Here is a 56,130-nt window from a genome sequence, read left to right as displayed (position 1 = left end):
GTCGGGTGAGGTCGAGCAGGTCAACGCGCGCCTCGTCCAGCAGCCGTGCGGCGCCGTTGGCCGACTCCGCACGAACGCGAGCGCGGGGGCCGGGTATCTGCCCCCAGACCCGGCCGATCGCCTTGTCCATGTCCGCGTGTTCGGGCCCGCAGACCACCAGGAGGTCGGCCTCGGCCGGGCTCAACGCCTGCTTCCAACCGCGTTCCCGCAGTGTCCGCTCCACCGCGAGCCGTGCGCCCGTCCCTCCGATCGCGGTCACGACGAAGGCGCACGGCACGGCGCGGCGCAGCAGCCAACCGGTCAGGTCCACCGGAACGCCCCCTCGCGCCACGCGTAGACGACCGCGGCGACCAGGACAGCGAGGAAGGCGAACATCTCCACGACGGCGGGCGCGCCCTTGTCCGCCACGACGAGCACCCAGGGGTACATGAAGACCATCTCCATGTCGAAGGCCAGGAAGAGCAGCGTCACCGCGTACCAGCGCACGTGGTACCGCGAGACCGCGTGCTCGGTCACGGCCGCACCCGACAGGAACGGCTCCACCGTCACCGGCGCACGCCGCAGGCCCACTACCGCCGAGAGCGCGTAGAGGCTCAGAACCAGAGCAATCGCGAATCCGGCGAGGGCGAGAGCTGGGCCGAAGGCCTCCATCCGTCCCTCCTGTCCGGTCGACCACCACCGACGGCTACCCGGCTCCGGCAAACCGCAAACTCCGGTGAGCGCGATGCCATGTTCGTAACGTGACCACGCTAGACCAGGGCGTGTCCTGGACAGGGAAGAAACACGCTGGTCAGGGAACCGCGGTCAGGGATCTGTCTGACAAGAGCCGGCTGCGCGGACGAAAGGCGCGGCTCCCAGACCTCCTTACAGCTCGATGAGGAGACAGCCTTCCCACAGGGATGCGCCAGTAGGTGGCCCAGGCGTGCGTTATGCGACACTGCCCCACCTGATGTAGGGCCTTGGAAAGGGGCGGCCTGTTGTAGGGCGGTCGGCACTCCTCACCGATGACGGTGAGCGTTCTGGAGCACCCTGCCTTACGCCCATAGGACAGCAGAAAGGAACTTCACGTCAGCGCCTTGTTGATGTCCGCCAGGAGCTTGGTGGCCCCCTCCTGCTCTTGGGCGGTGAGATCGGTGACCTCGTGCGCGGCGATCCAATGAATGAACGCCCGCACGAGTTTGTACTTGGAGAAGCCGGTGATCTCCTTGCTGAAGATGTCCACGACCGGCCGCGCCGGTTGTGCCGCGGCCGTAGCGGTGACGTCCCAGCCGAGTTCGTCGCGGGCCACGAGGACCAGGGTCTCGCGAAGTAGGTCCTCGATCTCGGGACGCCGGATCGCGGTGTCGCAGTAGTCCTTCGTGCGCAGGATCCTCTTCTGTGTCAGGAGCCGGACCAGCTCGTCCTGCTTGGCCGCCGTGTCACCGGCCTGGTCCGAGTCGAGGAGTGCGGCGGCCCTGAGTTTCTGGCTGGTCAGCAAAGTGACGTAGTAGATGACCTTGCTAGCGCTCGACGCCGGCACGAGAGCGATGCTGTTCTTGAGTCCCTTGCGCTCATCCGTGTAGGCCGTGTTGAGAGCTTCGATGTACATCATGTCGGTCATCCCCTCACAGACAAGGTTGCGGGACTGGCCGAACAGGCTCTGGGCGAGCTCGTAGCCGAGAGCGGCCTGGAGGGGGTACACGGATCGGGGATCGTCGACGACGAGTCTGGTGTGGACCTTGGTGCCCGTCTCGCGACTGACCATCTCCACGATCCGGACGAGGTCGAGTTCGTCGGTGCCGACCATGAAGGGCGAGTGTGTGGTGTAGACGACCTGGTTGTCCTCCGACAACCGGGAGACGGTCTTACGGAACTCCTGCTGTTTGAGGGCGTGGAGGCTGAGACCCGGCTCGTCGAGGAGCAGGATCGCGTTCTTGAGGTCGCCCTGGGCCTGGGCCTTGAAGACCACGAAGAAGGACACCAGCCAGCGGAATCCCTCACTGCGTTGGTCGAGTTCGACCTCAACGCCGATGTCGTCGACGACCACGACCTTGAGGTACTGGCCGTCAGGCACGAGCCGTAGCTGGACCTGCTCGTCCCCCCACACCTCACGGATCGACTTGGTGAGATCGACGCTGGCGGCGTTGAGCCGGTAGTGCCGGTCGTCCAGTTTGGTCTGATGTTCCCTGACCGCCGTCTGGTACGCCTCACCGTTGGCGCCTCCGGGATGGTTGGCGGGAACCGGTTCGCCCGCCGCGAGTTCCGACAACTCCTTGGCGGTCAACCCGAGCAACCGAAGAAGGCAGAGGTTGCCGAAGTCGTACTCCTGGTCGATGTCGCCGGTCTCCTCCCGCCTGGCGAGGGAGGCAAGGTGGATACGGGGCCGCACCGTGAAGTAGGTCGAGTAGTACACGAAGAGGGGCATCCGTTCGCTGATCGCGGTACTGGCCGCTGTGACCGCGGAGCTAAGCCCGGCCGCCGCCTTGATCCGGTCGTAGCGTTCCTCCTCCTTCGTGTCGTCCTCGTCGATGAGCGGCAGGGCTGTCTCCAGCCAGGCCAGGAGGTTCTTGGCGAAGGTGCCGGTGAGAGGAATTCGGGCGGATTTCCCGGCGACGAGACTGTCAAGCGCAGTGACGACCTCGGTTGCGCCCTCCCGCTTGGACAGATAGGCCCGCATCCGTGTGAGGTCCTTGTGGACCTCACCGAAGGTGGCACGCAGCTTGGCTGATCCGAAGTTCCATCTGCGGGAGTTGTCGAGGTAGCGGTAGACGCAGTACTCGCTGACGTCGGTCGAATCGGGAGACGCCTCGCGAACCAGGGCCTTCTCATCCTCGTCCAGGGCGAAGCATGCTTCCGCGACCACGATGTCGGAGGGGTCCCTCTCTCCACGTTGGACCTCGGTGTACCGGGAACGCGGATAGTCCCGCAGCGCGCTGAAGCCCTCGGTATTCTCCGGAGCCCTGATCTGCTGGAGCGCCTTGAGCACGGCGGTCTTACCGGCTTCGTTGACACCGACCAGAAGCGTCTTACGCGGTTCGATCTCGATGGGGCCGCTGTCGTGGACGGAACGGTAATCACGCACACGTGCTCGGATGAGGCGCATATCAGCGTGTCTCCTCTCGCTTTAGCGCGTCATCCTACGTGCCACCAGTGACAGAAGGTCGTGGAGGTGGCAAAGGAGCCGGACGCGACCGTCCGGCTCCTGTCGGGGCGATCAGTGCCCGCCGTGTCCCTCCTCCGAGGGGAGGCTCCGTCAACATCTCCGCTGCCCCGGCCCTCGGTTCCGAGCATCTCCTTCATCTGCTCGGACTCGGCGCGCTGGGCGTCGATGACCTCCTGAACCAGCTCTCGCGCCTCAGGATTGACGCCCTCGTCGAGCTCCGTCTGGGCCATCTCGAACGACACGCGGAAAGGATGTTGAAGAGAGTGCGCTGTCGATCACCCGCACCACGGGGAAGAACGTCGGAGGCGACGTGTCCGGTGGAAACCGTCCCCGCGAGAAGGCACCGGTGGCGACGTCGCCGAGCGGTGGGACCGTCGCCCCGTTCCCCTGGCATGTCGGGCACCGGTGCCGCGTGGGCCGACGAAGATCAGGGGCGCCGGGCACCGACGAAGTGCTGTGCCCAGTAGTCGGCGAGCCGCACCTCGGAGACGGTCTTGCCGCTGCTGGGGGCGTGCACCATCATTCCGTTCCCGACGTAGAGGCCGTTGTGCCCCAGATCGGGGAAGAAGAAGAGGATGTCGCCGGGTTGGATGTCCTCCCAGGCCACGGCGTTGGGCATGTCGTACTGGGTGTAGGTGGTCCGGGGGATGCTCACCCCGGCAGCGGCCCAGGCCGCCTGCGTCAGTCCCGAGCAGTCATAGCCGTTGGGGCCGGTTCCTCCCCACTGGTAGGGCGTGCCAATCTTGCTGTAGGCGAAGTCGATCGCCGCACGCGCGTCGCCCGAAGCCGATCCGGTGTAGGTCGGGGCCGGCCCCGTTGGGGACTCACCTGAGGCAGCGGGATTCTCTCCCTCGAAGGACGCGAGAAGTTCCTCCTGTTCAGCAAGGGTGGTTTCCACCTCCTCCTTGCGCTCCTCAAGCTCTTCCAGTTGCTCGGAGGCCTCGTCGTAGGCCTCGTCCGCCTCATCCTTGAGTGCGAACAAGCGCGCGTCGCTCTCAGCGAAGGCTTCGAGTTGTCTTCTTCGTGACTCCGAGAGGTAGGACAGGTCAGCGGACTGCTCGAAGATCTCCGACGGATCATCGATGGACAGTGCCGTCATCACCGAGTCGAGATCGGTGGACTGGTAGCTGGCGTTCGCCAGTTCGGCGACCTTCGTGCGCAACTCCTGGAAGCGTTCCTCCTCCGCCCCGATCTGGTCGTCGAGGCTCTCGACCTCTATCTCGGCCGCGTCGTACTGCTCCTGCGCTTCGTTGTACTCCTGGACGAGCGTGCTGGACTCCTGGAGCAGCTCCTCGATCCGCTCCTCGACCTCCTCCTTGGTGGGTTCGGGCTCTGCCTGCGCCACGGCGGTGGGAAACAGCAGACTTCCTGTGGCCACACAGGCCATAGCGGTGAACATCAGGCTTCGGGCACTCGTACGGTGCTCGTTCTTCATAGGGGCCTCGTCGTCAGGGACCACGTCTCGGGGGCATGGCCAGGGGAAGGTGTGTTGAGGGAGCACCCGTGAAAGGTGCAGGCGTCACCGATGCAGGGTGCGGACGCCGCACGCGAGGGTGGTGGAAGGGCACGCGGGAAACAGTCGCCGAACCGACTGCCGGGTTCAGACAGGAGCTGGCTCAGCCCGTAGGGGCGAGGGCCTCAGGGGCGTGTGCGTTGAGAGGACGCCCGCGTGCGTGCCCGGTGGGAGCGGGGTCGGCCGGTCTACACTCGGCGCACGCACAGGGACACGAGTGCCCTGGTGCCTCCGAGGGGAAGAGTGCGGTGCCGTCGGGCTGACCGCGGAAGAGGGCGCGATTTCGGCGCGGGGACGGGCAGACCCACGAAGGCGAAAACGCCCAGTCCCAGCAGAACGGAGGCCGAAAGGGATCCAGTGCGCTGGTCCGCCAGCACGGCCCCGGCCTCGTCGCAGTGCGCCTCGTGCTCGTGTGCGGTGGAGGAATGCGTCTCCTCAGCACCGTGGCCCGAGGAGACCGCCGCGGAAACGGTACTGCCGTGCGGAACCGCGTCGGTGTGGCACAGGGAGACGGCCGCTACGCCCAGCGCGAGCAGCACGACGAGCACGACTCTGGTCCAGAGGCGTGGCGCTGCTTTCGGGACGGCGGTGGGCACGGATGCGAGATTACCCAAACAGTCAAGCAACCGCACGCACTACGACGGCAACGAGGATTCACCCCTTGCGTTACTCCTCCAAGAGGCCTACAGTCGCTCCCAATATACCCCCTACGGGTATATAACCAAGATCGGGCACGCGCGTCCGGCGACGTATTCACAACCAATTTCGCGAAGGAAGACAAGCATGGAACCCTCCGAGAAGCCACACCACGAACACAGCCACGGACCGACCACCGATCACACCGCTCTCGACTCGTCCGAGGTCGCGGAGTGCCCCGTCATGCGCGGCACCATGGTCGTCAAGACCGAGGCCGAGGAGGACGGCCTCGTCCGGGAGTACGGCGGCCAGCTCTACTACCTATGCTGTGACTCCTGTGGGACTCTGTGGGACGCCTCGCCAGAGCAGTACGCCGGGTGACGACCGCCCGTCTGTCCGCGCCAGTGCCCCGGGCCTCACGACCTGAAGCACTGGCGCGATTTCTCAGGACTCCTCAGATCACAGGGAGTCGATCAGCTCGCGGCACGCCTGCTCGCAGCGTCGGCACGCCTCCGCGCACACCCGGCAGTGGCCGTGCATGGAGGCGTGTTGGTCGCACTCGTCGGCGCAGGTCTTGCAGGCCTGCTCGCAGGCCTCCAGGATCGCGCGGGTCAGGTTGGCGTCGTAGCCGGTGTGGCGCGAGAGCACCCGTCCGGTCGTCTCGCACTGGTCGGCGCAGTCGAGGTTGGTGCGCACGCACTTGACGAGGTTGGCCACCCCGTCCTCGCTCAGGCAGGCGTCCGCGCACGCGGTACACGCCTGGGCGCACTCAAAGCAGACCTCGATACAGGCCAGTAGCTTCTCGCGGTCCACCCCGCCCAAGTCCTTGGGATAGGTCTCCAGCATCTGACTCGCCACACTCATGGCGCTCCCCCTCGGCATCATGGATGTCGGGAGCCGGGACTCCGACTCCGGTCCGATCTCCCCCTAACCGACGGATGGCGCGGGCAAACCCCCGGGGGGAATGCAGAATCGGCCAGAGCCGCCAGATCCGCACCAAACCCCGTAGTGACCTCCCATCAGCAAAAAGAACGTCACCAGTCCTCAGGAGGCGACTCGATCTCCTGGTTCGACAAACCCTGGACAGAAACGTTCGTTCGGGCGTGGAAGGAGTGTCACCCTCCCACCAGAACCGCCTCCGAGGCGGTGAGTTGATCCCCAAAGCAGGTGTGGTCCTCACCGCACAGGAGTGGCCGTTCAGACACCGGGACAGGCAGGCACAGGCATGGAGGATTCCGGAGTGTACTCGGGCACTGGCACGAGAATCCCTGGATCTACATCTCACAGAATCGCTCATATACCCGTAGGGGGTAATATCCAGCCATGATCTCACTCGTGAAGGAACTGGTCCGGGACCGGCCAAACCGAACGTGCTCCACCGCATGCGGCCTGGGTTCGGCAGAACTGGTGCTACTACAACAGGTGCTGGTCCTGTGCCTGAGCCTGCGCATCACGCTCGCCACCCACTGCCCCGCAGAGGAAGTCAGACGCACACCTAGACAGTGAACCGCCTGTCCGCTCTGGAGTGGGACCGCCGTGGACGTCTGGCTTTTGGGTTGGTTACTGGGCGGCTCGACCGAAGCGAAAAAGCGACGACCCCAACGGCGCCCCGCCACCCGGATCGGGTCAACGCGCATTCAGTGATCCGTGATGCACTTCACAAGAACACCGATTGCTACATAAGGAAACAGCTTCGTCACCTTGTGTAGGATTCATGCCGTGTACGTAACGACGGCGTCACCGAAGCGGCACGGTCTCGCGGCCCTGCTGCTGACCTTCGCCGTCCTGTTCCACGTACTGTGTTCCTCCGGGCACGTGGCGGAAGCGTCCGAGGCTGCCTCCGGTGCCCCGATCGTGACTGCGGTGACGACCCAGCAGCAGTCGGACTCCGACCCCGCCGTCACATCACCCCACGTGCACTCGGCTGTCGGGGCACACGAATGCGCCGGGGCAGTAGACGCGAGCGCCGATCCGCGCGGTTCGGCGGCAGCGGCACTGTTCCTACTGCTCGCCGTTGGCCTTGTGCTCCTCGCCCCGCCATGGGCTGCCCGCCTTCCGGTGTACCTCCGACCCGCGGCACGCGAACGGCGCTCCCGGCGGCGCAACGCGGCCCCGCTCCTGCTCGTTCTGTGCGTGTGGCGTATCTAGAAGGTCTCTCTCCCGTCGCGGTGTGAATCGCTAGCCACCACGGGGCCATCCTTCCACCGTGCACGGGAATCCACCTCCGCACGGCCCTGACGCGCTGCCCCAAAAAGGCGCGGCGCGATAGTCGACGTGTCCCGAAAGGACACGGTGAGTCGAGAGAGACCCATGCAGACCAACACCCTTAGCGGAGCCATGTCCGGAACCAGTCCTGGACGGCTGCTGACCATCCCGCCCACCATGCCGCAGCACACCCCCGCCGGCATGGTGGGGAACACTCCCCTGCTCTGGATCGGTGAGCCCTTCTGCGGACCACTGCAGGGGTTCTGGGCCAAACTCGAAGGTCACAATCCGGGAGGCATCAAAGACCGGACCGCGTTGTACATGGTCGAGCGGGCTCACGAGCGGGGAGAGCTCGCACCCGGTGCCACCATTGTCGAATCCACCAGCGGCACTCTGGGGCTCGGGCTCGCCCTCGCCGGCATCACCTACGGCCACCCCGTGAAACTGGTGACCGATCCGGGGATGGAGCCGTTGATGGCACGATTGCTCACCGCATACGGCGCCGTCGTGCACACCGTCACCGAGCCGCACCCCACCGGGGGCTGGCAGCAGGCTCGACGGGACAGGATCGGCGAGATACTCGCCGATGATCCCACCGCCTACTGTCCCGACCAGTACAACAACCCGGACAACGTAGCGGCCTACGCCCCACTCGCCCACGAGCTGATCGCCCATATGGGACGGATCGACACACTCGTGGTTGCGGTCGGCACCGGAGGTCACTCCGCAGGCATCTCACGCACTCTGCGCGAATTCTTCCCACACCTGTACGTCGTGGGTGTCGACACCATCGGCTCCACCATCTTCGGTCAGCCTGCCCTGCCGCGTATCATGCGCGGTCTGGGCAGCAGCATCCATCCACGCAACGTCGACTACGGGGCTTTCAACGAAGTGCACTGGGTCGATGCGGCCCAGGCCGTGCGGACCAGCCGCACGCTCGCCTCCTCCCACTACGCGACCGGCGGTTGGAGCGTCGGAGCGGTGGCCACGGTGGCCCGCTGGCTCTCACGTACCCGCCCGGTGACCGAGCGCATCATCGCGGTCTTCCCTGATGGCCCCCAGCGTTACTTCGACACCGTCTTCAATGACGAGTACTGCTCCGAGCATGGTCTCCTGGGTCAGCCCCTCCTCGACGAACCTGACGAGATCGCCGAGTCCGGTGAACGTGTCGTGATCCGCTGGACGCGCTGCACCCGCGTCAACGACCCGCGCGAGGACATGTCCGTCACCTCCACGAGCACCAAGGAGGTCCGGCGATGATCCGAACCTGGCAGCGCCTACGGGGATTCGACCGCAGCGTGAAGCTGTTGATGGTCAACCAGTTGACCATCAACACCGGCTTCTACATGCTCATGCCCTACCTCGCCTTCCACCTCTCCGACAGCGTGGGCATGGCGGCCTGGTCGGTCGGACTCGTCCTGGGGATGCGCAACCTCACCCAGCAGGGCATGTTCCTCATCGGCGGGAGCATCGCCGATCGGCTCGGCTACAAGCCCGCGATCCTGGCCGGCTGCACCCTGCGCACCGTGGGTTTCGCGGCGCTCGGTTTCGCCGACTCTCTCCCGGTACTGCTGCTCGCCTCGGCCGCGACCGGATTCGCCGGTGCGCTGTTCAATCCAGCGGTGCGCGCCTACCTCGCCGCCGACGCGGGAGAACAGCGCGTGGAGGCCTTTGCCCTGTTCAACGTCTTCTACCAGACCGGCATCCTCATCGGCCCGCTCATCGGCATGGCCCTCATCGCCGTTGACTTCACGGTCGTGGCGAGCGTCGCCGCCGGGCTCTTCCTGGCCCTGACCGTGCTCCAGGCCCGTGCGCTGCCCGCCCGACGTGCGCCGGTGTCCGGACAGAGGGCCGGTGTCACCGGCGTACTGGGTGACTGGCGCACCGTGATGACCAACCGCGGATTCGTCGTCTTCACCGTCGCGATGGCCGGCTCCTACGTCCTGAACTTCCAGGTCTACCTGGCGCTCCCGCTCACCGTACAGGATGCCGTCGAGGCCGCGGGGTTCGGCGTGGACAGCGGCAACATCGCGGTGGCCGCCCTGTTCGCGGTCTCGGCGCTGGTGGCCATCGCCGGGCAGGTCCGCCTCACCGACTGGGCCAAACGCCGCTGGGACGCCGCGCAGGCGCTGCCACGCGGTCTGACGGTCATGGCAGTGGCGTTCCTGCCCATCCTGGCCATGCCACCACTCGCCGACACACTGCAGGATGTGGCGGATGCGCCCTCACTCACAGCGGCCCTCGTCGTGGCGCCCGCCCTTCTCACAGCGAGCCTCCTCGGGCTCGGCAGCGCACTCGTCTACCCCTTCGAGATGGATACCGTGGTACGGCTGTCCGGAGATCGACTGGTCGCTACCCACTACGGCTTGTACAACACCGTCTCGGGCATCGCCATCACTCTGGGCAACCTCGCGATCGGCGCCGCCCTGGGACTCGACGCACCGATCGCCGCGATCGCTCCCTGGCTCGCCTTGGCCGCGCTCGGTGCGGTGGGCGCAGTGATTCTGACCATGATCGGCAGGTCCGGTGGAATCACGAACACGTTCCCGCCCACAGGTTCTCCTGCTGCTCAGACGAGGTGACGAACAAGGCCGGGGGCGTTCGACCACCCCCGGCCTCACGGCCGTCCCCGTTCACCAACAAGTAGGGAACGGTCCCGGACGTCTCGTTTCCCCCATATCGCTTGTTCCAAATACCCCTAGGGCGTATATTCGCAAGACGATCGGGAGAGAGGGAAGTGATGAGGATCGAGGGATTCGTCGCGGACGGGTTCGACACGGTGCGCCAGGTCTTCCAGCGACTGATCGACGAAGAACGCGAGACGGGCGCGGGCCTGTCGGTCTGGCGCGGCGGCGACGAAGTCGTCCGTCTGAGCGGAGGATGGGTCGGCGCCGATCGGCGCCGACCCTGGCGCGAAGACACGCTGGTCCAGCCCTACTCGGTGTCCAAGCCGTTCGCCGCGCTAGCGGCCCTGGTGGCCGTCCGCGACGGCGAACTCGGTCTGGACGAGCCCATCGGCGGCTACTGGCGGGAGTACGGGGTGCGCGGCAAGGAGCACACCACGCTGCGCCACGTGCTCACCCACCAGGCGGGCCAGCCCCGCTTCCCCGCAGTGGCCGCCGAACTGGACCTGTTGGACGACGTCGGGCTACGCCAGAGCTTGGCACAGGCCGCCCCGGAGTACGCCCCCGGGACGTCGCTGGGGGAACACGCGCTCACCTACGGCCACCTGATCGACGGCGTTCTGCGGGCGGGCGCCGGAGCCTCGCTGGCAGAGGTGTTCAACGAGGTGGTGCGTCCGGCTCTGGGGCTGGACGCCTGGTTCGGGGTGCCGACAGGCGAACTGGACCGCGTCGCCGACCTGGAGTACGCCTTCCCCGACTGGCCCGAACGACTCCCGGCGGCACCGTGGTTGCGCGTCCCCACTGGAGCCTTGGACGTGCGCAGGACCAACTCGTCGGCCTGGCGGCAGACGGCCTTCGCCGGTGTGAACCTGCACGCGACCGCGACTTCGGTAGCGGAGTTCTTCTCCCTTCTGACCGACGCGGACGGTCCGTTGCGCGCACTACTGGGGGCCGAACTGCACCGTGAGTACATCTCAGCCCAGGCCACAGGGCGTGATGAGGTCTTCGGGACCGAGCTGACCTGGACACTGGGCCTGCTCCGCGACAACGGAAAGATCGCCAAGGGTGGGATCGGCGGCTCGGCTGCCTGGTGGTCGATCAAACACGGCCACGCATGCGCCTACCTGACGCGTCGGCTGGACGACCATTCCCGTGCCGCCGAGATCGCGACCGCCTTGGAGGACGACCTGACCGTGACCGCCCAGAGGTGAGGTGGAACTCCCGCCGGAATGGCGCGCCATGTGAGCAACGCTCGCGGCGGGAGTCACGCACGCTGCGCCGGTGGGATGCGCAGACGGCGTCCGCGTGAGGCCTGTTGCCTCAACCGCCAATCTGCGGCATGCCGGAGATCTGCTCTATCGCTGTCCGGGCCCAGTCGTGCGCTGCGGCCTGCGAACCCGACTCCGCACCTCGGGCAAGCGGGGAGAGAAGACCGCGCAGAAGCAACCATGCGCGTCGGGTCCTGCCCTGGTCCGGCTCCGGCTGGGTCGCCTCTTCCAGGATCTCGGCAGCCGCATGCCGCGCATCCTCGTTCTCAGTCTCCCCGAGATCGGCCGAGGGGAGACGGTCCAGAATCCTAGCCACCGCGCGGGCGGGGTTCTCGTGCCCTGGTGCGATTTCCGCTTGGTTCTGCACACCCTGGTAGATCTGCGCGCTTCCCCACGCGATCACGTTGCCCTCAACGGTACAACCCTCCTGGAAGACGGGCCCGTTGTAGGTGTCACCGCCGTCGACGACGACCGGCCAAGCGCCTGACGTACCGGTAGTGCGGGACGAGATCTACCCGGCATGGCTTTCGCAAGGCACGAACGCGCCTTCGTCGACCCAGCCCTGGTGTTCATAGAAGCGGCGCACACGGGCGTTGCCGGTAGCAACGGCGAGCAAGGCCCGGTTGTGGCCATGCTCCCCCAACGAGGAGCATGCCTGCCGCATCAGTACCGCAATAAGCCTCCACCACGTGCAGCACCTCTTCCTAGATCACTGAGTTTGGCGCGCCGGATCAGCGGGGAATGAGCCACCGACCAAGTACTATTACCCATAGTTACTAAACAAGCACAGAGAGCGAAAGAGGGGGAATCCCCTCAGCGAGCCTGGAAGAAGTGGATGGGAAGACGCCGCATCGGGTGCATCGAAGAGTACTTCGCCTGCACGGGCTGCGCCGATGCCCACCGAACCGCGAACAAGCCTGCAAAGATCTGCTCGTCTCTCTGAGCTGACAAGGAAGGACACGTCCATGAGCATCCTGGGTAGACAATTTCGACACCGAGCGTCGACCGCGGCCGCATCCACGGTGTTGGTGACAGGGGCCCTGCTCGGTGGTGGTCTCACCATGGCACCGCCCGCGTTCGCCGATGAACCGGCAGCCGAACAGGAGGTGGCCCGTTTCGAGGTCGACTTCATGAAGGACATGATCGACCACCACGCCTTGGGTGTGATGATGGCGCAGACATGCCTGGAGAAGGCGATCCACGAGGAGTTGACGGATCTGTGCCAGACGATCATCGATTCCCAGTCCACTCAGATCGAGACGATGCAGGGATGGCTGCAGGACTGGTACGGCCGCGACCACGAGCCGCAGCTAAGTTCCTATGACCGGCTGTCGGCACGGAATCTCGAACACTGGTCGGGGGACGAGTACGAGATCCAGTTCATGCGATCGATGACCAGCCACCACAAGGGGGCGGTCACTGATTCCGACCGCTGCCTCGACCGCGCCGAACATCCGGAACTGCTCGGCCTGTGCCGCACCATTCACGAGTCGAACAGTAAGCAGATCGACATGATGCAGGGCTGGCTCCAGCAGTGGTACGGCCTGCGGAGCGGATACTCCGGGTACTGACGTAGCAGGCATCCCGCTGTGCTTCGGGAGGATGCGTCCCTCCTGCTCTGCAAAAGAGAAGTCTGGTCCTCAATCGTAGGCCTCACCTCGTTTCCGGAGTGCGTACGCGGTGCACCGGCACTGCGTACGCACCTGATCACCGCGTGGGATTCGCACAGAGCGACTTCTGGGCACCGACCAGCGCAAAGCTAGGCCAAGCGTGGAGAGTCCTCGATCACATGGTGGAATCGGTGATCGAGATGGGCTGCCAGGAAAGCGCCCGAACTGGTGATCAGCAAGGCCCAGGGCAAGGTGTCTCCCTCGCGGCCGTCGCTCAGTAGCATCATGGACACGCCCCACCACCAACCGCCCATCGACAGCGGGAACGAGACCGCCCTCCACTCGGATCCACCGTGGCGCAGGGCGAGTCCGTTCATGGTCGAGCAGGGCACTACGACCGCGGTGACGGCCAACAGCAGCACAGCTTGGACCAGGGCACTGCACAGATCTGACCATCGGGACGCGGAAGTGCCTCAGCCTCGCTTGGGTGGACCACACACAGGTAGTCGACCTTCTTCACCAGAACCTACTCATACCGAGTTCGTGGCTGGGGAACGGGTTCTGGCGGCGCGTGCTGGCCGAAAATACACCTATCGAACTTAGTCGCTTAGACACTTGGGTCGGTGTCCCCATAGATCACAAGGGCAGGGTGTAGCCGCCCGCCAGCCGCTGCATGTCGGCCATGAACACGCTCCACATTCCGCTCACCTGGGCAATACCGATGAGTACCAGCATGGCGCCGCCCACCCGGGACACGATGTCCCCCCGCCGCCGGGCCCAGCTCACCGCGCGCATGGTCTTCGACAACCCGACGGCCGCGGCGAGAAAGGGCAACCCCAGACCGAGCCCGTAAGCGAAGGCGAGAAAGGCGCCGCGCTCCGCCGTTCCGGTGGAGACCGACAGAGTCAGGACCGCGGCCAGTGTGGGCCCCATGCACGGTGTCCACCCCAGACCGAAGAGCACTCCGAGTAGCGGGGCCCCGGCCAGCCCGGAGCGAGGCCGATAAGCGAGCTTGAAAGACCGGCCGATCAAGGGAAACTTGCCCAGCACTCCCATGAACGCCAGGCCGAGGATGATCGTGAGGACGCCGAGGATGCGAATCATGATGTCCTCATATTCGAGCAGTAGCCCGCCCAGACTGCCGAACAGCGCCCCGTAGGCGGCGAAGAGCCCGGAGAAGCCCGCGACGAACAGCAGTGTGCCGACGACCGCACGACTGCGGAACACTCCCCCTGCCGATCTCCCCTGCCCTTCGGCTCCCGACATCCCAGCGATATAGGACAGGTAACCGGGTACCAGTGGCAGGCAGCACGGAGAGACGAACGTGATCGCTCCGGCGGCAAGCGCGAGCGCGATGGCGAAGAGCAACGGGCCGCTGGTGACGATCTGCGCGATGTCCATCGTGTCGGGGACTCCTTCATGGGTGTTGTCCTGTATCGAGCAGGGGGTGCGGCACTACGCCTAAGCTCCTTAGGTATGCTAGGCCGCGGTCCCGCGAGGGCTCATCCGCCCCCGGGAACACTTCCTCACCTGCGCGAAAAGCCGGTCAACCTCCGCCGTTTCCGAGCTTTCGAGCCCGTCCGCGTCGGACACACCCCGGCTCGTCTGCCTCTACCGTTCGGGAGTCCGCATGCCCCTGGCACACCGGATCCGTATCTGCACCCTCTTCGACGATGACCCTGAGCTCTGGCGAGAGTGTCTGAGCACGATCCGATGGCTGTCGGAAGGTTCGATGGCCTCGGACCAGATACCCGAGGAGCGGCTGTGGACCGCAGCCCCTACCTGCTAACCGGGCACCCGCTGTTCACCCACACCCCGACATCGTCAGCCAGTCCACGCCGGCGCTCTGCTACCACCGTCCCGGAGTTCGTCGAACGTCTCTTCCATCGACGCCTGGCCTGGTGCCCCCACCCTGGCAGAGCTGCGCGGTGAGCACCTGCACATGACCGCCCGTCTCTCCCGGCCCAGGTCCACATCCCTGTCCAGCGAGGTTCCCAACGATGCCCTTCCACCGAACCGGCGCTCGTCCGCGCCGCGTGCTCCGAGTGAGTGCGGCTGCCATCGCATTGGCGTTCACCCTCGTCTCGTGCGCAAACACCGACGCAGCCAGCGGCAGCGGTGACGAACGCTATGTCCAGGGCGACGGATCCGAGACCGTGTTTGCGCCCGACGAGCGTCTACCCGCGCCCGAAGTCAGCGGGGAGACTCTTGACGGCGAACCGGTGAGTTTAGAGGACTACCTCGGTGACGTGCTGGTCCTCAACATCTGGGCGAGCTGGTGCGCACCCTGCCGGACGGAGATCCCCGTTCTCAAGGAGGTCTACGCCGAACACCAGGAGTCGGGGCTGGAGTTCCTCGGTATCAACATCAAGGACGACCGCACCGCCGCACGGGCCTTCGTGCGCAACCTGGGAATCTCCTACCCGAGCATCTACGACCAGCCCGGCGTGGTCCCCCAGGCTTTCCGGGACACTGTGCCTCCCCGCGCCATCCCCAGCACGATCGTCATCGACCACGAGGGCCGCATCGCCGCCCGCGTCATCGGCGAGACCACCTATAACCAGTTAACCGATCTCGTCGAGCCCGTGCTCAACGAGCGCAACGGAGAGGCCGGGCCGACGTGACGACGGTGCTCATCCCGGACCAATCGAGCCAGGCAGCGCTTGACGCCGTCGGCGGTGTCTCCGGTGTACCGTCGGTAACCTCACTCGGGATCCGTTCAGCAAGTTCGCGTTCACCGCAGGCCTGGTCACGTCGCTGGCAGTAGGGATAAGGCGAACGATGTACAACCTGGTCTGGCGGATCCTGCCGAACTCGTGACGGCTCTCGGACTTGTCGTCGGGGCCGTGGCTCTGCCGTGGTCCGTCGCCTTTCCCCGATCGACCCCTACCTGCCGTTCAGCGACGTCACCCTGGGCGCCGGAGCACCCGAGGACTGACGGGGAGGCGGACGGCGCCGCCCACCTGGGTCGGACTCAGGGTGTGGGGCAGCAGTGCGCGCCTGCCATGGCGATCGCGGGAATCACCACGACGGCCAGCGGCGCGATGACGACCGCCACCGCAATCGCACCGCCGAGCACCACCTGCCACGGGCTCAGCCGAGTCCGACCGTCGATCAGGCGGCGGACCCGGTTGCCAGTACCGTGCCCGCTCGCGGCCAGGACCGCTTCGGGCATCGGCGACTGCTTCGAGGAGCCGCCCTTGGCCAGGGCCAGCAGAGCTCCAGCGACCGTCAGACGGTCCGTGGCCAAGGTCGCGGCGTCGTCGGCTGCCAACTCGACCAGCCTGGCGGTCTCGGATCGCGCCAGTGCGAACGCCCTGACAAAGGGGAAAGCCCGTTCCACGCCGCGGGTGAGCGCGACCAACAGGTGATGGCGACCGCTCAGGTGCGCCTGTTCGTGAGCCAGCACCGCCTCCAGGCCCGCCTCGTCCAGCGCGGCCAAGGCGGCGCTGGTCAGCACCACGCGGCCGCCCCGGCCCGGCAGGCAGTAGGCGGCGGCCGCCCCATGGTCGAGAACTGTCGCCCCCAGGTGCTCGTTTCCGGTACCGACCATGGCAAGGATCCGCAGATGGTGACGCCGTTCCCGCAGTACCCGCACCCATTCGGCGCTCACCCCGTAGGTGCAGCGCCCGACGATGCCGAAGGCAACGGCCAGTCCGGCGGTGGAGGCGAGCCCTTCCCCAAAGGTGGAGTAGGTACCGCGCAGCATCATCAGACACATCTGTAGCAGCCCGGCCAGGTCAGCGGACAGCGGCAGGACGGGTACGACGACCGCCAGGCCGGCAAGAGCCGCCGCCATCACGACGGACGCCGCCAGCGCCTGCCAGAGGACCAACGCCAGACGTGGAGCCCGCTCCACCCAGGCGGCCCGGGCCAGCAGTGGAGCGGCCACGGCGATTCCCACCGCCGAATAGGCCGCTAGAACCAGCGTGACCATCACGCGGCGCCCCCTTCGCGCTCATCCTCCCTGATCCGCGCTCCGGCCAGACGATCCGTCAGTTCAGCGATCTCGCCAGGATCCATACTGTCCACGAATCGAGCGAGCGCGGCGCCCCGATCCTGCGTTTCGTCCAGGGCATGGTGCATCAGTCTGGCGATGTAGTCCTCACGAGTGGCCGTGGCCCAGTACCGATAGGCTCGGCCTTCCAGTCCGCGGTCCAGCCAGCCCTTGCCATGCAGAATGTTCATCACCGTCTGCACAGTCGTGAAGGCCGGTACCGGTTCGCGGTCAAGCTGGTTGAGGACCTCGCGTACCAGCAGCGGGTGCTCGGCGTCCCACACCACTTCCATGATCGCGGCTTCCAGAGCACCGAACCGCTGCACGATGTCCGCCTCCACTCGTCATTCCATGTCGATCTTGCGCTGCAGGTATTCCTCGCGGTCGATCTCTCCCGCAGCGTACCTGCGGCGCAACTCCTCCTGAGCTGAGTCTGCTTCGAGTCGCGAAGGGCTCTTCCGCCGAGTCATCGACCGGCCCCACCACACACTCCCGGCCACGGCAAGGCCGAACAGGAAGACCAGGAGAAGCAGCGATCCGCCCATCATCCACGGGCCCAGCATGCCCATGCCGCCTATCATTCCCATTCCGCACATGACAGTTCCTCCCTTTCACCACCGCCCAGATTCCACAGGATGGGTATGCCCGGTTCGCTGCAGCTGCCCGCGTACACCGTCTGCGGGTCGTCAGGATGGAACGCCAGGTTGTTGTTTCCCATGTCTTCCCTGTGTTCTGGTTGAAAAGTGGTGGTGTGCGGTGCTCCGGTGGCCGTCACACGCCGTATCCTCAGCGCTTCCTCTGCAAGGAAGCGAGGTCGTCGATCCGACTGTGTTCGGCCCTCAGCCGCTCAACTTCGGTGCGCAGACACGCTGTCTCCTCCTACGTGTCGGTCATCTCGGCTGAGCAGGAGGCGCCGCGCATGCCACGCATCATCAGCAGCATGGAAGCGGACACACGAGCGCGACTGCGATCCCAAACGCGGAACCTGCCCGCTGGGGTGATCGCAGAGCGTTCAACGCCAAGTTAATACCGGCCAAGAAGGGATCGCGGCCACCCGGCACGGATCCACTGCTGCGACAAGGGCTATCCAGCTTCTGCGAGGAGGCTTCCCCGTTGCCCTCGCTGTTTGACCAGTCGGCCCCAGCGCTCCTTACGGCCGAAGTGCGCTCCAATCTCCTTCCCGCTCGGCAGTTTTCCCGTCTGCTGTTGCCGCTCCAGCGCCCACCGCCAAGCCCTGTCCTGAAACGGAGACAGAGTTGGCTCGCCTGCAGTCTCCTCGACCGTGTCACGCACGATCTGCAGATCAGTGGTTCCTGATACCTCTGGTGCCTCGATGCCTTCCTGGACTTCCCGCGTCTCCGCTTCGGGGGCCTGGCCATGGGCTGCGGATGCACTGCGTATGCTCCGCGCGGTTGCGCGGAACTCTCGCATGAGCAGCTCGTAGGCGCCGATCAGCGCGAAGCTCGGCCAGGCGTGGATGATGCGCGACCACATCGTGGGGTCGGCGACCGCGACGTTGGCCGCCAGGGAAGCACCGGACCCGATGATCAGCAGCGCCCACGGCAGCAGGCCGCCCTTGCGGCCGTTGCGGGCGTCGCTCAACAGCGTCATGGAGGCGCCCACGATCATCCCGTCGACCGAGAGCGGGAACAGGGCCGCGCGCCACTCGGGCTCACCGTGGCGCAGGGCGAGTTCGTACATGTGCGAGTAGGACACCACCGCGGCGATCACGGCCAGCATCAGCACGGCAGCGATAGTGGTCCAGCGAGACCAGCGGGAAGAATCCATCAGACTCACCGCCCGTCCAGCGACAGGTCGATGCTCAGGACCAGGGAACTCGGGCCCTGTGGGGGAATGGTCGAAGTCCCCCCTCGGACACAAACGAAGGCCCTGCTCGGCAGGGCCTTTTTTGCTGCCCGGGTCGCGGGGGTCGATCGGGGCGGCGCGGACGCGCCGTTCCCCGAGGGACCGGCCGCCCCCGGGGCCCGGAGGGGCGTCGTCGCCGACGCGCCCGCTCCGCCCCGCCCCTGGAGGCGCCGCCGGTCCCCGGTTCAGCTGAGCCGGAGGGTGAAGCACCTGGCCATCGGTTCGCCGACGTAGGGCCCGTAGCCGTCGGTCCGCTGGTAGCCCTCGCGCTCGTAGAACCGGATCGCGTCGGGCTGCTTCACGCCGGTGGACAGCACCAGTGAGCTGATCCCGTGCCCCCTGGCGTGGTCCTCCAGTGCGCGCAGGACGCGGGTCGCCACGCCGGTGCCGCGTGCCTGCGGGGTCACGTACATCCGCTTGATCTCGGCCGTGCCGTCGTCCAGCAGGCGTAAGGCGCCGCAGCCGATCGCGTCGCCGCCCGGGTCGCGGGCGACGAGGAACACGCTGACGGTCTCGGCGGTCGGCGGTTCGGTCTCCTGGTCGGGCATGTTGTAGCGGGCCGCCAGTTCGACCTGCATGGCCCGGCGCAGCCGGACGCCGTCCGCGCCGTCCCACGGCTGCTCCGCGATGTCCACGGTCATGATGTCCCTCGTTTCGTGGTTCTCGTGTCTCACAGGAGATGTCTACTTCACGGGCGGGCTCGCGACTGCACGGGCCGGCTCGTTCATGCCGGCACCCCGGCACGGGCCCTCGCCGACCTGCGCTCCCTCACCGCGCACACGAGGCGCAGGACCACCGAGCGAAGCGCCTCCACGGGACGGCTCGACGGCACGAACATCTGCTGCTTCAGCCGCGCGATGCGCTGGTGCCTCCTGACGAACGGGCGCAGCCCCGACTCCCAGGCGGTCAGGGCGGCGTCAAGGTCGTCCGGGGACTCCAGCAGCGCCCTGCCCAGATCGGCGCCGCCTCGGAGGGCGAGCGTGGCGCCCATGCCCGAGTAGAGGTTCGGACACCACGCCGCGTCGCCCAGCAGGACGACCCGTCCGCTGCTCCACCGGGGCATCCTCACCTGGTGCACCGAGTCGAACAGGAACTCCGGCGCCCTCTCCAGGGCCGCCAGGGCGTGCCGCACCGCGGGGTCGTCCATCCCGGCGAAGACCGTGCGCAGGCGCTGGACCACGGACCCGGTGAACTGCTTCCGGGTGTCCTCGGTGCGGTAGGTCAGCAGGACGGTGGGAGGCCGGTCGGCGAGTCCGAACACCCACACCGCACGGCCCGCGCGGGCGCTGATGACGCTGTCCGCCTCGTCGAAGGACGGGACCTGTTCCTGGAGCTGGAACGCGCAGATCATCGCGTCCCAGTTCGTCATGTAGTCCTCGTCCGGGCCGAAGACCGTGCGGCGCACGCTCGACCGCAGCCCGTCCGCGCCGACGACCAGGTCGAAGCCCTCGGAGTACCGCGCGCCGGTACCGGCCTCCTCGAACAGCACCCGCACCTCGCCGCCGACAGCGCGGATCTCCACGGGTGCGGTCGCGAACCGCACGTCGACGGGCTCGTTCGTCCCGTCCCCGCAGGCGCTCCGCCAGAGAGCGGCTTCGACGTCACCGCGAAGCACCGCCGCGGGGTCGCCCGGCTGGTGCAGGAAACCCACGCCCGGCTCACGCCTCCCGCGCCGGGTCAGCGACCACGCCTTTCCGCCGTCGGGCGGATTGCGGATGTGGAGGTGGTCGGCGATACCGAGGTCGACGGCCGCCTGCCTGCCCTCCGCCATCAGGCCGACGAAGTAACCGCCTTGTCGGCGTTCCGGGGCCCGTTCGACGATCACCGGTGTCCAGCCGGCCTGTCGCAGCCCGATCGCCGCGGACATGCCCGCGATCCCCAGCCCGACGACCAGTACGCGTTTGTGCACGATGCCGTTCTCCTCCCTCCTCGGATCGGGTCCGGTCAGTCCGGGACGATGACGGCGCGGGCGCGCCCCTGGTGCGCCCAGGCCTCGCCGACGCGGCTGAGCGGGTAGACGGTGTACGACGCGTCGAAGGTGCCGTCGGCGAACCGGGCGATGATCTCGGGAAACTCGGCGATCATCCGCGCCTTCGAGACCGAGCCCGCGCCGCTGCCGCTGATCCGGATCCGCCGGCTGCGCAGCAGCGCCGCGGGCAGCGCCGCCTCGGCTCCGGCGAGCGAGCCGATCTGCACGTAGTCGAGGGCCGCGCCGTCTTCGTCCATGCCCGCCCTCCCCAGTGCGGCGAAGGCGGCCTCGGCGGCGGGACCCCACACGAAGTCGAGCACGAGGGTGGGCTGCGCCTCGTCGACGGCCGCACCGAGGGCGGCCGTCCAGGTGTCGGGTGCGTCGGCCGCGAGGGCGACGGTGACGGCGCCGAGGCCGCGCAGCCGTTCCAGGGCCTCGCGGTCGCGCCCGGCCGCGATGACGCGCTTCGCACCGAGGGAGAGTGCCGCCCGCACGGCCAGGCCGCCTGACGCTCCGGTCGCGCCGAGTACCAGCACGGTGCCCAGCTCGCCCGCCTCCTCGCGCCGGGCGGCCAACGCCATCCAGCCGGACATGGCGGGGTTCATGCCGGCGGCGACCGCGAGCGGATCGGCCCCGGCGGGCAGCGCCACCTCGAACGGGGTGACCAGCCATTCGGCCATCGTGCCCCAAGGCGCCCGGGCGAAGCCCGTGTAGACCAGCTGCCCGTCGTCGGTCCGAGCCACGGCGTCGATGCCCGGCACGAGGGGATACGCCCGTCCGCTGCCGTAGTGACGGCCGGAGGCCAGCCCGCGGACGATGTGGTGCAGACCTGCGCCCACGAGCCGCAGCGGACGCTCGCCCGGCCGCGGCTCCGGGTCCGGGAAGTCCGCGCAGACCGGGGCCGCTTCGGGGGTGTTGACGATGGCAGCACGCATGACAAGCTCCTGAACTTTGTTCAATTCTGGCGTCTCCCAACCTGCCTGAACTTTGTTAAAGTGTCAACCGTGGCAAAAGGCATCACGCGGGAGCGGATCGTGGCGGCGGCACTGGAGCTGCTCAATGAGAGGGGCATGGACGCCCTCACCGTCCGCGCGCTCGCCTCCCGGCTCGATGTGGGAGCCCCCGCGCTGTACTGGCACGTCCGCAACAAGCAGGAACTGCTGGACGAGATGAGCACGGTCGTCATGCGCCGCGTCACCGACGCGCTCTCGGAGATCACCCCCGGGGCCGACTGGCGCGGTGACATGGCCGCCTACGCCCGCGTCCTGCGCTCGGAGTACCTGCTCTACCGGGACGGGGCGCGCATCTTCAGCGGCACGCGGGTCTCCGACCCGGCAGTGGTGAAGGCGAAGGAGCCCTGGTTCGCGCGTCTGACCGCGGCCGGGTTCACGCTCGTCGAGGCGGATGACGCCCTCGACCTGGTCATCGCGTTCGTGGTCGGCTTCGTCATCGAGGAACAGGAGCGGGGCCAGCCTGACGGCGCCGACCCGGACCGTTACTCGCTCGCCGAGCGTGACGTGTGGCTGGGTGAGGGCGCCGAACTGGTCAAGGCCGCCGGGCACCTCCGCGACGACGGTGACCGGAGGTTCGAACGGCAGCTCGGCGTCGTCCTCGACGGGCTCGCCGCCCGCCTGCGCGGTCCCCTCGCGTCGTCACCGTAGAGGGGCGCTCGTCGGCCGAACGGCCGGGTGTCCGGTGACGCGCGGGGGCGCGTCACCGGATCGCGGTCACGCGTCCCAGGTGACCGGGAGGCTCTTCAGCCCGTGGATGTCCGCGGTCTCCGGACGCAGGCCGGCCTCGACCTCCTCCGCGGGCACGGCCAGGCGCAGCGTGGGGAAGCGGTCGAACAGCGCGGGCAGCGCGACCCGCAGCTCGACGCGGGCCAGCTGCTGGCCCAGGCACTGGTGGATGCCGTGGCCGAAGGCCAGGTGCCCGCCCTCCCGCCTGCGGACGTCGAGCACGTGGGGATCGGTGAAGCGCTCGGGATCGCGGTTGGCGGTGTTGTACGACAGGATGACCGTCGTACCGGCCTCGACGGTCCGGCCTCCCAGCTCGACGTCCTCCAGCGCCGTCCTCATGAACGTCTTGGCCACGCTCAGGTACCGCAGCAGCTCCTCCACGGCCCCGTCCGCGGCCTCGGGACCGGAGCGCAGCGCGGCCAGCTGCGCCGGGTCGCGCAGCAGCGCGAAGGTGCCCAGCGCCAGCGTGTTCGCGGTGGTGTCGAATCCGGCCGCCAACAGGATCAGGGCGATCCCCCTCAGCTCCTCGTCGGTCAGGTCGCCGCCGGCGAGTTCGCTGAGCACGTCGTCGGTGGGGTCCGCGCGCTTGGCGGCCACCAGTTCCGCGAGGTAGCGCTGGGTCTGGGTGTAGGCCGCGATCTGTTCCTCGTCGCTCGCCTCCCCGCCGAGGAACGCCTCGATCTGCTCCTGGAAGGAGTCCCGGTCCCGGTACGGCACCCCCAGCAGCTCGCAGATCACGACGGCGGGGACGGGTCTGGCGAACGCGGCCACCAGGTCCGCCGTCGGCCCGGCCTCCTCCATCGCGTCCAGGTGCTCGGCGGTGATCTGCTCGACGCGCTCGGTGAGCATCCGCATCCGCCGAACGGTGAACCTGCCCACCAGCGGTCTGCGGTAGCGGCTGTGCTGGGGTTCGTCCATGAGGAGGAACTCCCCGGGCGGCGCCGGGGGAACCTCGATGTCGCCGTAGTCGATCAGCGGATGGTGCCGCATCAGCTCCTTGCGGGAGCTGAAGCGCGGGTCGGCCAGGACCGACCTGACCAGGTCGTACCCGGTGACCAGCCATCCCTGGTGGCCGTCGGGGAAGGCGTAGCGGCTGATGGGGCCGTGCTCGCGCGCCCGGACCAGTTCCCGGGGAGGGTCGAAGGGGCAGCCGGGCTGACGCGCCGTCGGCAGCGCCGTGACGGTGTGGAGGGGTGTGCTCATGGCCGTTACCTCGTCTGGTGGTGGTGTGTGTCCGACACGGCCGGGGACCGTGTCACGTCGTCGTCCTCGCGGGGTCCGGTCGGCACCCTGCGCAGTCCGGTGACCGTGACGGCCGGACGGGGGGTGTACCGGTTCGTGTCCGGTCTCGTCTCTGTCCGTTCAGGACCGGTGGACCATGACGTCGCCGTGGATGCTGCGGGCGCGGATCTCGACGGTCTCCTCGGCGGGGCCGGGGCCGTCGGCGGCCTCCAGGGAGCTGCGCACGACGCCCTTCTTGGACACCGCGTCCAGCCAGGCGGCGGTACCCTCGCGGACGCCGACCTCCAGCTCGCCGAAGGCGGTCTCGACGTCGACGCCGCCCCGGACCACCTCGCCGAGTCGGATGCTGCCGTGGTGGGCGCGCGCGGTGACGGAGGCCAGGGCGCGGTCGGCGGTGATGTCACCGTGCGCGGAGTTGGCCCGCAGGTCCCCGGTCACCGTGCCGAGGGTGAGGGCCCCGCCCGTGGACTTGACCACGGCGGAGCCGTCGATCTCCCCCGCGCGGACCCAGCCGTACCCCGTGGTGAGCTCGGCGTTGCCGGTGACGCGGTCCACGGTGATGTTGCCGTGGGAGAGGGCGATCTCGCACGCGCCCAGTGGCCCCTCGCAGCGGACGCCGCCGAAGCCGCCGGTGGCGTGGACGCGCGAGCCCGCGGGCAGTTCGACGGTGACGTCGACCATGCCCTTGCGCCCGATCACGCGGCCCAGGCCCGAGGGCTGGGGGTCCCTCACCTGGAGGCGGCCTCCGGCGTAGTCGACCTCGACCTGCTCGGCGGCTCGCACGTCGCTCTCCTTGGCCTCGTCGCGCGGGCGGATCTCGACGGTGGTCTCGGCGCGGCCTCCGGCGCTGATCTGGAGGGTTCCGGCGACCAGGGTGATGTCGGCGGTGACGGGTTCGGGGGTGTCGAAGGTTCGCATGGCTGTCTCCCTGACGTGGCGCTGGTGGTCGTCCCCCTGGTGGGAGACGGGGTGGTGGTGGAGGTCCGGCGGCCGGGTCCGGTCAGCGGACCCAGCCGGTGTAGCCGCGGCCGATCTGGCGTGCCCGGGTGTCGGGCCGGCGCCTGCCGCTGTCGAGCGACGCGGTCACCGCGCGCACCAGCCAGGCGTTGACCGACAGCCCCTCGCCGCGGGCCGCCTCCTCGACGTGCGGCTTGAGGCGGTCGGGCAGGCGCAGGGTGATCCGCGACGTGCCCCCGTCCTCGGCGTCGGTCCGGAGCCGCTCCGCGAGGTCCCGGTCGACCTCTGTGGCGTCACCCTGGTGCGTCTGTGGCGTCATCAGGACGTCGTCTCCGGCGTCCTCGAAATCGGGTGACGTCACGATGAAGTCGGTCCGCCGTCCGCGCAGCCGAACCTCGACCGATCCGGGTGCGAGGTCGCGCGTGATCTCGTCCGCGGCGGCGGAGAGCGCGTCCAGCAGGGTCAACCGCGCAGCGGGCTCCAGAGCCGCACTGAGGCGCTCGGCAATGACACGGGTGTCCTCGTCCCCGGCTTCGGCGGCCACCTGGAGTTGGCGGCGGAGTTCGTCGACATACGGCATCAGATCCATGACGTCACTATGACGTCAGAGGTGATGTCGTGTCAAGCCCCCGATATCCGGACCCGACGTCACGCCCATCCCCACCACCGCCCGGAGCGCCGCTTGCCCACTATTCCTACCAACATGGTAGATTTACCTCCGTCGCCAGGTCGGCGCCGGGTCCGGCGCCGACGGCGGACCGACCCCGGGCGCTCCGGTCCGGGGCCGGGAACCGCGCCGACCTCCACCGCCCCCGCGTATCCCTCCCCACCGGAAGGCCCACATGCGCACGCTCGTCATCCTCGCCGTCGCGGGATTCCTCGCCCAGCTCGTCGACGGCAGTCTCGGCATGGCCTACGGCGTCACCTCCACCACCCTGCTCCTGCTCTTCGGCACCAACCCGGCCGCGGCCTCGGCCACGGTCCACCTCGCCGAGATCGGCACCACGCTGGCCTCGGGCGTCTCGCACTGGCGCCTGGGCAACGTCGACTGGAAGGTCGTCCGGCGCATCGCGCTGCCCGGCGCGATCGGCTCGTTCGCCGGGGCGACCTTCCTGAGCTGGCTGTCCACCGAGGCCGCCCAGCCGGTCATGTCCGGCATCCTGCTCGCGCTCGGCCTCTACATCCTCATCCGCTTCACCGCGTGGGGCACCCCGACCCGCAACCTGGACAAGCCCCTGCGCAGGCGCTTCCTGGCACCGCTCGGACTGGTGGGCGGGTTCGTCGACGCCACCGGAGGCGGCGGCTGGGGCCCGGTCGGCACCCCCGCCCTACTGGCCAGCGGGCGCATGGAGCCGCGCAAGGTCGTCGGCACCATCGACACCAGCGAGTTCATCGTCGCCCTCGCCGCCAGCCTCGGCTTCCTCGTCGGGCTGGGCGCGGCCGGGATCAACGTCGGCTGGGTGCTCGCGCTGCTGATCAGCGGCATCATCGCGGCGCCGATCGCCGCCTGGATCGTGCGCTACATCCCGCCCCGGATCCTCGGTTCGCTGGTCGGCGGGCTGATCGTGCTGACCAACACCCGGACGCTACTCGGCACCGAGTGGCTGACCCTTCCCCCGGCGGTCCAAACGGCCGTCTACGTGCTCGTGTGGGCGGCGTGGATCGGCGCCGCGGCCTGGTCGCTGCGCGCCCACCTCGTCGAGCGCCGCACCGCCCCCGCGGTCCCGGAGGAGGGCGCGGAGCCGGGCACGGCGCGCGACGCGGAGCGGGAGGAGCAGCGGTCCCCCGGCACCACGTCCTGAGACGGGCCCCGGTCCGGGACGACACGCCGTCCGGTCCGGGCCGCGGGAGGGTCAGTCCAGCTCGCGGGCCAGCAGCGGGATCTGGCCGCCCGCCAGCACCGCCTGGACCTGCGCCGGGGAGAGCTGGTGGTCCAGCCGGTACTCCTCGTCCCTCGTCGTGTTGCGCACGGTCAGCTCGGGGCCGGAGGACAGGGCCTCCTCCAGGCCGTCCAGGACGAGGACGTCGCCGGAGCCGACGCGGTCGTAGTCGCCGGGTTCGGTGAACCGCAGGGCCAGCACCCCGAAGTTGGCGAGGTTCTGCCAGTGGATGCGGGCGAAGGACTTGGCGATCACCGCGCGCAGACCCAGGTAGCGGGGGGTGATCGCCGCGTGCTCACGGGAGGAGCCCTGCCCGTAGTTCTCCCCGCCGACCACGATGTGGCTGCTCTCGCGGCCCGCCTCCCTCGCCCGGCGGGGGTAGTCCTCATCGATGCGGGTGAAGGTGAACTCGGCGAGCCGGGGCACGTTGGAGCGGAAGGGCAGCGCGCTGGCGCCCGCCGGGGAGATCTCGTCGGTGGAGACGTCGTCGCCGACCTTGAGCAGCACCGGAGCCTCGATCCGGTCGGGCAGGGGCGGGAAGTCCGGCAGCGCGGAGATGTTGGGCCCCTTCACGAGTTCGACCCGCGCGGCCTCCTCCGGCGGCAGCGGCGGGACCAGCATCGCGGTGTTGACCGCGGCCCGCTCCGGAGGCCGCAGGTCGGGATAGTCCAGGCCCAGTTCCCCGGCCAGGTCGCGCGGGTCGGTGATGACGCCGGTGAGCGCGGAGGCGGCGGCCGTCTCCGGGGAGCACAGCCACACCGCGTCCTCCTCGGTCCCCGAGCGGCCGGGGAAGTTGCGCGGGAAGGTGCGCAGAGAGTTGCGGCCGACGGCGGGCGCCTGGCCCATCCCGATGCAGCCCAGGCATCCGGCCTGGTGGATGCGGGCCCCGGCCTGGATGAGGTCGAGGGTCGCTCCCGCGCGGGTCAGGTCGGAGAGGATCTGGCGCGAGGACGGGTTGACGTCGAAGCTGACCGCGCTGTCGGTCTGGCGGCCCCTGACCATGGCGGCGGCGATCGCGTAGTCGCGCAGCCCCGGGTTGGCGGAGGAGCCGATGACGACCTGGCTGACGTCGGTGCCCGCCACCTCGCGGACCGGGACGACGTCGCCGGGCGAGGAGGGCCGGGCGATGAGCGGCTCCACCCCGGACAGGTCGATCTCGTCGGTCACGTCATAGGAGGCGTCGGCGTCGGGCAGCAGTTCGGTGAAGTCGTCCTCACGGCCCTCGGCGCGCAGGAAGTCGCGCACCGCGTCGTCGGAGGGGAAGACCGTGGTGGTGGCGCCCAGCTCGGCGCCCATGTTCGCGATGACGTGGCGGTCCATGGCGGTGAGCGCGGCGACCCCGGGTCCGTGGTACTCGATGATCCGGTTGAGCCCGCCCTTGACCCCGTGCCGCCGCAGCATCTCCAGGATGACGTCCTTGGCCGAGGTCCACGGGGGCAGCTCGCCGGTCAGGCGCACGCCCCAGATCCGCGGCGCCCGGACGCGCAGCGGGCGCCCGGCGATGGCCATGGCGACCTCCAGGCCGCCGACGCCGACCGCCAGCATGCCCAGCGATCCGGCGGCGCAGGTGTGGGAGTCCGAGCCGACCATCGTCGCGCCGGGCACCCCGAAGCGCTGCATGTGCGTGGGGTGGGAGACGCCGTTGCCGGGCTTGGAGTACCACAGGCCGTACCGGCGCGCCGCCGAGTGCAGGAACGCGTGGTCCTCCGCGTTCTTCCCGTCGGTCTGGAGCAGGTTGTGGTCCACGTACTGCACACTGACCCCGGCCCGGGTGCGGTCCAGGCCGAGGGCCTCCAGCTCCTGCATCACCAGGGTGCCGGTGGCGTCCTGGGTGAGGGTCTGGTCGACGGAGAGCCCGATGACCCCTCCGGGCGCCATCTCCCCCTCGACCAGGTGCGCGTCGATCAGTTTGCGCGCGACTCCGCGTCCCATCGCGATCTCCCCTCGTCCGCCTTCCCCCGCTCCTGACCGCACGGGCGCGCGGCAAACGGCGCCCGGCGAACGGGGCGCCGCCGGTCCGGTGCGCGACGGACCGGGGACGGCCGGGAGGAGGCGGCCGACCGACCGGTCCCGTGAGGGATCTTCCGATGAGGGGGTTGTCACACGGGGGCGTGGTTCCTACCATGGTGCCCGCCAGTCGAATCGATTCGACGAATCCGTGCGCCGGGTTGTCGAAGCGCTTCGACAACCATGGGGGGAGGGGAGCGCGATGGTGACCATCAAGGACGTCGCCGCGGCGGCGGGGGTGGCCCCGAGCACGGTGTCCTACGTGCTCAGCGGCTCCCGCAGCGTCTCCGAACGGACCCGGACCGCGGTGCGGACGGCCATCGACGAGCTGGGCTACCACCCCAACGCGGGCGCGCGCTCCCTGCGCAGCGCCCGCACCCGCGTGATCGCGCTGGCACTGCCGCTGACCTCGCCCGGATACCTGCCGGTCGGCGGACGGTTCATGTACGGGCTGAGCCGCGCCGCCGGAGAACTGGGCTACGACCTGCTGCTCCTGACCGTCCGCGACGACGACGCCGGGGCGTACGGACTGGAGCGCGCCGCGCGCAGCAGGCTCGCCGACGTCGCGGTGATCATGGGCGTGGAGATGGAGGACCCCCGCATCGGCGCGATGGACGCGCTGGGGTTCCCCGTGGTGGTCCTCGGCCGCCCCTCCGACGAGGGCGCCGCGCCCTGGGCCGACCTCGACTGGGAGGAGGCCGCGGTCGCCTCGCTGCGCCTGCTGCACGGGGCCGGGCACCGCGACCTGTGCTTCGTGTCGACGGTGGAGGAGGACATCGCCTCGGGCCGCAGCTACTCCGTGCGCGGTCTGCGCGGGGCCGAACGCGCCGCCGCCGAACTCAGCGTCCCCGTGCGCGTCCTGCCCTCGGCGAAGGACCCCGCCGAGCTGTACCGGCGGCTGGACGCGCTCCTCGACGGCGGACACCCGCCCACCGCGTTCGCCGTCCAGCACCCCGCCGCCGTGCCCGGCGTCCTGCGCCACCTCGCCGCGCGCGGCACCGACGTGCCGGGGGACGTCTCCCTGGTGGCCATCGGCAGCTTCCCCGAGGACCTCGGAGGGCTGGACGTGACCCGGATCGAGCTGCCCGTCGAGCGGATGTCGGCCGCCGTGACCCGCCTGGCCGCCGAGGCCGCGCGCGGCAGCCCGGTCCCCCTCGGCGCACGGAGCGAACTCATCCCACCCGAGATCACCCGCGGGGGGACGGTCGCCGCTCCCCCGGCCTGACCCCCCACCGGACCCGGCGGCCGGTCGCGGCCCCGGCGGCGCCAGCCCCCGACGCGACCGACGCGCTGACCCCCGATCCCCGCCGAAGAGGCCCCCCGACATGCACGAACACCTGTACCGACACCCGCACCGACCACTACGAACGGCGTCGGCGGCCGCCTGCGCCGCGGCGCTCGCCCTGACCGGAGTCGGCTGCGCGGCCGAACGCGACCCGAGCGTGTACACCATCATGGACTCCAGCACCGACGAGCCCTACCACACCTGGGACCAGGAGGCCATGGACGCCTGCGGGGACCAGGTGGGCGTGGAGGTGCGCCACATCAGCGTGCCCGCCGACCAGCTCGTGCCCAAGGCCCTGCGGATGGCCTCCTCCGACTCGCTCCCCGACGTGCTCAACCTCGACGGCTCGGACCTGCCGCAGTTCGCGGCGGCCGGGGGCCTGGTACCGCTGGAGGAACTCGGCATACCCACGGACGGCCTGTCCGAGGGCGCGCTGTCCATCGGCAGCTACGAGGGCGTGTACTACGGCGCCGCCCGGTCGGTGAACTCCCTGGGGCTCTTCTACGACACGGCCGCCCTGGAGGAGGCGGGCATCGACCCGCCCCGGACCTGGGCGGAGCTGGAGGAGGCCGCCGCGGAGCTGACCGGGGGCGGGCGCTACGGCCTCGCGATCAGCGCCCTGGCCACCGAGGACGGCGTCTACCAGTTCCTGCCGTGGCTGTGGTCCAACGGCGGCGACGAGAGGGAGCTGGCCTCACCGGAGTCGGTGGAGGCGCTGGAGTACGTCACCTCGCTGGTCGAGGCGGGATCGGTCTCCCCCTCGGTGGTCAACTGGACCCAGGCCGACGTCAACGACCAGTTCATCGCGGGCAACACGGCCATGATGGTGAACGGCCCCTGGCAGCTGCCTGTCCTCCAGGAGCACCCCGACCTGGAGTGGGCCGTGGCGGAGATCCCCGTACCCGAGGCCGGGGACACCTCGGTCGCGCCGATCGGCGGAACCACCTTCACCGTGCCGGTCAACGGCGACGACCCCGACCGCGAACGCGTGGCCGGCGAACTCGTGGCCTGCCTGACCACGGCGGAGGCGCAGCTGGACTGGTCGACCAAGGGCAGCAACGTGCCCGTCGACACCGAGGCGGCCGAGCAGTACCGCGACCTGGTCCCGGAGCTGGCCCCGTTCGTGGACCAGGTGCGCACGGCGCGCAGCCGGACCGAGTACGCCGGTACCGAGTGGAACACCTACTCCCAGGCCGTCGGCACCGCGCTGCAGGCGGCGCTCACCGGCGAGGCGGACCCCCAGGAGGCCATGGAACGCGCCCAGGCGCGGGTCGAGGCGGAGCTGGGGGGCCGGTCGTGACGACAACGACGACCACGACGGCGACAACGACGGCGACGGCGGCCGCGGGGACGGCGCCCGCGCGGCGCGGGCGCCAGAACCTCGCGAAGTGGCTGTTCGTCGCCCCCGCGCTGCTGTACATGCTGCTGTTCTTCGGGTACCCGCTGGTCCGCAACGTGGTGATGAGCTTCCAGGACTACACCTTCTCCACGTACTTCACGGGGGAGGCGCCGTTCAACGGGCTGGACAACTGGCGGGCGGTCTTCGCCAACGAGCTGTTCGGCGCGTCCCTGTGGCACACCCTCCTGTTCACGCTGGGGTCCCTGGCGGGCCAGTTCTGCATCGGCATGGCGCTCGCGGTCTTCTTCAGCCGCCGCTTTCCGCTGTCCGGGATCATGCGGTCCCTGCTCCTGCTGCCGTGGCTGATCCCGATGGTGGTGGCCGGCACCGTCTGGCGCCGGGTCCTGGACCAGGAGACCGGCGTGCTGAACGAGTCGCTCCAGGCGCTCCAGATCACGTCGTCGGCCGTGCCCTGGCTGAGCAGTCCCGACTTCGCGCTGCTGTCGGTGGTGCTGGTCAACATCTGGATCGGCATCCCCTTCAACATGGTGATCCTCTACGGCGGGCTCCAGGAGATCCCCGCGGAGCTGCGCGAGGCGGCCGTGCTCGACGGCGCGGGCCCGCTGCGCACCTTCTTCGGGGTGACCCTGCCCCTGCTGCGGCCCGTCGTGACCGTGGTGCTGGTGCTGGGCTTCATGTCGACCGTGAAGATCCTGGACCTGATCCTGGCGCTGACCAACGGCGGCCCGGCGCACTCCACGGAGACCCTGGGCACCCTCACCTACCAGCTGTCCTTCCTCCAGCTCGACTTCGGCCAGGGAGCCGTGGTCGGCAACGTCCTGATCCTCGTCAGCATGGTGTTCGCGGTCATCTACCTGCGCGCCAACCGTGGAGGTGTCACCCGATGAGCGCCGCACCCGAGAGCACCGCCGCCGCCCCGGCGGGCCCGACCCGGCGCGGCGGGGCGCCGGCCGCCGCGCGGCCCCGGCGCCCGCTCATGACGCGCAGGGCGCGGGGCGACGCCGTGAGCGCCGTGCTCGGCGTCCTGATCCTGGCCGTGCTGCTGTTCCCGCTGTACTGGATGGTCAACACGGCGCTGCAACCGGGCGCCGCGATGGTGGAGCTGCGGTGGTTCCCGCGCACGCTCGACCTCGGCAACTTCCAGCGGGCCTGGGAGTCGCAGGCGGGCAACCTGCTCACCTCGATCCTGGTGGCGCTCGGCGCGGTCGCGGTCTGCCTGCTGGTGGCCGCCCCGGCGGCCTACGCCCTGGCGCGGTTCCGGCTGCGCGGCGCGGAGACGGTCGTGTTCGGCACCCTGATCACGCAGATGGTCCCGGGCATCGTCGTGGCCAACGCGCTGTACAACGCCTACGTCGAACTGGAGCTGGTCAACTCCTACCTCGGGCTGATCCTGGCCGACGCGTCCCTGGGCATCCCCTTCACGATCGTCCTGCTGCGCGCGTTCATGGTGTCCATCCCCGAGGAGGTGCTGGAGGCCGGGATGCTCGACGGCGGCGGACGCCTGCGCGTGCTGGTCTCGATCGTGCTGCCGATGAGCCGCAACGCGCTGATCACGGGCAGCCTGTTCACCTTCCTGTTCGCGTGGTCGGACTTCCTGTTCGCGCTGACGCTGAACACGACCGACGCGGTCAAGCCCGTGACGCTCGGCATCTACGAGTACATCGGCGCGCACGTCGGCGACTGGGGCGCCGTCATGGCCGTGGCCGTCCTCTCCTCCATCCCCGCGGCGGTGCTCCTGGTCGTCGCGCAGAAATACGTGGCGGCCGGGATCTCCGGGGGGTCGATCAAGTGACCCGCCGCCCGCACCACCGGCGAACCGAGACCACGACTACAGGGAAGGGCCGCCCATGAAGTTCACCGACGGTTTCTGGCAGATGAGGGAGGGTGTGCGCGCCAACCGCGCACACGAGGCCCGCGACGTGCGGGTGCACGACGACCGGTTCACCCTCTACGCCCCGGTCCGCCCGATCGGGCACCGGGGGGACACGCTCAACACACCGCTGATCACGGTGGACTGCTGGTCTCCCGCGCCCGGCGTGATCGGCGTGCGGACCACGCACCTGGCGGGTTCGGTCCGGCGCGCGCCGGAGTTCGACGTGCGCAGCGACCCCGGCGTCGCGCCCTCCGTGAAGCGGGACGGTTCCTCGGTGGAGCTGACCAGCGGGGACCTGTCCCTGCGGGTGGCCACCGAGGGCCCCTGGCGGATGGAGTTCCGCGCGGGCGGCGCCGTGCTGACCGGCTCCGACGCCAAGGGCACCGCCTTCGTGGAGGACGCCGACGGCTCCCACCACATGCTGGGGCAGCTGTCGCTGGGGGTCCGCGAGCTCGTGTACGGCATGGGCGAGCGGTTCACGCCGTTCACGCGCAACGGCCAGACCGTGGACATCTGGCAGGCCGACGGCGGCACGAGCAGCGAGCAGGCCTACAAGAACGTGCCGTTCTACCTGACCAACCGGGGCTACGGGGTGTTCGTGGCGCACTCGGGCCCGGTGTCGTTCGAGGTCGGCTCGGAGTCGGTGGGCCGCGTGCAGTTCAGCGTGGAGGACCACGCCCTGACCTACTACGTCGTCCACGGGGAGAGCCCCAAGGAGATCCTGGCCCGGTACACCGCGCTCACCGGCCGCCCCGCGCTGCCGCCGGAGTGGTCGTTCGGGCTGTGGCTGTCCACGTCGTTCACCACCTCCTACGACGAGGACACGGTCAACCGCTTCATCGACGGCATGGCGGAGCGGGGCGTGCCCCTCAGCGTGTTCCACTTCGACTGCTTCTGGATGCGCGAGTTCCACTGGTGCGACTTCGAGTGGGACCCGGAGCTGTTCCCCGATCCCGTGGGCATGCTCTCCCGGCTCAGGGCCCGGGGGCTGCGGACCTGTGTGTGGATCAACCCCTACATCGCCCAGCGGTCGGCGCTGTTCGAGGAGGGCTCCCGGCTGGGGCACCTGGTCCGGCGGCCGGACGGAACCGTGTGGCAGTGGGACATGTGGCAGGCGGGGATGGCGCTGGTGGACTTCACGTCCCCCGACGCCCGCGCGTGGTACGCCGGGAAGCTCAAGGCCCTGCTCGACATGGGTGTGGACTGCTTCAAGACCGACTTCGGCGAGCGGGTGCCGACCGACGTGGTGTGGGCGGACGGCTCCGACCCGCAGGCCATGCACAACTACTACACGCACCTGTACAACGAGACGGTGTTCGACCTGCTGACGCGCGAGCGCGGTGAGGGGGAGGCCGTCCTCTTCGCGCGCTCGGCCACGGCGGGCGGGCAGAGCTTCCCGGTGCACTGGGGCGGCGACTGCGCCTCGACGTTCGAGGCGATGGCGGAGAGCCTGCGCGGCGGCCTGTCCCTGGGGCTGTCGGGGTTCGGCTTCTGGAGCCACGACATCGGCGGCTTCGAGGGCACACCCGACGCCGCGGTGTTCAAGCGGTGGCTCGCGTTCGGTCTGCTCTCCTCGCACAGCAGGCTGCACGGCAGCCGCTCCTACCGGGTGCCGTGGGACTTCGACGAGGAGTCCACCGAGGTGGCCCGCGCGTTCACCCGGCTCAAGTGCACGCTCATGCCCTACCTGTTCGGCGCGGCCGTGCAGGCCCACCGGGAGGGGACGCCCATGATGCGCGCGATGCTGCTGGAGTTCCCCGACGACCCGACCTGCCACCACCTGGACACGCAGTACATGCTGGGCGAGGACCTGCTGGTCGCCCCCGTGCTGAGCGCGGACGGCTCCGTGGAGTACTACGTCCCCGAGGGCGTGTGGACCCACCTGCTCACGGGCGAGACGGTGCGGGGCCCGGCCTGGCGCAGCGAGACCCACGGGTTCGACTCCCTGCCCCTGCTGGTGCGGCCGCACGCGGTCCTTCCGGTCGGCGCGGTGGACGACCGGCCCGACTACGACTACACGGACGGGCTGGCCCTGCACGTGTACGGGGCCGGGGACGCGGCTCCGGCGTCCACCACGGTCGTGCCGTCCGCTGACGGCTCCGCCGCCGCGGTCTTCCGGACCGAGCGCTCGGGGGACGGGGTCACCGTGGAGGCCGAGTCCGCTCCGGCCCACGGGTGGCGGGTGCTGCTGGTCGGCGTGCGCGGGGCCGGGACCGACGGTCCCGGCGCGGAGGTCACCGAGACCGACCGGGGCGTCCTCGTGTCGGTCCCGGCCGGTACCGCACGCGTCAGCCTGCGCCTGACCTGAGGCGGGTGTCGGGCACCTTGACACAGGAGGAGGCCCCCGGCGCACCGCGCCGGGGGCCTCTCCACGCTTCGCGCCGGGCGCGGCGCCGTCACTCAGCCCGTGCGGACCGGGCGCGACCGGAGGGCGCGCGGGCGGGCAAGGCCCGGCTGCGGTCCCGGGTGCGCAGGCGGAACGCCGCCCCCGCCACCGCCACCGTGGCCAGGAACCACGCGGGTCCCAGCAGCAGGTACGCGAGCGGCACCGTGTCCTGGAAGCCCGCGGCGACCCCGGTCTGCATGGTGCCGTAGGTGGGCAGGTAGCGCACGACGTCGCTGTCCGAGGACGGGTTGGCCACCGGGTTCTGCAACCCCATGTCGATGATGGACAGCATGACGATGCAGAACATGCCCTCCAGCTCCCCCCGGAGCAGGGCCGCCAGCATCACCCCGATCCCGCCGAAGGCCAGCGCGGACCCCAGCAGGGAGAGCCACAGCATGAACGGCTGTTCGGGAACCCAGTACCAGCAGATCACCGCCACCGCGTAGGCGCAGACCAGCGCCGAGGCCGTGACCAGCGCCGTGAGCTTGGCCGCGAGCAGGTGCAGGCGCGGGTACCCGGCCATCGCCAGCCGCTGGTCGAACCCGAAGGAGCGGTAGGTGACGATGAACATCATGAACCCGACGATCAGCGTGACGGCGTTGACGGCGCCGGAGATCTTGCTGACGTGGTTGCCGTGCACGGTGACGGTCTCCCCGGTGGCGCGCAGGAGGAACCGCACGTCGGCGTCGGCGATCACCAGGTAGACCAGGGTGATCCAGACGGGGATGAAGAGCACCACCAGGACCAGCGCCAGCCGGTTGCGCAGGTGCTCCAGCAGGGCCATGCGGGTGGCGGTGGCGTAACGGGTCCAGGCGCGGCGCATCACCGGCCCTCCGCCGCCGTCGCGGGGGCCGAGGGCGCCGACGAGGACGCCCCCTCCACCAGAAGCCCGCCCTCCAGCCGCCACAGGCGGTCGAAGCGCACCGTGTCGAAGGCGATGTGCGAGACCACCAGCACGGAGCGGCCCCGGTCGCGCAGGTCGGCCGCCAGCCGCCAGAACCTCTCGTAGGTGTCCCAGTCGAACCCCTGGTAGGGCTCGTCCAGGAGCAGCAGGTGCGGGTCGTGCATCAGCGCGAGGGTGAGGTTGAGCTTCTGGCGGGTGCCGCCGCTGAGCGTGGAGACCCGGTGGTGGAGGTACTCGGCGAACCCGAGGACGTCGAGGAGTTCGCGGGCGCGGGACAGGTCGGGCAGGTCGTGCGCGACCTGGAAGAGGCGCAGGTGCTGGGCGACGGTGAAGGCCGGGTTGAGCACCGTGTGCTGGGGGCAGTAGCCCAGGCTGCCGGAGTGGTCGACGGTGCCGTGGTCGGGGGCGAGGACGCCCGAGAGGATGCGCAGCAGGGTGGACTTGCCCGAGCCGTTCTCCCCGACCAGTCCGGCCAGGCAGGCCCCGGGGAGTTCGAGTTCGGCGCCGCGCAGCACGTGGTGGCGGCCGTAGGACTTGTGAACGCCGCGGACCCGCAGCGCCGGTGTGGGGGTGGATGCGTGTGACATCGGTCTGCTCACTCGTGAGGGAGGGGGAAAAGGGTGGCCGCTACTCGCGTTCCCGGCGGGCGGCGTAGGCACCGAGGGCGCCCATCATGACGGAGGTCCAGGTGCAGGGCACGAGGTCGCGCAGGGGCTTCCACGTCCGCTCGACCAGGCCCTGGGCCTCCCCGGTGCAGGCGGCGACCGCGCCGCACTCCTCCAGGGACGCCGCGGCGGCGGCCACGGTCGCCTCGTCGGCGTCGCCGTCGCGTACCGAGTACCAGAGCTCGCGCGCCCGGCGGGGCGGCAGCAGGGCCACGGCGTGGGCCAGCGGCATCGTGACCTTGCCCGCGCGCAGGTCCTCGGCGGTGTGCTTGGTCGCCGAGCGCCCGCCGCCCTCGGCGGGCGCGGTGAGGCCGCGCAGGTCCATGACGTCGTCGGAGATCTGGTAGGCCAGCCCCACGGCGTCGAAGTACTCGCCCAGCGCCCGGAACTGCTCCTCCCGGGCGCCGGCGACGAGCGCGCCGATCTCGGCCAGCCCCCGCACGGGCGCCGCGGTCTTGAGCCAGTGGCCCGAGCGCACCCGCCGCAGGAGCGCCTCGGCGTCGCCCGTCTCCACGGCCTCGTCCATCGCGGCCCGGTGGCCCGCGATGTCGATCGCCTGTCCGCCGTGTCCGGCCCGCAGCACCCGGAGGTAGACCTGGTAGACGCGCAGCCTCAGGGCCGCGTCGTCGGGCAGGACCCGGTTCAGGACGCGGTCCAGCGCGAAGTAGGCCGCCGTGCCCGCGTTGACGGCGACCGCCTCGCCGAAGACGACGTGGGCCGCGGGTCGGCCCCGCCGCAGCGGTGAGCGGTCCTCGACGTCGTCGATGATGAGGCTGCCGGTGTGCAGGAGCTCGGCGGCCGCCACCAGGGGCCGGTAGGGCTCGCTGTCGACGCCGAACAGCTCGATGGCCGCCATCGAGACGTAGGAGCGCCAGCTCCTGCCCAGGCCCGCGGTGGTGTGCCGGACCGGGCCCACGAGCGACGCGTGCAGGTCCTCCAGCACCGCGCCGTCGAGACGTTCGGGCCGGTGCTCGGTCCCGGCCAGCTCCGCCAGGGAGCGCGCGTCCGGCTCCGCCGGGTAGAGGCGGTCGATCTCCTGGCGGGTGACCGCGCGGATGCGGGTGACGTGGCGCTCGAAGTCCTCGATCCGGGTGTCGGGGAAGACCTCCCACAGCCCGTGGCCGCGGACCGGGCGGCCGCCCATCGTGCCCTCGGCGTCGGCGTGGGCCTCCAGCCTTCCGGAGAGGGCGGTGACCGAGACCGCCTCCTGGCGCGGGAACCACGCCGTGGTCCGGAGCCGCAGGTCCAGGAGCGGGACCTCCACGTCGCAGGCCGTGGGATAGGTGTTGAGGGTGGTCAGGGACGTCCAGGGGCGCAGGCCGCGCAGGGTCGCGGGCGCCTCGACGCGCTCGCCGTCCGGGGAGGCCAGCACGGCCGTCGCCCCGCACGCGGCCGGGGTCCCGTCCGGGGCGTCGGCTCCGCCGGTGCGGTGGACGGCCAGCTCCCATCCGTTGTCCAGGCGGACGCGGGCACGGGACCAGGAGGCGTCGCGGCCGTCCCGCGCCGGGAGGAGGTCCTCCCCGAACGCGCGCTCGTGCCAGCCCCGGCCCGTGACCCGCGCGGATCGGCCCCGGAAGTGGAGGACCCCCGCGGCCTCCAGGCTCGCGGCCTCCAGGACGGGGGCCTCGGGGCTCGCGGCCCCGGGGTCCGCGTCCGTGGAGGCGCGGGCCGCGCCAACGTGCTCGCGAGGGTGGCCGCCGTCCCCGGGCGGGGACAGCCGCAGCCGGAAACCGGACTCCTCCCCCCGCGCCTCGACGAGGAGACCGCCGTGCCCGTCCCCGCGCAGAAGCACCACGTCCCCGGCGTCCAGGTCCAGGGGCGCCTCCCTCCACCGCGCCGCGCGCGGGAGCAGGCGGTCGGGTTCCGGCAGGCGCCCCTGGGAGAGGGCGTCGAGGAGCGCCCGGCGCACCCGCGGGTCGGTGACCCGGTCGGCCCCGACGAGGGCGCGGACCGCGTCGACGCACCCCTGGTCCACCCACGACTCGCCGCCGTGCTCGCGTGCGCTCCGGTCGGCCACGTACCAGACCGCCTGGTGGGCCTCCGCGCCCCCGTCCACCGCGCCGCAGAGGCGGGCGAATGAGAACACCAGGCCGTACTCGTCCGCACCGTCAACGAGGTGGAACGCGAACCGCAGCCGTTCGGGCCCGCCCCGCGGGTCCGACGCGTCCGGCCCGGCCCCGGGATGCGCGCCCATCCCCCGCCGTCCTTCGAAACCGTCCCGTGGCCCCGGGTCCCCGACATGTCCAAACGCGTCCATCGCGCCTACTTCCCGCTCGTACGGCCCGGGGTGACCACCCCGGACACAAGCGGAGAGTATCGGATCAATTACCCAGCGGGGGGAAGGATGGGAAGAACGGCTGAGCTTCAGCCCGCCGGACATGCCGGGGAGCCCGGGAGCGAGCCGTTCCACCTGGTGTTCCGTGACGTGACCACCGGCGAGGAGTTCGCATGCCCCTGGCCGCGCACCCCGGAACCGCCTCAGCCCAGCAGACGACGCGCCATCCAGCCCAGGGCACGCGCCATGCGCTCGGTGTCCATCCCGACGGTGTCGCGCTGGTGGGCGAAGAGGTCGGGGTCCAAAGGCGCGAGGAGCTGGTCCACCAGGGCCTCGCGGTCGGCCCCCGGGGTGTCGGCGAGCAGCGTGCCGACATGCACGCGCCAGAAGGCGTAGGCACCGGTGGCGAAGCGCCTGCGGCCGGTCTCGGCACCGAGCACGAGCGGCAGGTGGCGATCCAGGAGACCGATGGCCGCGGCGTAGAAGGCGGCCAGGCGCTCGGCGGGCGCGGCTCCGGGGCCGAGCGGGGGCGGCCCGTACATCATCTCGCCCTGGAGACGGCGCTCGTGCTCGTCGAGCAGGGCCACGGCCACCGATCCCGTGTCCGGATAACGACGGTAGAGGGTGGCGCGGCCGACCCCGGCCGCCCGGGCGATGTCCCCCATGGTCACCGTGCGGGGGTCGGCCTCCGCGAAGAGGCGCTCGGCCGCGGCCAGGATCCGCGAACGGTTGCGCGCGGCGTCCGCGCGCTCGCGCGGCGGACCGTTCCCCTCGGAGGGCACGACGGGGAACGGAGTCGCTCCGGGCCGCGCGATGACCTGGCGCGAAAGGTGGGCGTCACCGTCTTCCATGTCCCGATGGTAGGGCATGCCTGGATTATATGGACACCGTGTCCACTTGCATGCTACTCATGGACTGTAAGCGGACACGCTGTCCGAATAGCCTTGGAGGAGAGCCATGCGCACCGGCCCTGCTGATCGGTTGCCTGCTGGCCGTCCAGGCCCCGGTGAACCAGCGGCTCGGCAAGGCCGTCGGCACTCCCTACGGCGCGTCGACGCTGCGACTCACCCTGGCCGCCGGTCCGCTCCTGCTCCTGAGCGTGTTCGCGGGTGCGGTCACCGACCTCACCGGTGTGGCCGACGCCCCGTGGCGGCATCCGCCGGGCGGCCTGGCCAGCCCCTTCCACATCACCAGCGGCATCCTGCTCATCCCCCGACTGGGGGCGGTCACCACCGTCGGACTGTTCGTGTCGGGACAGATGTTCGCCTCCATCGCCCTGGACGCGCACGAGTCCGCGGCGGACTCCGCCCGAGACCGTTTTCCGTTCCCGTCTTCCGAGGAGAAACACCATGACCGACAACCTGACCCCGCCGCCGGGGACCATCATCGTCTTCTCCGACATCTGGTGTTCGTTCGCCCATGTCGCCGTCCACCGGCTGCACGCGGCACGCAGCGCGCTGGGCCTGGAGAACGAGGTCACCCTCGACCACCGCGCCTTCCCCCTGGAGCTGCTCAACCGGGCCCCGAGTCCGCGTTCGGGCACCGACAGCGAGGTCGGCCGCATCGCCTCACTCGAACCGAACGCGGGCTGGCAGCTGTGGCAGGCGCCGGACTGGCTGTACCCGTCGACGACACTGCCCGCCCTGGAAGCGGTACAGGCGGCCAAGGAGCAGGGCCCGCGCGCCTCGGAGCAGCTCGACCTCGCCCTGCGCAAGGCCTTCTGGGCCGAGTCGCGCTGCATCGCCAACCGCACGGTCATCCTCGAAGCCGCGGCCTCCGCCGACGGTGTCGACCCCGACCACATCGCGGCCGCGCTCGACGACGGCCGCGCCCGCAGGTCCTTGTCCGAGCAGGCCGCAGTCTCGGCCACCGACCGTGTGAACTGCAGCCCCCACCTCTTCCTGCCCGACGGCAGCGACCACGCCAACCCCGGTATCGATGTCGCGTGGTCCGGCGACTACGGCACCGGCTGGCCCGTCATCTCCTCCGACGACCCCAAGGCCTACGAGGACCTCGTCCGCCGCGCCGCGGCCTGATCACCGGCCGCCCCGCCGAGGAGGAGGGATCCCCGGCTTCTGGGCGCCACGACAGGGGCCGAAGCGGAGCGGAGGCCCGAAGAGGGCACTGCCTACCCGAGGAGGCCGCGGCGGTACGCCTCGGCGACCGCCGCGGCCCGGTCGCGCACGCCGAGCTTGTCGTACACGCGCTGGAGGTGGGTCTTGATGCTCGCCTCGCTGATGAACAACCGCGCCGCGGCGGTCCGGTTGGACGCCCCGTCGGCGACGAGCCGCAGGACCTCCAGCTCGCGCTCGCTCGGGTTCGGGCCCACGGGTCTGCGGACCTGCCCGATCAGGTGCTTCACCGCCGTCGGAGCCAGGACGGACTCCCCCCGGTGCACCGCGCGCACCCCGCGCAGCAGTTCGTCCGGTGATGCGTCCTTGAGCAGGTAGCCGGTGGCCCCGGCCTCGATCGCCGGAAGCACGTCGCTCTCGCTGTCGAAGGTGGTGAGGACGAGGACGCGCACGTCCGGCCGCTCGCGGGACAGGACGGCGATCGCCCCGACACCGGACAGGACCGGCATGCGCAGGTCCATCAGCACCACGTCCACGGCCAGCCGTCCGACCAGTTCGACCGCCTCGCGGCCGTTGGCGGCCTCGCCGACCACCTCGATGTCGTCCTGCGCGGTGAAGGCCCCGCGCAGGCCGTCGCGCACGACGGGGTGGTCGTCGGCGATCAGGACCCGGATCACTCCGCCCCCACCGGGATCGCGGGCACCGTGGCGCTGACGGCGGTGCCCTCCCCCGCGTCGCTCTCGATCTCCACCGTTCCTCCGATCCCGCGGACGCGCTGGCGCATGCTGCTGAGCCCGAACCCGTGCTGGTTGTGTCCCGTGATGCCCCTGCCGTCGTCGCGCACGTCGAGCATGACGACGTCGTCGGAGTAGGACAGGGTCACGCCCACGCGCGAGGCGTCGGCGTGCCTGGCGACGTTGGTGAGCGCCTCCTGGGCCACCCGGAAGAGGACCACCTCGATCGCCGGGCTCAGGGCGACGCGCTCACCGGTGACGTCGAGGTCGGGACGGACACCGTGCTCCTCCGCCCAGCGGCGGGTGAGTTCGTTGAGGGCCTCGGGCAGTTGGCTCTCCGCCAGCTGCCGGGGGCGCAGGGCCTGCACGGAACGCCGCGCCTCGGTCAGGCTCTCCCGCGCCAGGTCGAGCGAGCGGTCCACGTGCGGACGCGCCGCCCCGGGCGTCTCCCACACCCGCTGCGCCGCCTGGATCTGCGTCACGATCCCGGTGAGCCCCTGGGCCAGGGTGTCGTGGATCTCCCGCGCCATCCGCTGGCGCTCGTCCAGTACCCCGGCCTCCCTGGCCTGGGTGAGCAGCTGCGCGTGCAGCCCGGCGTTCTCCTCCAGGGCCGCCTCCAGCCTGGCCACCATCACCCGGCGTTCCCGGTGCTGCTCGGCGGTCTTGGACGCGACCACGAGCCCTCCGCCGATGGCCACGGTCTGGATGGTGACCACGCCGACGTAGATGAACAGGTGCTCCAGGAACGGCAGTTCCGTGCTCGTCCCGGGGATTCCCATGGTGGTCGTGTACAGCGCGATCGAGGTGGCCGCGATCCCGACGAAGGTCAGCCGCCGGGGCAGCGCCATGGCGCGGAAGAACAGCGAGATCGTGAACATCAGGAACAGGCCGTCGTGCGCCATCAGCGCCGAGGCCAGCACGAGGAGCACCGCGAAGTGGATCCCGGAGAAGAGCGGACGGCCGTCCCTCCACGGCGGCACGTACCCGAGGAGCACCCAGGCGGAGGCGAGCGCGGTCAGGCCGATGGTGACCGCGTGCCCGGTCCAGTCCGACACGGGCTGGGACAGGAGGACCAGCGCCGCCGAGGGCAGCAGCAGGACCCAGGGGACGACGGCGACGAACCCGTCCCACCACCGGTCCCACTCCCGGACGGCGTCCGCCCCGGTGCTCCGTCGGCTCATCCGCCGCTCACTCCCATCGGAACAGCCTGGCCGCCAGAGCGGCGGCCACCACGGCGACACCCGCCATTATCCCCAGCTGCACGAGTTGTGGGATCGCCGCGTCCCCGGCGTCCCCCGACCAGCTCTGCAACAGGAGCTGCGCGCCGGGGGGCGTGAACTCCCCCATGCGCGCCAGGAAGTCGGGCAGGACGTTCTGCGGCAGGAAGACCCCGCCCAGGAACAGCACCAGCATGTACAGGGTCATCGACAGGCCGTTGGCCGCGTTCGCGCTGGGCGCCACGGCGGCGACCAGGACTCCCAGCGCGATGAGCGAGGAGGCTCCGACGACGAACGCGGCGGTGAACAGCAGCGGCTGGCTCGGCGGTTCGACGTCCAGGACCAGCCAGGAGGACAGCACCAGGAGCACGGCGGAGACGGCCGCCGCCGCGAACACCACGGCGATCTGCGCGGTCAGGAGCATCCCGGGGTGCATCGGCGTGGTCGACATCCGGCGCAGTACACCCCTCTCCCGGTAGGCGGCCAGGACGGACGGCAGGTGCTGGACGCACAGGATCCCCATGCCGAGGATCAGTGCCATGGGCGCCCAGGTGTCGACGAAGCTCTGGCCGCCGAACTCCGGGGAGGGCTCCCGCAGCACCGGCAGCGCGCCGAGCCCCAGCAGGAGCACGGTGGGCAGCAGGATCCCGACGCTGATCGCCACGGGTTCGCGCGTCAGCAGCCGGGCCTCGGTCGCGGTGATACGCAACAGGGTGGACACGGGGCTCCCCTTCCGGGTGTCGGTGCTCATGATTCGAGGGCCCTTCCGGTCAGGGCGACGAACGCGTCGTCCAGGCTGGAGCGCTCGATCCGCAGGTCCTCGGCGACGACGTGCTCGCGGGCCAGGACGGAGGTCACGGCGTGGAGCAGGTTGCCCCGGCCGCTCACCCGGACCTGGTTGCCCATACGCTGCGCGGAGACCACCTCGGGCCGCGCGGCGAGGAGCTGCTCGTCGAACTCCGGGGGCGCACGGAAGGTCACCTGCTGTTCCGAACCGGCCTGTGTGACGAGCCCGGCCGGGGTGTCCAGGGCGGCGACGCGGCCCGAGTCGATCACCGCGAGCCGGTCGCAGAGCCGCTCGGCCTCGTCCATGAAGTGCGTGACGAGCACGACCGTGACGCCGGAGTCGCGCACGTCCTCGACGAGGTCCCAGGTGTCCCGCCGCGCCTGCGGGTCCAGGCCCGTGGTCAGCTCGTCGAGGATGGTCACCCGGGGGCGGCCCACGAGGGCCAGGGCGATGGACACCCGCTGCTTCTGTCCCCCGGACAGTCTGCGGTACTGGGTGTCGCGCCTGTCGGCGAGCCCCAGCCTCTCCATGAGCTCACCGGTGTCGGCCGGGGAGCGGTAGAAGGAGGCGTAGAGGTCGAGGGCCTCCCCGACCCTGATCCGGTCGGGCAGCCGCGCCTCCTGGAGCTGCACGCCGAGGCGCTGGCGGACCTCGTCCCGCTCCCGCCTCGGGTCCCGGCCGAGCACGGTGATCGATCCGGAGTCGGTGGGGCGCATCCCCGCGACGCACTCGACCGTGGTGGTCTTCCCGGCCCCGTTGGAGCCGAGGATCCCGAAGATCTCGCCCTCCTCCACGGAGAAGGACACGTCGTCGACGACGACCTTCTCCCCGTAGCGCTTGTGCAGGTTCCTGACGTCGATGATCGGCATGCCCCGAGCATCGCCCGGAGAGGGCGTGCCGGGCATCGCCCGCCCGGCCACGGGATCGGTGGATCGCGGTGTCAACCGATCGGTTGACGCGCTCCGTCCGGACGGTGCACGAAGGTCGTCTGTTACGCGAAGGACGAAAGTTATGACAGAGAACTGAGGTAGCACTGTGGCCTCATGCGCTACCAGAGGGTAATATCCTCAAACGTCGACATTTCTGTTACATTGCCACAACAGGCACAGTAAAGGGGGTAGTAGACGTTGAAACGACCGTCGTTTACCCCTCACGTGGCATTCACAGCTATCCGAACCTTGGATGGACGCTGAATCCGGAAGAAGACGAGGCAGCGATGAGGGTTCCCGACGCCCCCGCTACTGCCGAAGGAGCGCTACGTCCGTTCCCTTCGTCCCAGCCCGCGCACACGGCCCCGTCAGGAGCGCCGGAGGCTGGGAACACCCGAAGGGCGGGACCGGCCGTCAGGTCGGCCCATCCGTCCCCCGGGGGCCCGCCGGGCCAGCGGTGAGCTGAGGCCCTCCCCCGCGCGTGCGTCCGATCGCTCGGCCCCGCGCACCGAGCCGCACGTGTCCACCCCGGCCGGTCCACCCCGGCCGGGGAAGCGGCGGGAAACGCGTGCCTGCGCCTTCAGCGTTACTACGCTCCGTAACCACGGCGGTGCGTGCGCCCCCGTGGCACAGCCCTTTCCGCAACCCGATTGGAGGCTTCCTTGTCTCCCCGCTCCATCGAAGAGGTCCCGCTCCCAGCCCCCGCCGTCATCGACGCGGTCCGGCAGTCGTGCTCCGCGTTACCGCCCGGCTCCACCCGCCTGGCCGACCGCTTCTACCAGAACCTGTTCGAGATGGCGCCCGCCATCCGTGACATGTTCCCCGCGAACATGCAGACGCAGAAGGAGCGCATGGCCTTCGCCCTGCTGGAGGTCGTCCGCTACCTCGACGAGCCCGAGGAGGTCGCCGGGTACCTGAGGCGGCTGGGCGCCCAGCACAAGCGGGACATGGACATCAAGCCCGAGCACTACCCCTTCGTGGGACGCGCCCTGGTGCGCGCGGTCAGCGAGGTCTCGCCGACCTGGTCCTCCTCCATGAGCTCGGCCTGGATCGTGGTCTACGAGTGGATCACCGCCAACATGCTCGCGGGCGCGCGCGAGGCCGAGGCCGCCCGCTCCGGCGGATCCCGGACGTCCCGGCACGGCGGAACCGCCGCGTCCCCGGCCGGGGAGCGCCCCGCGTCCCCCTCGCCCGCCCCCTCCGCCGACGCGTCCTCCCCCCACCTGCGGGCCGACGCCCCGACACGCTGAGCCGTGCCGCGGCGCGCTGACCGACGCCCCGGCACACCGGGCGGTGCGTCCGCACCCCTTTTCCCCGACACCCCTTCTCCCCGGCACCAGAGGCCCTTCCGTCCCTGGCCAGCCACACCAGCCCCACCAGTCCATCGAGAGGCAGTGATGCGCGAGACCTCCCCACGGCACGTCCCCGGCAGCGAGGGTGAGCACCGCGTCCAGGCGCTGAACGGCACGAGCGAACGCGCCGAACGCTTCTACCGAGACCAGATGCTCGACCACCTGAACCCGCGCATGCGCGAGTTCGTCGCCCGCCAGGAGATGATGTTCATCGCCACCTCCGACCGGCACGGCGAGTGCGACTCCAGCTTCCGCGCGGGACCGCCCGGCTTCGTCCACGTGATCGACGAGCACACCCTGACCTACCCCGAGTTCCGGGGGAACGGCGTCTTCGCCAGTGCGGGCAACATCCTGGAGAACCCGCACGTGGGCCTGATGTTCCTGGACTTCACGCACGAACGCATCGGGCTGCACGTCAACGGCCGCGCGTCCCTGCTGGAGGACGTGGAGCTGCGGCGCCACGTCCGCGGCCTGCCCGAGCCCGAGGTCCCGGGGCAGAAGGCGGTGCTGTGGACCGTGGTGCACGTGGAGGAGGCCTACATCCACTGCCGCAAGCACATCCCGCACCTGCGCAAGGTCGGGCGCGACGAGTCCTGGGGCACCGACGACGCCCTGCGCAAGGGCGGGGACTTCTTCGGGTCCAAGGGCACCCCCACGCGGTGGAACGCGCCCCAGACCCCCGTCTACCAGATCTGACCGGGCCCGCCCCGAACGCCGCCGGGTCCGCGGACGGCCGTTCGCCCGGAGCTCCACGCGCCGGGTCGGCGGATCGCGGTGGACACGGCACGCGGGGCCCTCCCACCTCCGGAGGGCCCCGCGCCGGGGCGGTCAGCGGCGTTCGGGCACCCGCGCCAGCACCGCCTTCTGCAACGCCTCCAGCGGCCCCGCCCCGAAGCGGCGCAGCCAGAGCGTCGACACGGTCAGGAGCAGGGCGCACACCGACGCCCACAGCCCCATCACCCACCACGGACCGGTGTCGGCCAGGCGCGCGGCCAGTCCCAGGCCGAAGCCGTAGCAGACCAGCATGCAGACGACGTTCTGCGCGACGTAGCCGCTCATCGCCATCCGCCCCAGGGAGGACACGGCGGTGACCGCCCGCCCCTCGGGGTCCGACCGGTCCACGAGCCAGCCGACCGCGCCGACCAGGCCGAGCGCCACGACGGGCGCGGCGACGTAGCGGTCCAGCATGAACAGGTCGGGTCCGGCCAGGGACGTGGCCAGGTTGACCGGCAGCCCGACCCCCAGTCCCCAGACGAGCAGGCGGCCCCGGATCCGGCGGCCGGTGTCGTCGCCGCCGAAGGCCCCGGCGCGGAGGAGCCGCACGCCCAGCAGGAACATGAACACCATCAGGGCGAAGGTGATGACCGGTTCGGCGCGGAACAGGAGCGCGTTGTCGAGCCGGAAGGCGACCTGCTCCAGGTAGCCGCCCTCGGCGTACAGCTCCACGGCCTCGGGCGGGACCTCGGCGCCCTGCGGGTCCGGTTCGTACAGGAGCACGGCCGTGACCAGGCCGACGAAGGCCAGGTGCAGGGCGGCGGACGCCCACATGACCGCGTTCTGCGCCCTTTGCGACCGGGTGAGCAGCCAGGCCACCACGATCGCGGCCGCCGCGTACCCCATGAGCACGTCTCCGGCGAAGACCAGCGTGAAGTGCACGAGCCCCTCGGCGAACAGGAACAGCGCCCGCCACTTGTAGGGGCCGGGCCAGCGCCCGCCGCGCCTGGCCGCGGAGCGGAACTGGATGGCCAGGCCCACACCGAAGAGCAGGGTGAGCAGGGCCAGGAACTTGCCGTTGGCGGCGAAGGCGAACAGGCCCTGCGCCAGGGACGCCGCCGACGGGTCCTCGCGGAAGGCCGCCATCGGGCCGAGCGCGTCCGGGACGAAGATGATGCCCGCCTCGGCGCCCGGCGCGGCGAACAGCCACACGTTGGTGCCCAGGGTGCCCATGATGGCGACGCCGCGCAGGACGTCGAGCAGGGGCAGTCGGGTGCCCGGACGGACCGGGGCCGTGCGCCGCGGTGTCGTGCTGGTCATGCCAGCCCCCTCGGTGTCTCGTTCGTACGGGGTCACGGGCCCTCGGGGGCGGGGAAGAGCCGGTCCAGGTGGGTGGCGAGCGCGGTGCGGACCGCGCTCTCGGAGAAGGAGTCGTCCCCGGTGATGAGGTGGTGAACGGTCAGGCCGTCCACGAGGGCGACGAGCCCGGCGGCCTCGGCCGGCGTGTCCGTGCCGGGCGGGAGTTCGCCCCGGCGCACCGCCTCGTCCATCGCCTGCGCGAACACGCCCACCAGGTCGGCGGTGGTGTCCCGGTGCAGGCGCGACATCTCCGGGTCGGTCATCGTGGTCGGGAGGAACTCCAGCCACACGGTCAGCTCGGCGCGGCGTTCGTCGTCGAGCGGCAGGAGGGTCCGCGCCGCGCGGGAGATCCAGTCGCGGGCCGAGGCGATCGGCGGCCCGTCCGCGCCCACCGCCGTCAGCCGGTCGGCGCCCTGTTTGTAGAGGTACTCCACACCGAAGCGCAGCAGCTGCGACTTGGTGCGGAAGTAGCGCTGCACCAGGCCGACAGAGACACCCGCCTGGTCGGCGACGTCGGCGAGGGTGGTCCGTGCCAGTCCCCGCTCCCCCACCGCGCTCAGGAGCGCGCGGGCGACCTGCCGCCTGCGCTCCTCGTGGTCCGCTGTTCGTGCCATGAAAAAATAATACGGTATTATTTTTATGTTGTCGAGAACCTGGAAGGTCCGGCCGGGCGGGGCGGAGCCCGCGCCCGGCCGGACCGCCGGTCAGCCGGTCACGCGCGCCCCGCCCGCATCAGGCTTTCGAGCAGCGGCCCGAACTCCGGGTCGGCGGTGCGCAGCGCGACCGATCCCGCCCCGTGGTCCACCTCGACCGCCACGGCGCTCAGACGGGGAAGGTCCGTGCCGGAACCGGGCCGCCACCAGTAGAGCTGTGGGGTGACGGGTTTGTCGGCGTCGGCCGCGAACCTCCCGGCCAGCTCCTGGAACCGCTCCATCGCCAGGATCGGGTGCGCCTGTCCCAGCGGGTGCGCCAGGACCACCTGCGCCACCGGGAGCGCGACGAGCGCGCCGTGCGGAGCCTCCCCCAGGTGGCGGTCCAGCACGTGCACCTGCGCCGAGACGTAGAGGTGCTGTCCGCCGACGTGGACGATCCCCACCCCGTCGATCTCGTGCTCGCTGACCTCCACGGGCTCGGCCACCGAGCGGGCGACCGCCTCGGCGAAGACCTCCTCCGTGGCCCGGCCCGACTCCTCGTGGGTGCGGCGGCTGAGCGGCTGGACGCTGTCGGGAAGGTCCACGGCCACGGTCTGCCACAGCCCGGGGGCGAGCTCCCGGGCCACGAGCCCGTCGAGCACGCCCTCGGGGAAGGCGTCACCGGGGTAGAGCCGGACCCGCAGCCGCTCGGCGGAGGCCGGGGGCTGCTCCCGCACCTGGTCCATGCGGCGGAGGATCGTCTCGGCGAAGCGGCCCGCCTCCTCGAAGGCCCCGTCCTCGGAGGCGTTCTCGACCTCGGCGAGGTAGGCGCTCACGTCGGTGGTGGCGTGGCCGCCGTCGGGCAGCGCCAGGCGCAGGGTCCGCGGCGTCTCGAAGCGGACCTCGACGCCCATGCGCCCGAACACCGCGACGAGGGCTCCCCGGCCGTGGTCGTCCGAGCGCGGCGGGTAGTGGGTGCCCAGGAGGACGCCCTGCTCGCGGAACCGGCGCATCGTGGCGAGGACGGTCTGCTCGGCCATCTGCGGGTACTGCTCGGCGGGGTACTCGCGGGCGCGCTCGACCGCCTCGGAGTAGTCGGCGTCGAAGGGCCCGGCCCCGGGCAGGGGGATGCGCACGCCCGTCGCGGAGATCCTGTGCGCCCCGATGTCCGCCCGGCGGTAGGCCTCCACCATGAGGCCGACGATGTCGGGGGGCTCGGGGCTCGGTGTCTGTGCCATAAGGTGTACGACTCCTCGTTCACGCCCGCGGTTCGCCTGTGGCGCGGGGGGTGTACGCGTCCGGGGCCCGCGTGGCGCCCCTGACCTGTGTGCCTCAGTGTGCCCGCTCCCCACGACGCGGCCCGCGGTCCGGGCGTCGCGGAGCGGCAGACGCGCGGCTGCCGCCGCGAACAGGGGGAACGTCCGGTCTGTCCACTGTGGTGCAATTGTTCGGGGGTTCGCGGGCAGGTGGGGACCGCGGGCTCCGCGACAGCACACCAAGACGAGGGGGTTCCCCGATGACCAACCGCGCGTACGTGATCGCAGGGTCGGAGGCCACCGGCGGCGCCGGTATCCAGGCCGACCTCAAGGCCTTCCAGGAGCTGGGCGTCTACGGCATGGGGACGATCACCTGCATCGTGTCCTTCGACCCGAAGAACGGCTGGGGCCACCGCTTCGTCCCCGTGGCCCCCGAGGTCATCGCCGACCAGATCGAGGCGGCGACCTCCTGCCACGACCTGGACGTGGTCAAGATCGGGATGCTCGGCACCCCGGACACCATCGACGTGGTCGCCGAGGGGCTCCGGCGCCAGCCGTGGCGGCACGTGGTCCTGGACCCCGTGCTGATCTGCAAGGGCCAGGAGCCGGGCGCCGCCCTGGACACCGACAAGGCGCTCACCGCGCAGATCCTGCCGCTGGCCACCGTGATCACGCCCAACCTCTTCGAGGCGCGCACCCTCGCGGGGATGGAGGCGCTGGAGACGGTGGACGACCTGGTCGAGGCCGCCCGCCGCATCCACGAGCTGGGGCCGCGGCACGTCATCGTCAAGGGCGGCGTGGAGCTGCCGGGCACGGACGCGGTGGACGTGTACTTCGACGGCGAGGAGACGACCGTCCTCAGCGCCCCGAAGATCGGGAACGCCAGGGTGAGCGGCGCGGGCTGCACCTTCGCCGCGGCGATCACCGCCGAACTGGCCAAGGGCGGCGAGGTGGGACCGGCCGCGGACGTGGCCAAGGAGATGGTGCGCGAGGGCATCAGCCACCGGGTGGACACGCACGCCCCGTTCGACTCGGTGGCCACGATCGCCCCCGGAGCCTAGACAGCTCTCCCCCTTTTGCCCTTTTTGTCGGAATTTTTATCGTGAGCACGGTTCGTGCCCCCGTCCGGCGGTCAGGTCTGCCCACAGGACGAGCACCGAGGGGGAGTTGCACATGTCCGCAGGCGACCAGGCCAGGAACAAGGCCGACGAGTTCAAGGGCAAGGCCAAGGAGAAGCTCGGCGAGGCCACGGACAACCAGCAGTGGCAGGCCGAGGGCAAGGCCGAGAAGAGCACCTCGAAGTTCAAGCAGGCGGGCGAGAAGGCCAAGGACGCCCTGACCCGGGACGACAGGCCGGGGGGGTAGGGGGTCCGCGTGGTCCCAGGCGGGGAGGCACCGGCCGGTGCCTCCCCGCCCGCGTGCGCGCCCGCCTCACTCCCGGACGGGGCGCCCGCGCAGCGCGAGGACGACCGCCCCGATCACCGTGAGCAGGAGGGCGAGCCCGCCCCAGACCATGCCCTGGGTCACCAGCATCTCCCCGCTCTCGGCCCCCGGGGTCCTGCCCCCGTCGCGGCCGGTGACGGTCACGGCGAGCAGGACGACGACGGTGGCCGCGACGCCCAGGCGCGCCCCCGCGCGGGCGAGCGCCCTGAGCCTCCGCCCGCCGGCGAGGTCGCCCGGGGTGAAGCGCTCGTCCGCGCGCAGCGGCGCCAGGAGCCGGGCCAGCAGCAGGAGGGCCACGGGGAGCTGGAGCGCCCACACCGCGGTGCGGAACCAGCCGTCGAACCACACGTTCGTGCCGTAGAGCAGGGTGTGCCACACGCTGAGCGCGTAGACGACGATGACGAACCGGTGCAGGGCCCGCCACAGGCGCGTCCCGGTCCAGGAGCGCACGTAGTAGGCGAGGCTGAGCGGGATCGCCAGGTAGAGGGCGATCAGGCCGATGAGGATGGCGACCTGCCCGGTCCCGGAGGAGTAGCCGCCGGGCACGAAGGTGTCCACGAACGCGGAGGCCAGGCGCCCGCCCCAGCCCAGTCCGTACTCGTTGTCCCGGACGAGTTCGAGGAAGAACGCGAGGGCGTGGGCGAACATGAGCCCGATGGTGGTCAGGCTCGTGACGCGGTGCCAGCGTTCGATCCGGGCGTGGGAGACCGGTGATCCCGGCAGGGGGGCGGTCGAGCGGAGCAGGCCGAGCATGACGGTGATCCAGGCCCACAGCAGCGCGGACCAGCCGAAGGCCTGGCAGAGCCAGTACAGCCAGTACTCGCCCGCGTCGGCGAGGAAGGGCATGACCACGAGGGTCTGCGAGGTTCCCGCCTCGACGCGGGAGTAGAGGAGGACGAAGAGGGCGAGGGTGACGGCGAGGGCGGCGGCGGTGTCGGGTATCAGGCGCCGCAGGTCGGCGCGTAGGGACCTGTGGTCGATGCGGGGGGCTCCCCGGGCGGGGGAGGCGGCGGATCCGGTCGGCTCTGCCATGGGCGGAACCCCTTTCGCGGTGGGGGTTCCATCGCAGCAGCGCCCCGGGGCCCGCGACCACCCCTCCTTCGCGGTTTCCCTGCCGCGAACGCGGTTTCCCGGCCCGGACGGGCCCGGCCGCGAGGCGTCCCCACCGCACCGCGACCGCCCGTGGGCCCGGCGTGGCGGGGACCGGCCGGGACCGGCGGCTCCCGGCGTCAGCCTCCGGCCTCCTCCGGCAGTGTGTCCCCCAGGGAGAGCAGCAGCGTGCGCAGCAGTCCCGCCAACTGCTCGCGCTACCCGGCGTCGAGCCCGTCGAGCAGGCGCGTCTCGTTGGCGACGTGCCCCTCCAGGACCCGGTCCACCAGGGCCAGCCCCTCGGGGGTGAGCTCCACCAGAACGCGGCGCCGGTTGTCGGGATCGACCTGCCGTGTGACCAGGCCCCGGCCGACCAGCCGGTCCACCCGGTGGGTCATGGCGGCGGAGCCGACCCGTGCAGATGACGGGCGCCCTGGCAGCGGTCGCGGCGGTGGTGCTGGTCCAGCTCACCACCGCGCCGCGACCGCCCGGGACCTCAGCCCAGCGGGACCAGGGCGAGCCGGAGCCGGTGGCTCCCGGCCGTCAGGCGGTGGGCGGGGAGCACCCCGGGGCCGCACGAGGCTGAGCCGACGCCCTGGTGCGCCTGGTCCAGGTGCAGGTGGATCCGGTCGCCGGGGACCAGCTCGTGCGGGTGGTCGGCCGCGTCGAGCGCCGCCGTGTCCCAGCGGCGCGCGGTGAAGTCGAACACCGGGTCGCCCTCCACCCGCAGGCCCGTCCCGTCCGCCGCCCGCAGGACGAGCCACCTGGTGTCCATGCGGTTGCCGTTCTCCTGGGGCCGCAGGTAGGGCGTCTGGAGGCCGTCGACCGTGTCGGAGAAGCGGCCGACCCGCGCGGCCTGGGACACGTCCCGGTAGGCCTCCCCCGGTCCGCGGCCGAACCACTCCGCCTCCCCCAGCGAGGACGGCAGGCCGACGTGCACGCCGAAGCGCGGCAGCGGGCAGGGCCACTCCCCCTCCGCCTCGGCCTCCACGGTCAGGAGCAGGCGCTCCCCGTCGGCGCCCCACCGGTAGGCGGCGCGCATGCCGAACTCCTGGGCCGCCGGGGCCAGCCGCGTCCGGACGACGAACTCGCCGTCCTCCCAGCCGGTGGACAGCAGGCGTTCGGTGAGCCGGTGCAGTCCCGCCGCGCGCCACGGGACGGCCACGGAGTCCCCGTGCCGGGCCACGTCGTTGTCGGTAGGGGCGCGCCACAGGTCCACGACCGGCGCGTCCACGGACAGGCCGCCGACTCGGAGCAGCGCGCCGGTCTCCGCGTCCAGCAGGCCGGGGCCGATCCGCACGGTGCCGTCCCGCTCGACGGACGGCGGGAGCACGGCGGAACCGTCCCCGGCAGCGGGCGTCGCAGGCACGGCGCCGCCCTCAGCCCCCGCACGCGCACCCGCACCCGCCCCCTCCGGCGTGTCCGGTGCTTGCGCACCCCGTGCCCCGGAAGCACCCACCTCGGCCTGGCCCCAGGCCAGCTCGTGCCCGGTCGGGGCCCAGGGCTGGTCCCCGGCCAACCGGACGGACACGGTCAGCCAGGTCTCCCCGGACGCCTCGGGCAGCGCGGGCAGCGCCGCCTCGGCGCTCTCCCCGGCCGCGAGCAGCGGCACGTCCAGGACGCCCTCCCCCAGCAGGGCCCCCTCCCCCTCGACCCGCCAGGCGAAGACCAGACCCGAGGTGTCCCGGAAGTCCCAGGTGTTGGTGACGCGGACGGTCCCGGCGGCCGGGTCGGGGACCACGCGGACCGGCTCGACGGTCCTGGCGTAGGCCTCCAGCCCGGGGCTGGGCGTGCGGTCGGGCAGCAGCAGGCCGTCAGCGACGAAGTTGCCGTCGTGCAGCGCCTCGCCGAAGTCGCCGCCGTAGGCGAACCACGCGGTGCCGTCCGGCTCGCGGCGGCGGACCCCGTGGTCGATCCACTCCCAGACGAACCCGCCCTGGCAGCGCTCGTGCCCCTCGAAGAGCCGCTGGTACTCCTCCAGCCCGCCGGGTCCGGTGCCCATGGCGTGCCCGTACTCGCACAGGATGAACGGCAGTCCGCGCCGGTGCGCGTCGGCGGCCGGGTCGGCGGTCGGCGCCTCCTCCCGGCGGCCGATGGCGTCCACCTCCTCGTGCGGCGCGTACATGCGCGAGTACACGTCCACGTACGCGCTGTCGCGGTCCCCCTCGTAGTGGACCGGCCGTGAGGGGTCGTGTCCGCGGGTCCACTCCGCCATGGCCCGCAGGTTCCCACCGGTCCCGGCCTCGTTGCCCAGGGACCACAGGATGACGCTGGGGTGGTTGCGGTCGCGCGCGACGGTGCGGCGCATCCGGTCCAGGTAGGCCTCGCGCCAGCGCGGGTCGTCGGAGGGGTTGCCGCGCCAGCCGACCTCCTCGAACCCGTGGGTCTCCAGGTCGCACTCGTCCACGACCCACAGGCCCAGCTCGTCGCACAGGTCGAGGAAGTCGGGGTGGGGCGGGTAGTGGCTGGTGCGCACGGCGTTGACGTTGTGCCGCTTCATCAGCAGCACGTCCTCGCGCATGGTCTCCCGGGGCACGGCGCGGCCGTGGTCGGGGTGCCACTCGTGGCGGTTCACGCCCCGCAGCAGCAGGGGGCGGCCGTTGACCCGCAGGAGTCCGCCGGAGACCTCCACGGTCCGGAAACCCGTCCTCGCCCGGACCCGCTCCCCCGGTGTGCGCACCTCCAGGTCGTACAGGCGGGGCGTCTCGGCCGTCCACGGCTCGACCGCGCCGACCTCGTGGTCCACACCGGCGGCGGCGTCCACCAGCCCCAGTTCGGGGATGCTGACCAGGGCCTGGGCGGACCCGGCCACGTCCACGCGCAGGGTCCCCGTGCCCGCGGTGTGGTCGTAGGCGGCGCTCACCGTGAGGTCGCCGACCCCGTCGGCGGGCCGGGCGAGGAGGGTGACGTCGCGGAAGATCCCCGACAGCCACCACATGTCCTGGTCCTCCAGGTAGCTGGCGGCCGACCACTGGTGGACGCGCACCGCCAGGGTGTTGCGCCCCGGGCGCAGCAGGTGGCCGACCTCGAACTCGGCGGCCAGGCGGCTCCCGGTGGAGAAGCCCAGCTCGGTGCCGTTCAGCCACGCCCGGAAGCAGGAGTCGACCCCGTCGAAGCGCAGGACCGCCGCCCCCTCGGGCCAC

53 protein-coding genes and 2 pseudogenes (2 of these 55 running past the window's edge) are annotated in these 56,130 nt (G+C 70.7%); 19 read left to right on the top strand and 36 right to left on the bottom strand.

What is annotated here, in order from left to right; genetic code table 11:
* From HGB44_RS15595 to HGB44_RS15570, 6 genes are all read right to left on the bottom strand, one after another.
* Window positions 1–310, bottom strand: partial view of a hypothetical protein gene (locus HGB44_RS15595; protein WP_061082976.1) — the start only. 794 nt of this gene lie to the left of the window's left edge; only the first 310 of its 1,104 coding nucleotides appear in the window; it begins with the start codon at window positions 308–310; its stop codon lies off the left edge, out of view.
* Entirely contained in the window at window positions 301–651 is a 351-nt protein-coding gene (locus tag HGB44_RS15590; protein WP_061082977.1) for an NADH-quinone oxidoreductase subunit A, read from the bottom strand. Before HGB44_RS15590 ends, HGB44_RS15595 begins: the two co-directional genes overlap by 10 nt.
* A gap of 412 nt (window positions 652–1,063) precedes the next feature.
* Window positions 1,064–3,061 (bottom strand): ATP-dependent nuclease, encoded by a 1,998-nt coding sequence (locus tag HGB44_RS15585; protein WP_210751688.1) that lies wholly within the window; start codon window positions 3,059–3,061, stop codon window positions 1,064–1,066.
* Window positions 3,062–3,111: 50 nt separating this feature from the next.
* Window positions 3,112–3,384: a DUF305 domain-containing protein gene (locus HGB44_RS15580; protein ID WP_061082979.1), complete on the bottom strand. Its 273-nt coding sequence runs from the start codon at window positions 3,382–3,384 to the stop codon at window positions 3,112–3,114.
* Window positions 3,385–3,569: 185 nt separating this feature from the next.
* Window positions 3,570–4,529 carry a C40 family peptidase gene (locus HGB44_RS15575; RefSeq protein ID WP_231972621.1) on the bottom strand — a complete coding sequence of 320 codons (960 nt, stop codon included), beginning with the start codon at window positions 4,527–4,529 and terminating at the stop codon, window positions 3,570–3,572.
* Between the two features lie 314 nt (window positions 4,530–4,843).
* Window positions 4,844–5,251, bottom strand: coding sequence for a hypothetical protein (locus HGB44_RS15570; protein ID WP_168444027.1), 408 nt, complete (start codon window positions 5,249–5,251; stop codon window positions 4,844–4,846).
* A 187-nt stretch (window positions 5,252–5,438) separates the two neighbouring features.
* Between HGB44_RS15570 and HGB44_RS15565 the strand changes: the two genes are divergently transcribed.
* Window positions 5,439–5,672 carry a hypothetical protein gene (locus HGB44_RS15565; protein ID WP_061082982.1) on the top strand — a complete coding sequence of 78 codons (234 nt, stop codon included), beginning with the start codon at window positions 5,439–5,441 and terminating at the stop codon, window positions 5,670–5,672.
* 78 nt (window positions 5,673–5,750) lie between these two features.
* Here the strand turns inward: HGB44_RS15565 and HGB44_RS15560 are convergent, their stop codons facing one another.
* Window positions 5,751–6,155, bottom strand: a complete 405-nt coding sequence (locus HGB44_RS15560) for a four-helix bundle copper-binding protein (protein WP_061082984.1) — start codon at window positions 6,153–6,155, stop codon at window positions 5,751–5,753.
* A gap of 1,446 nt (window positions 6,156–7,601) precedes the next feature.
* Here HGB44_RS15560 and HGB44_RS15555 point away from each other — a divergent pair.
* From HGB44_RS15555 to HGB44_RS15545, 3 genes are all read left to right on the top strand, one after another.
* Complete coding sequence (locus HGB44_RS15555; RefSeq protein ID WP_061079375.1) at window positions 7,602–8,756, top strand: PLP-dependent cysteine synthase family protein; 1,155 nt, start codon at window positions 7,602–7,604, stop codon at window positions 8,754–8,756.
* Entirely contained in the window at window positions 8,753–10,078 is a 1,326-nt protein-coding gene (locus HGB44_RS15550) for an MFS transporter (RefSeq protein ID WP_061079374.1), read from the top strand. The genes HGB44_RS15555 and HGB44_RS15550 overlap by 4 nt, the downstream gene beginning before the upstream one ends.
* A gap of 158 nt (window positions 10,079–10,236) precedes the next feature.
* Window positions 10,237–11,331, top strand: coding sequence for a serine hydrolase domain-containing protein (locus HGB44_RS15545; protein WP_061079373.1), 1,095 nt, complete (start codon window positions 10,237–10,239; stop codon window positions 11,329–11,331).
* A 109-nt stretch (window positions 11,332–11,440) separates the two neighbouring features.
* Here the strand turns inward: HGB44_RS15545 and HGB44_RS15540 are convergent, their stop codons facing one another.
* Window positions 11,441–11,791 (bottom strand): hypothetical protein, encoded by a 351-nt coding sequence (locus HGB44_RS15540; protein WP_061079372.1) that lies wholly within the window; start codon window positions 11,789–11,791, stop codon window positions 11,441–11,443.
* A 562-nt stretch (window positions 11,792–12,353) separates the two neighbouring features.
* Here HGB44_RS15540 and HGB44_RS15535 point away from each other — a divergent pair.
* Window positions 12,354–12,959, top strand: a complete 606-nt coding sequence (locus HGB44_RS15535; protein ID WP_061079371.1) for a DUF305 domain-containing protein — start codon at window positions 12,354–12,356, stop codon at window positions 12,957–12,959.
* A gap of 188 nt (window positions 12,960–13,147) precedes the next feature.
* On the opposite strand, the gene HGB44_RS32840 is transcribed toward HGB44_RS15535, so the two are convergent.
* Both HGB44_RS32840 and HGB44_RS15530 read right to left on the bottom strand, forming a co-directional pair.
* The gene (locus HGB44_RS32840; RefSeq protein ID WP_061079370.1) at window positions 13,148–13,420 is read right to left on the bottom strand and encodes a hypothetical protein; all 273 of its coding nucleotides are present in this window, start codon (window positions 13,418–13,420) and stop codon (window positions 13,148–13,150) included.
* A 214-nt stretch (window positions 13,421–13,634) separates the two neighbouring features.
* A complete protein-coding gene (locus HGB44_RS15530) occupies window positions 13,635–14,399 on the bottom strand; it encodes a cytochrome c biogenesis CcdA family protein (RefSeq protein WP_061079369.1) in 765 nt (254 codons plus the stop codon).
* A 599-nt stretch (window positions 14,400–14,998) separates the two neighbouring features.
* Between HGB44_RS15530 and HGB44_RS15525 the strand changes: the two genes are divergently transcribed.
* Window positions 14,999–15,622, top strand: a complete 624-nt coding sequence (locus tag HGB44_RS15525) for a TlpA family protein disulfide reductase (protein ID WP_061079368.1) — start codon at window positions 14,999–15,001, stop codon at window positions 15,620–15,622.
* A gap of 350 nt (window positions 15,623–15,972) precedes the next feature.
* Here the strand turns inward: HGB44_RS15525 and HGB44_RS15520 are convergent, their stop codons facing one another.
* The 8 genes from HGB44_RS15520 to HGB44_RS15485 all read right to left on the bottom strand — a co-directional run bounded on the left by HGB44_RS15520 (window position 15,973) and on the right by HGB44_RS15485 (window position 21,765).
* Window positions 15,973–16,935 (bottom strand): M56 family metallopeptidase, encoded by a 963-nt coding sequence (locus HGB44_RS15520; protein ID WP_231972343.1) that lies wholly within the window; start codon window positions 16,933–16,935, stop codon window positions 15,973–15,975.
* Entirely contained in the window at window positions 16,935–17,336 is a 402-nt protein-coding gene (locus tag HGB44_RS15515) for a BlaI/MecI/CopY family transcriptional regulator (RefSeq protein ID WP_082768242.1), read from the bottom strand. The genes HGB44_RS15520 and HGB44_RS15515 overlap by 1 nt, the downstream gene beginning before the upstream one ends.
* A gap of 3 nt (window positions 17,337–17,339) precedes the next feature.
* A complete protein-coding gene (locus HGB44_RS15510) occupies window positions 17,340–17,564 on the bottom strand; it encodes an SHOCT domain-containing protein (protein ID WP_026114483.1) in 225 nt (74 codons plus the stop codon).
* 8 nt (window positions 17,565–17,572) lie between these two features.
* A complete protein-coding gene (locus HGB44_RS15505) occupies window positions 17,573–17,770 on the bottom strand; it encodes a hypothetical protein (RefSeq protein ID WP_168444026.1) in 198 nt (65 codons plus the stop codon).
* Window positions 17,771–18,078: 308 nt separating this feature from the next.
* A complete protein-coding gene (locus HGB44_RS15500; protein ID WP_061079383.1) occupies window positions 18,079–18,783 on the bottom strand; it encodes a DUF2637 domain-containing protein in 705 nt (234 codons plus the stop codon).
* Between the two features lie 263 nt (window positions 18,784–19,046).
* The gene (locus HGB44_RS15495; RefSeq protein WP_231972338.1) at window positions 19,047–19,535 is read right to left on the bottom strand and encodes a GNAT family N-acetyltransferase; all 489 of its coding nucleotides are present in this window, start codon (window positions 19,533–19,535) and stop codon (window positions 19,047–19,049) included.
* Between the two features lie 50 nt (window positions 19,536–19,585).
* Complete coding sequence (locus HGB44_RS15490) at window positions 19,586–20,770, bottom strand: FAD-dependent monooxygenase (protein ID WP_061079365.1); 1,185 nt, start codon at window positions 20,768–20,770, stop codon at window positions 19,586–19,588.
* A gap of 35 nt (window positions 20,771–20,805) precedes the next feature.
* Window positions 20,806–21,765, bottom strand: coding sequence for a quinone oxidoreductase family protein (locus HGB44_RS15485; RefSeq protein WP_061079364.1), 960 nt, complete (start codon window positions 21,763–21,765; stop codon window positions 20,806–20,808).
* 69 nt (window positions 21,766–21,834) lie between these two features.
* Here HGB44_RS15485 and HGB44_RS15480 point away from each other — a divergent pair, with 69 nt between their 5' ends.
* Window positions 21,835–22,491 carry a TetR/AcrR family transcriptional regulator C-terminal domain-containing protein gene (locus tag HGB44_RS15480; RefSeq protein ID WP_061079363.1) on the top strand — a complete coding sequence of 219 codons (657 nt, stop codon included), beginning with the start codon at window positions 21,835–21,837 and terminating at the stop codon, window positions 22,489–22,491.
* A gap of 66 nt (window positions 22,492–22,557) precedes the next feature.
* Here HGB44_RS15480 and HGB44_RS15475 read toward each other — a convergent pair whose 3' ends face one another.
* The 3 genes from HGB44_RS15475 to HGB44_RS15465 all read right to left on the bottom strand — a co-directional run bounded on the left by HGB44_RS15475 (window position 22,558) and on the right by HGB44_RS15465 (window position 25,357).
* On the bottom strand, window positions 22,558–23,772 hold the full coding sequence (locus HGB44_RS15475; protein WP_061079362.1) for a cytochrome P450: 1,215 nt from the start codon (window positions 23,770–23,772) through the stop codon (window positions 22,558–22,560).
* Between the two features lie 159 nt (window positions 23,773–23,931).
* Window positions 23,932–24,729: a DUF4097 family beta strand repeat-containing protein gene (locus HGB44_RS15470; protein WP_061079361.1), complete on the bottom strand. Its 798-nt coding sequence runs from the start codon at window positions 24,727–24,729 to the stop codon at window positions 23,932–23,934.
* 82 nt (window positions 24,730–24,811) lie between these two features.
* Window positions 24,812–25,357, bottom strand: a complete 546-nt coding sequence (locus HGB44_RS15465; protein WP_325096964.1) for a histidine kinase — start codon at window positions 25,355–25,357, stop codon at window positions 24,812–24,814.
* A 253-nt stretch (window positions 25,358–25,610) separates the two neighbouring features.
* Between HGB44_RS15465 and HGB44_RS15460 the strand changes: the two genes are divergently transcribed.
* Window positions 25,611–26,570, top strand: coding sequence for a sulfite exporter TauE/SafE family protein (locus tag HGB44_RS15460; RefSeq protein ID WP_061079360.1), 960 nt, complete (start codon window positions 25,611–25,613; stop codon window positions 26,568–26,570).
* 51 nt (window positions 26,571–26,621) lie between these two features.
* On the opposite strand, the gene HGB44_RS15455 is transcribed toward HGB44_RS15460, so the two are convergent.
* Complete coding sequence (locus tag HGB44_RS15455; protein ID WP_061079359.1) at window positions 26,622–28,580, bottom strand: aconitate hydratase; 1,959 nt, start codon at window positions 28,578–28,580, stop codon at window positions 26,622–26,624.
* A 277-nt stretch (window positions 28,581–28,857) separates the two neighbouring features.
* Between HGB44_RS15455 and HGB44_RS15450 the strand changes: the two genes are divergently transcribed.
* From HGB44_RS15450 to yicI, 5 genes are all read left to right on the top strand, one after another.
* Window positions 28,858–29,880, top strand: a complete 1,023-nt coding sequence (locus tag HGB44_RS15450) for a LacI family DNA-binding transcriptional regulator (protein WP_061079358.1) — start codon at window positions 28,858–28,860, stop codon at window positions 29,878–29,880.
* A 100-nt stretch (window positions 29,881–29,980) separates the two neighbouring features.
* A complete protein-coding gene (locus HGB44_RS15445; protein WP_061079357.1) occupies window positions 29,981–31,240 on the top strand; it encodes a sugar ABC transporter substrate-binding protein in 1,260 nt (419 codons plus the stop codon).
* Entirely contained in the window at window positions 31,237–32,187 is a 951-nt protein-coding gene (locus tag HGB44_RS15440; RefSeq protein WP_061079356.1) for a carbohydrate ABC transporter permease, read from the top strand. The genes HGB44_RS15445 and HGB44_RS15440 overlap by 4 nt, the downstream gene beginning before the upstream one ends.
* Window positions 32,184–33,092: a carbohydrate ABC transporter permease gene (locus HGB44_RS15435; protein ID WP_061079355.1), complete on the top strand. Its 909-nt coding sequence runs from the start codon at window positions 32,184–32,186 to the stop codon at window positions 33,090–33,092. The genes HGB44_RS15440 and HGB44_RS15435 overlap by 4 nt, the downstream gene beginning before the upstream one ends.
* A 55-nt stretch (window positions 33,093–33,147) precedes the next feature.
* Window positions 33,148–35,481, top strand: a complete 2,334-nt coding sequence (gene yicI / locus HGB44_RS15430; RefSeq protein WP_061079354.1) for an alpha-xylosidase — start codon at window positions 33,148–33,150, stop codon at window positions 35,479–35,481.
* A gap of 88 nt (window positions 35,482–35,569) precedes the next feature.
* Here the strand turns inward: yicI and HGB44_RS15425 are convergent, their stop codons facing one another.
* The 4 genes from HGB44_RS15425 to HGB44_RS15410 form a co-directional block, all read right to left on the bottom strand.
* Window positions 35,570–36,382: an ABC transporter permease gene (locus HGB44_RS15425; RefSeq protein ID WP_061079353.1), complete on the bottom strand. Its 813-nt coding sequence runs from the start codon at window positions 36,380–36,382 to the stop codon at window positions 35,570–35,572.
* Window positions 36,382–37,050, bottom strand: a complete 669-nt coding sequence (locus tag HGB44_RS15420) for an ATP-binding cassette domain-containing protein (RefSeq protein ID WP_061079352.1) — start codon at window positions 37,048–37,050, stop codon at window positions 36,382–36,384. The genes HGB44_RS15425 and HGB44_RS15420 overlap by 1 nt, the downstream gene beginning before the upstream one ends.
* Before the next feature lie 40 nt (window positions 37,051–37,090).
* Window positions 37,091–39,322: a polyprenyl synthetase family protein gene (locus HGB44_RS32460; protein ID WP_267909091.1), complete on the bottom strand. Its 2,232-nt coding sequence runs from the start codon at window positions 39,320–39,322 to the stop codon at window positions 37,091–37,093.
* 284 nt (window positions 39,323–39,606) lie between these two features.
* Window positions 39,607–40,272 (bottom strand): TetR/AcrR family transcriptional regulator, encoded by a 666-nt coding sequence (locus HGB44_RS15410; RefSeq protein ID WP_231972335.1) that lies wholly within the window; start codon window positions 40,270–40,272, stop codon window positions 39,607–39,609.
* Between the two features lie 11 nt (window positions 40,273–40,283).
* Here HGB44_RS15410 and HGB44_RS15405 point away from each other — a divergent pair.
* Both HGB44_RS15405 and HGB44_RS15400 read left to right on the top strand, forming a co-directional pair.
* A pseudogene (locus tag HGB44_RS15405) lies at window positions 40,284–40,676 on the top strand (DMT family transporter); the annotation flags it as partial.
* A 76-nt stretch (window positions 40,677–40,752) separates the two neighbouring features.
* A complete protein-coding gene (locus HGB44_RS15400) occupies window positions 40,753–41,439 on the top strand; it encodes a DsbA family oxidoreductase (protein ID WP_061079350.1) in 687 nt (228 codons plus the stop codon).
* A 92-nt stretch (window positions 41,440–41,531) separates the two neighbouring features.
* Here the strand turns inward: HGB44_RS15400 and HGB44_RS15395 are convergent, their stop codons facing one another.
* From HGB44_RS15395 to HGB44_RS15380, 4 genes are read right to left on the bottom strand one after another with little or no spacing between them, the layout of a single operon-like run.
* Window positions 41,532–42,152: a response regulator transcription factor gene (locus tag HGB44_RS15395; protein WP_061079349.1), complete on the bottom strand. Its 621-nt coding sequence runs from the start codon at window positions 42,150–42,152 to the stop codon at window positions 41,532–41,534.
* The gene (locus tag HGB44_RS15390) at window positions 42,149–43,390 is read right to left on the bottom strand and encodes a sensor histidine kinase (RefSeq protein ID WP_061079348.1); all 1,242 of its coding nucleotides are present in this window, start codon (window positions 43,388–43,390) and stop codon (window positions 42,149–42,151) included. Before HGB44_RS15390 ends, HGB44_RS15395 begins: the two co-directional genes overlap by 4 nt.
* A 7-nt stretch (window positions 43,391–43,397) precedes the next feature.
* Window positions 43,398–44,177 carry an ABC transporter permease gene (locus HGB44_RS15385; RefSeq protein ID WP_061079347.1) on the bottom strand — a complete coding sequence of 260 codons (780 nt, stop codon included), beginning with the start codon at window positions 44,175–44,177 and terminating at the stop codon, window positions 43,398–43,400.
* Window positions 44,174–45,082: an ABC transporter ATP-binding protein gene (locus HGB44_RS15380; RefSeq protein ID WP_061079346.1), complete on the bottom strand. Its 909-nt coding sequence runs from the start codon at window positions 45,080–45,082 to the stop codon at window positions 44,174–44,176. Before HGB44_RS15380 ends, HGB44_RS15385 begins: the two co-directional genes overlap by 4 nt.
* Before the next feature lie 722 nt (window positions 45,083–45,804).
* On the opposite strand from HGB44_RS15380, the gene HGB44_RS15375 reads away from it, so the two are divergent.
* Window positions 45,805–46,392 (top strand): globin domain-containing protein, encoded by a 588-nt coding sequence (locus tag HGB44_RS15375; RefSeq protein ID WP_061079345.1) that lies wholly within the window; start codon window positions 45,805–45,807, stop codon window positions 46,390–46,392.
* A gap of 147 nt (window positions 46,393–46,539) precedes the next feature.
* Entirely contained in the window at window positions 46,540–47,190 is a 651-nt protein-coding gene (locus HGB44_RS15370; protein ID WP_061079344.1) for a pyridoxamine 5'-phosphate oxidase family protein, read from the top strand.
* 132 nt (window positions 47,191–47,322) lie between these two features.
* Here HGB44_RS15370 and HGB44_RS15365 read toward each other — a convergent pair whose 3' ends face one another.
* The 3 genes from HGB44_RS15365 to HGB44_RS15355 form a co-directional block, all read right to left on the bottom strand.
* On the bottom strand, window positions 47,323–48,528 hold the full coding sequence (locus HGB44_RS15365; RefSeq protein ID WP_061079343.1) for a DUF418 domain-containing protein: 1,206 nt from the start codon (window positions 48,526–48,528) through the stop codon (window positions 47,323–47,325).
* Between the two features lie 32 nt (window positions 48,529–48,560).
* Complete coding sequence (locus tag HGB44_RS15360; protein ID WP_061079342.1) at window positions 48,561–49,181, bottom strand: TetR/AcrR family transcriptional regulator; 621 nt, start codon at window positions 49,179–49,181, stop codon at window positions 48,561–48,563.
* A 98-nt stretch (window positions 49,182–49,279) separates the two neighbouring features.
* Entirely contained in the window at window positions 49,280–50,437 is a 1,158-nt protein-coding gene (locus HGB44_RS15355; protein WP_061079341.1) for a hypothetical protein, read from the bottom strand.
* Window positions 50,438–50,715: 278 nt separating this feature from the next.
* Between HGB44_RS15355 and thiD the strand changes: the two genes are divergently transcribed.
* Both thiD and HGB44_RS15345 read left to right on the top strand, forming a co-directional pair.
* Window positions 50,716–51,516, top strand: a complete 801-nt coding sequence (thiD, locus tag HGB44_RS15350) for a bifunctional hydroxymethylpyrimidine kinase/phosphomethylpyrimidine kinase (protein WP_061079340.1) — start codon at window positions 50,716–50,718, stop codon at window positions 51,514–51,516.
* A 112-nt stretch (window positions 51,517–51,628) separates the two neighbouring features.
* Complete coding sequence (locus tag HGB44_RS15345) at window positions 51,629–51,820, top strand: CsbD family protein (protein ID WP_061079339.1); 192 nt, start codon at window positions 51,629–51,631, stop codon at window positions 51,818–51,820.
* Between the two features lie 66 nt (window positions 51,821–51,886).
* Here HGB44_RS15345 and HGB44_RS15340 read toward each other — a convergent pair whose 3' ends face one another.
* The 3 genes and pseudogenes from HGB44_RS15340 to HGB44_RS15330 all read right to left on the bottom strand — a co-directional run.
* Window positions 51,887–52,930 (bottom strand): ferric reductase-like transmembrane domain-containing protein, encoded by a 1,044-nt coding sequence (locus tag HGB44_RS15340; protein WP_061079338.1) that lies wholly within the window; start codon window positions 52,928–52,930, stop codon window positions 51,887–51,889.
* A gap of 197 nt (window positions 52,931–53,127) precedes the next feature.
* Window positions 53,128–53,406: pseudogene (locus HGB44_RS15335) on the bottom strand (MarR family winged helix-turn-helix transcriptional regulator); the annotation flags it as partial.
* Window positions 53,407–53,483: 77 nt separating this feature from the next.
* A protein-coding gene (locus tag HGB44_RS15330) for a glycoside hydrolase family 2 TIM barrel-domain containing protein (RefSeq protein ID WP_061079337.1) crosses the window boundary here: on the bottom strand, window positions 53,484–56,130 show its 3' portion. 344 nt of this gene lie beyond the right edge of the window; 2,647 of the gene's 2,991 nt are visible here — the last part of the coding sequence; its start codon lies off the right edge, out of view; it ends in the stop codon at window positions 53,484–53,486.

Origin of the sequence: Nocardiopsis alborubida (genome assembly GCF_012396365.1) — a bacterium.
GTDB lineage: Bacteria > Actinomycetota > Actinomycetes > Streptosporangiales > Streptosporangiaceae > Nocardiopsis > Nocardiopsis alborubida.
This window is presented reverse-complemented; position numbering and strand designations above follow the sequence as displayed.

Coding starts and splice junctions, on each gene's coding strand:
- HGB44_RS15590 (WP_061082977.1), bottom strand. CDS start 651: ATGGAGGCCTTCGGCCCAGCTCTCGCCCTCGCCGGATTCGCGATTGCT.
- HGB44_RS15575 (WP_231972621.1), bottom strand. CDS start 4,529: ATGGCCTGTGTGGCCACAGGAAGTCTGCTGTTTCCCACCGCCGTGGCG.
- HGB44_RS15565 (WP_061082982.1), top strand. CDS start 5,439: ATGGAACCCTCCGAGAAGCCACACCACGAACACAGCCACGGACCGACC.
- HGB44_RS15560 (WP_061082984.1), bottom strand. CDS start 6,155: ATGAGTGTGGCGAGTCAGATGCTGGAGACCTATCCCAAGGACTTGGGC.
- HGB44_RS15555 (WP_061079375.1), top strand. CDS start 7,602: ATGCAGACCAACACCCTTAGCGGAGCCATGTCCGGAACCAGTCCTGGA.
- HGB44_RS15550 (WP_061079374.1), top strand. CDS start 8,753: ATGATCCGAACCTGGCAGCGCCTACGGGGATTCGACCGCAGCGTGAAG.
- HGB44_RS15545 (WP_061079373.1), top strand. CDS start 10,237: ATGAGGATCGAGGGATTCGTCGCGGACGGGTTCGACACGGTGCGCCAG.
- HGB44_RS15535 (WP_061079371.1), top strand. CDS start 12,354: ATGAGCATCCTGGGTAGACAATTTCGACACCGAGCGTCGACCGCGGCC.
- HGB44_RS15530 (WP_061079369.1), bottom strand. CDS start 14,399: ATGGACATCGCGCAGATCGTCACCAGCGGCCCGTTGCTCTTCGCCATC.
- HGB44_RS15525 (WP_061079368.1), top strand. CDS start 14,999: ATGCCCTTCCACCGAACCGGCGCTCGTCCGCGCCGCGTGCTCCGAGTG.
- HGB44_RS15520 (WP_231972343.1), bottom strand. CDS start 16,935: ATGGTCACGCTGGTTCTAGCGGCCTATTCGGCGGTGGGAATCGCCGTG.
- HGB44_RS15510 (WP_026114483.1), bottom strand. CDS start 17,564: ATGGGCATGCTGGGCCCGTGGATGATGGGCGGATCGCTGCTTCTCCTG.
- HGB44_RS15500 (WP_061079383.1), bottom strand. CDS start 18,783: ATGGATTCTTCCCGCTGGTCTCGCTGGACCACTATCGCTGCCGTGCTG.
- HGB44_RS15485 (WP_061079364.1), bottom strand. CDS start 21,765: ATGCGTGCTGCCATCGTCAACACCCCCGAAGCGGCCCCGGTCTGCGCG.
- HGB44_RS15475 (WP_061079362.1), bottom strand. CDS start 23,772: ATGAGCACACCCCTCCACACCGTCACGGCGCTGCCGACGGCGCGTCAG.
- HGB44_RS15470 (WP_061079361.1), bottom strand. CDS start 24,729: ATGCGAACCTTCGACACCCCCGAACCCGTCACCGCCGACATCACCCTG.
- HGB44_RS15465 (WP_325096964.1), bottom strand. CDS start 25,357: ATGGATCTGATGCCGTATGTCGACGAACTCCGCCGCCAACTCCAGGTG.
- HGB44_RS15460 (WP_061079360.1), top strand. CDS start 25,611: ATGCGCACGCTCGTCATCCTCGCCGTCGCGGGATTCCTCGCCCAGCTC.
- HGB44_RS15455 (WP_061079359.1), bottom strand. CDS start 28,580: ATGGGACGCGGAGTCGCGCGCAAACTGATCGACGCGCACCTGGTCGAG.
- HGB44_RS15450 (WP_061079358.1), top strand. CDS start 28,858: ATGGTGACCATCAAGGACGTCGCCGCGGCGGCGGGGGTGGCCCCGAGC.
- HGB44_RS15445 (WP_061079357.1), top strand. CDS start 29,981: ATGCACGAACACCTGTACCGACACCCGCACCGACCACTACGAACGGCG.
- HGB44_RS15435 (WP_061079355.1), top strand. CDS start 32,184: ATGAGCGCCGCACCCGAGAGCACCGCCGCCGCCCCGGCGGGCCCGACC.
- yicI (WP_061079354.1), top strand. CDS start 33,148: ATGAAGTTCACCGACGGTTTCTGGCAGATGAGGGAGGGTGTGCGCGCC.
- HGB44_RS15425 (WP_061079353.1), bottom strand. CDS start 36,382: ATGCGCCGCGCCTGGACCCGTTACGCCACCGCCACCCGCATGGCCCTG.
- HGB44_RS15420 (WP_061079352.1), bottom strand. CDS start 37,050: ATGTCACACGCATCCACCCCCACACCGGCGCTGCGGGTCCGCGGCGTT.
- HGB44_RS32460 (WP_267909091.1), bottom strand. CDS start 39,322: ATGGGCGCGCATCCCGGGGCCGGGCCGGACGCGTCGGACCCGCGGGGC.
- HGB44_RS15410 (WP_231972335.1), bottom strand. CDS start 40,272: ATGCCCTACCATCGGGACATGGAAGACGGTGACGCCCACCTTTCGCGC.
- HGB44_RS15400 (WP_061079350.1), top strand. CDS start 40,753: ATGACCGACAACCTGACCCCGCCGCCGGGGACCATCATCGTCTTCTCC.
- HGB44_RS15390 (WP_061079348.1), bottom strand. CDS start 43,390: ATGAGCCGACGGAGCACCGGGGCGGACGCCGTCCGGGAGTGGGACCGG.
- HGB44_RS15385 (WP_061079347.1), bottom strand. CDS start 44,177: ATGAGCACCGACACCCGGAAGGGGAGCCCCGTGTCCACCCTGTTGCGT.
- HGB44_RS15380 (WP_061079346.1), bottom strand. CDS start 45,082: ATGCCGATCATCGACGTCAGGAACCTGCACAAGCGCTACGGGGAGAAG.
- HGB44_RS15370 (WP_061079344.1), top strand. CDS start 46,540: ATGCGCGAGACCTCCCCACGGCACGTCCCCGGCAGCGAGGGTGAGCAC.
- HGB44_RS15365 (WP_061079343.1), bottom strand. CDS start 48,528: ATGACCAGCACGACACCGCGGCGCACGGCCCCGGTCCGTCCGGGCACC.
- HGB44_RS15360 (WP_061079342.1), bottom strand. CDS start 49,181: ATGGCACGAACAGCGGACCACGAGGAGCGCAGGCGGCAGGTCGCCCGC.
- HGB44_RS15355 (WP_061079341.1), bottom strand. CDS start 50,437: ATGGCACAGACACCGAGCCCCGAGCCCCCCGACATCGTCGGCCTCATG.
- thiD (WP_061079340.1), top strand. CDS start 50,716: ATGACCAACCGCGCGTACGTGATCGCAGGGTCGGAGGCCACCGGCGGC.
- HGB44_RS15345 (WP_061079339.1), top strand. CDS start 51,629: ATGTCCGCAGGCGACCAGGCCAGGAACAAGGCCGACGAGTTCAAGGGC.
- HGB44_RS15340 (WP_061079338.1), bottom strand. CDS start 52,930: ATGGCAGAGCCGACCGGATCCGCCGCCTCCCCCGCCCGGGGAGCCCCC.